The following is a 54919-nucleotide window of genomic DNA, read 5'->3' as shown; positions in this document are numbered from 1 at the left end:
AGCCGGAGCCCTCGCCGAGCAGGTTGCGGAACCGGTTGAAGTCGGCCGGGGTCATCCAGCGCAGCCCCTGCCAGGCCGCGTTGAGCCCCTCGAGGTGCAGGGCGGCGCGGCGCAGCGACGGCAACGCGTCCCAGACCCGGTTCGCCCGCAGCTCCCGTTGGGCGTGCCGCAGCTCGTGGCAGGTCAGCCCGAAGTACAGCTCCATGATCTGGCTGACCATCAGGAAGGACATCTCGCCCGGGTCCTCGCTCAGCGGCTGCTGCAAGCCGTGCAGCGTGCTCGCCCGCACGTACGCGTCGTAGGGCACCCGCTCGGTGAACTCCAGCGTCGGTTCGCCGCCGTTGCGCGCCGCCCGGGCCGCCCGCTGCTGCGGGGTGACCGGACGCACCGCCGCGTTCACCGTCGGTGACCGCAGGTCCGTCTGCTCCACTGTCATCTCCCTCCGTACGCCGGGTAGCGACATGATCCCGCGGGTGGATCGGCGAATGGAATGCCTGTTCAACGGCGGTACGGTAGTCGGACCTGCCGCATCGAAACCGGAATCGGGTCCGGGTTCACGAAGGAAAGGTCACGCATGGACGACATGGACTGGGCGTTGCTGCGGGAGCTCCAGGCCGACGCCCGGCTCTCGTTCAGCGAGCTGTCCCGGCGGGTGCACCTGTCGCCGCCGGCCGTGGCCGAGCGGGTCCGCCGGCTGGAGGAGTCCGGGGTGATCACCGGCTACCACGCGCACGTCGACCTGACCCGGGCGGGCCGCAGCGTGGTCGCGCTGATCCGGATGTCCTGCTACGGCCCGCGCTGCATCCTGCACGATCCGGAGGTGGCGGGCTGGCCGGAGATCCTGGAGATCCACCGGATCACCGGGGACGCGTGCAGCATGCTCAAGGTGGCGGCCGGGTCGATCGACGAGTTCGAGCGGGTCATCGACCGCCTCGCCCCGTACGGCCAGCCGTCCAGCACGATGGTCCTCTCCAGCCCGCTGGAGTGGCACCCGCTGACCCCGCTCCCCCCGCCCACCGGCCCGACCCCGCCGGGCCGCCGCCGCTGACCCGGGGTTTGCCCCGGGGCCAGCGGGAATGCATGCCCCACTGCCCATCAGCAGGATTCCGGTGCGCCGCACCGGAAGGGGGGAATCATGCGAGGGCTTGTGTCACATCGCGCCCTGTCGGCCGTGCTGAGCGTGCTCGCGCTGGTCGGGGCGTTCATCCTGATGACCGGCACGCCGGCCCGGGCCGGGGAGAACACCTTCGTCGAGGTCACACCGAACCCGGCGCAGGCCGGCACCCGGGTGAGCATCCGGGCCAGCTGCGACAACGCCAACAACCGGCAGGCCCAGGTGAACTCGGACGCCTTCGGACGGGTGATGCTCCGCCCCGACAACGGCTTCCTCACCGGCGCGGTGACCATCCCGGGCAACAAGCAGCCCGGTGACTACCCGGTCGACCTGCGCTGCTCCAACGGCAACACCGCGTCGACCGTGCTCAGCGTGCTGAACATGGCCCAGCCGAGCAAGGGGCCGGCCACCGGTGGTGGCGGCACCGCGACCGGCCACGGCGCGGGCTCGCTGCTGATGGTCGGTGGGCTCGTCGCGGTGGCGGTGGTGGCCGGCGTCAGCGCCCGTCGCAGGGCCGGGTCCCGCGTCTGACGAGGTGCGGCCATGGCCCGCTCACGTGACCGAGCCGGACGGCCGGCGGGCGACTGGGACAAGGGCCGGTCGACGCGACGCCCGGGCACCCGTCGGACGAGGCGGAACCGGGACGACGGCCGGACGAGACGCAGCCGGGACACCGGTCGCGCCGGCGAGGGCTTCCGTGCCTCGCTCCGGCTGGTGTCCCGGGCGTCCCGCCGGTTCGCCCGGGCAGCCGCGCACGCCTTCTCGGCGAGCGTGACCACCGCCGACCCGGACGCCCGTCCGGTGCCGGTCCGGCCCGGCGCCGGCCACTGGCGGACGGTCGGACAGCGCGGACCGGGCGCCCCGGTGCTGGTGATCGCGGCGCTGATGGTGCTGATCGTGGCGATGCTCGGCGTGGAACGGGTCACCGGGATCAGCGTCCTGCCGGAACAGCTCAGCGCGGGGCTGCGCCCGCCGCCGAAGAAGTTCCCGGTGCTGCCGGGGAGCCCGCCGACCGACATCGCGATCGGCAAGATCGACCTGCGGGCGCCGGTGCACCAGGTCGGCATCGCCCCCGACGGCAGCATCGACGTACCGGACGTCGGCAAGGCCGGTGAGGCCGGCTGGTACGACCAGGGGCCGACCCCCGGGCAGTACGGCCCGGCCGTGATCGTCGGGCACGTCGACACCACCACCGGACCGGCCGTCTTCCACAACCTGAAGAGCCTGGACGACGGCGACCAGGTAGAGGTGACCCGGGCGGACCGGTCGGTGGCCGTCTTCGAGGTCACCGCGGTGCAGCGGTACGGCAAGGACCGGCTGCCGGTGGACGAGATCTTCGGCGACTTCAGCCGTCCCAACCTGCGCCTGATCACCTGTGGTGGCCGATGGGTGGGCGGCGAGACCGGGTACGCCGACAACCTGGTGGTCTACGCGTCCCTGGTCAAGGCGCGCGGACCGTGACGCGGGCGTCAGGCCGCCGCCTCCGGCTCGCGCAGGTCGAGCCAGTCCGCCCAGCGCGGGTCGGGCGCCCGGTGGCCGAGCACCCGCCAGGCCGTCCCCTTCGGGGCCGCCGGCAGGCTGTGCAGCCGCCAGCCCAGCTCGGCCGGGGTCTTGTCGCCCTTGGTGTGGTTGCAGCGGGCGCAGGCGGCGACCACGTTCTCCCAGGCGTGCCGGCCGCCCCGGCTGCGCGGGAAGACGTGGTCGATGGTCTCCGCCGGGCCTCGGCAGTAGGCGCAGCGCCAGCCGTCGCGGGCGAAGATGGCCCGGCGGGAGAGCCCGACGTGGGTCCGGTAGGGCACCCGGACGAAGCGGGTGAGCCGGACCACCGAGGGCACCGGGAGCGCGTTGCGGGCGCTGTGCAGAACACCGTCGCCGTCGGCGACGCAGACGGCCTTGGCCGAGAGCACGAGGATCGCGGCTCGACGCACCGACACGACACACAGCGGCTCGTAGGTGGCGTTGAGGACCAACGCGCCGGAGCCCGCCGTGGGTCGTATGTCAGGCATCGTGCTCACCCTCCCGGTCCAGCTGCTCCCGCCGCTGTCGCACCGGCGCCCGCCCCGCGGGCAGCGGGGAGCCGCACCGGCGCCGGCCGGATCACCGACGTCCGTTGCGCCAATCGTCCCTGATCGGACCCCGGATTGCACGCACTAATCCGGGGTACCCATGCCGAACCTTCCGTGGCCGGCGGCAAGATGACCGGTTCCGCCCAGGTTGATCGCCGCCGGGGCGGCCGGAGGGTCGGCAGCCGGCGCACAGGAGCGTTGCGGTACGAAGACAGGGTGAGTGCCGCCAGCCTGATGCTCCTCGCCCTGCCCGCCGTGGACCCGAGCCCCACGCCGTCCGCTGACTGCCGGATGGACCCCTGGTGCAAGAACGTCTACGAGCTGACCCGCTCGGCCTGGTTCGCCGAGGGCAGCTACTGGATCGTGCTGAAGCCGCTGCGGGTCATCCTGATCCTGCTGCTCGCCATCGTCGCCCGCTGGGCGCTGCACCGCACGATCAACCGGCTGGTGCGGACCACCACCGAGGGCGCGATGCCCACCATGCTCCGGCCGCTGCGGGAGCGGATTCCCAGCGCCACGCTCGAACCGGAGCAGTTCGTGCCGGAGCGGCGGCGGCAGCGGGCCGAGGCGATCGGCTCGGTGCTGCGCAGCCTGGTCACCGCCTTCATCTTCGGCATCGCGCTGCTGATGGTGCTCAAGGAGTTCAGCTTCGACCTGGCGCCCCTGCTGGCCAGCGCCGGCATCGCCGGCGTGGCGCTCGGCTTCGGCGCGCAGAGCCTGGTCAAGGACCTGATCGCCGGCCTGTTCATGCTGATCGAGGACCAGTACGGCGTCGGTGACACCGTCGATCTGGGCGAGGCGACCGGGATGGTGGAGGCGGTCGGCTTGCGGGTCACCACCGTGCGGGACGGGCGGGGCGTGCTCTGGTACATCCGCAACGGCGAGATCGTCCGGGTCGGCAACAAGAGCCAGGGCTGGGCGCTGGTCGTGGTCGACCTGCCGATCGGCTTCGCCGGCACGGAGGAGGCGACCGCGGTGTTGCGTACGGCGGCGGCCTCGATGGCGATCGACCCGGAGCTGGCGTCGCAGCTCGTCGAGGAGCCTGAGGTGCTCGGGGTCGAACAGATGACGGTGGACGGCGCGGTGATCCGCACGGTGGTCAAGACGACCGCGGACGGGCAGTTCGCGGTGGGCCGGGAACTGCGCCGCCGGCTCGCCGAGGCGCTGGAGAACTCCGGCATCACGGCCCGGATCGCCGCCGCCCGGCTCTACCCCGGGTTGTCGACCCCGGCGCCCGGTCGGGGGGAGACCGGCCGGGGCGGCGCGACCTGAGGTCACCGGGCCGTCGCGGCGGTACGGACGATCCGGGGGGGTCGCGGACCGCGCGGACCCTCGGGTATCGTCCGTTCGTTCAGTCGGAGATGCGACGATCGATCCGTTCGCCCTAGCCAGTTGTCAGACTATCGGGCAGAATCCGGTGCAACACGCTCCCAAGGGAGCGTGCTCGTGTCCTCGCTGATCCGTAGATCTGACGACGGTTCCCGGGCAGGTCATCACGAATGACCGGCTTTGGGGAACGATGGAGGCGACGGTGTCCGACGAGCGACCCGCCCGGGAGGGCCCAGCCACCTTCCGTGAAGTGTTCGCCCAGGTCGAATACCGCGCCATCCTCACGGCCAGCACGCTCTCCTGGATCGGCGACTACATCGCCAAGGCCGCGGTGACCGTCCTGGTCTACCGGGAGACCGAGTCGGTGGCGCTGTCCGCCGCCGCCTTCGCGGTCAGTTACCTGCCCTGGCTGGTCGGCGGTCCGCTGCTCGCCACGCTCGCCGAACGGCACCGCTACCGGCACGTCATGGTGACCTGCGACCTGGTCCGGATGGCGCTGATGGTGCTGGTGGCCATCCCCGGCAACCCGCCCTGGCTGATCCTCGCCCTGCTCTTCGGCACCACGCTGGCCAACCCGCCGAGCCAGGCCGCCCGGTCCGCGCTCATGCCGCTGATCCTCACCGGCGACCGGGTGGTGGTGGGCCTGTCCATCAACGCCAGCACCGGCCAGGCCGCCCAGGTGGTCGGTTACCTGATCGGCGCGGGGATCGCCACGGTCAACCCGACTGCCGCGCTGCTGATCAACGCGGTGACCTTCGGCGCCTCGGCCCTCCTGGTCCGGTTCGGCGTCCGGGACCGGCCGCCCGCGATGACCGCCGCGCACCGCAGCCACCTGCTGCGGGAGACCGCTCAGGGCTTCCAGATCGTCTTCGGCCGGCCGGTGCTGCGGGCCATCGCCGTGCTGGTCTTCAGCGCGATGCTCTTCTCCATCGTGCCGGAAGGCCTCGCCGCGGCCTGGGCCGCCGACCGGGCCGGGGGCGACCTCGACACGGGCGTCGCGCAGGCCGTCATCATGGCCGCCAACCCGGTCGGCTTCATCCTCGGCGGGCTACTGGTCGGCCGGGCGTTCTCCCCGGCCCGCCGGCTCACGCTGATGCGGCCGCTGGCGGTCCTCGCCCCCGCGGCGCTGGTCCCGGCGCTGCTCGACCCGCCGCCGGCGGTGGTGGCGGTCCTCGCCGCCACCTGCGGCTTCGCCGTCGCCGGCCTGCTGCCGGTGGCCAACGGCCTCTTCGTGCGGGCCCTGCCCGACGGCTACCGCGCCCGGGCGTTCGGCGTCATGGCCAGCGGGATCCAGATCATCCAGGGCGTCGCAGTGCTGACCACCGGGCTGCTCGCCGAGCGGTTCCCCATCCCGGCCGTGGTGGGCACGTGGAGCGCCGCGGGCGTGGTGCTGATGCTCGCGGCGGCGCTGACCTGGCCGAGCCGGGAGGCGGTGGACGCCGCGGTCGAGGCGGCCGGCCGGGTCGACCCCGCCGGGGCGGTCCCGCACACGCGGCGGCCGGGTACGCCGGCCCAGGCGACCGGGGCCGTCGACGACCGGCCGGGCGAGCGGGGCCGGCGCAGTCACGCGGTGACCTGAGCCACCCGCCGGCCGGGCGACGGGCCCGGCCGTCCCGCCGCGGCACCTGGCAGGATGGAACGGTGACTTCCGCAGGCGAATCCGACCGGCCCGGCACCTCGATGACCCTCTTCGAGGCGGTCGGCGGCGAACCCACCTTCCGCAAGCTGGTGGACGAGTTCTACGCCGGCGTCGCGACCGACCCACTGCTGCGGCCGATGTACCCGGAGGAGGACCTCGGCCCCGCCGCCGACCGGTTCGCCCTGTTCCTGATGCAGTACTGGGGCGGCCCGAACACCTACTCGGCGCAGCGCGGGCACCCGCGGCTGCGGATGCGGCACGCGCCCTTCCGGATCGGCGCGGCGGAACGGGACGCCTGGCTGCACCACATGCGGCGTGCCGTCGACCGGCTGGACCTGCCGCCGGAGATCGCGGGCGCGCTCTGGGACTACCTGGAGCGGGCCGCGTACTTCATGGTCAACGTGCCGGCGGACCCGGCCACCGAGGCCTGACGGCGGGCGACGGCGCGGCGCGGCCGCAGCCGCCGGGCCCCTGCCGGCGGCGTCAGAGCAGGGCGCCCTCGTCGTGCAGCCAGTCCACGAAGGTGGTGGCGACCGCAGCGCCGCAGTCGAGCATCTCGACCAGCAGCGCGTCGTGCGTCCCGGCGCCGAGCGGCACCTGCAGCTCGGCGTAGATCGGCAACTGCCCGCGCTCGGTCGGGTCGCCGATGTACGCCTTGCAGAACCGCCGGGTGTGGTTCCACTCGTTGACCACCCGGTAGGCCCGGTCCGCCCAGTCCGGCGGCACCGTCGCATGTGGACGGGCCCGCATCACCAGGATCTCGTCCTCCGGCCCCTCCAGGGTGACCAGCACCGCGTGCCGCTCCCACATGGCCAGCAGGTTGCCGTCGCCGTCGGCCAGGTAACGGACGTCGAGCAGGTCGAGCGCGTCGCAGACCCGGCGGAGGGTGACCGGGGCGACGCTGGCCGGCATCTCCGCGATCACCGGCCGCTCGGCGGCCGGTGCGTCGTCCCCCGGCTGTCGGGGGGCCGGTGGTCCGACCCGGACGGTTTCATCCACTGTGATCCCGCTTCGAGTTTCCGGCTCGCCGCCACCGGCGGGACCGGGGCGCCATGACCACCACGGCATCGCTCGCGCACCTCACTCCCCAGCGGATCCAGTCGCCTACGGTGCGTTGGATCCGAGGATGGACGGTACCCGGACAGCCGGGTTGAGGCATCCCCCCAACGACTGCCCCAGCCCGGAAGAATGAGCCGGGGTCATCCGTTCGGATGACCACCCGTTGGCGTCAGGGTGAGCCCGGCGACCTTCCGCGACCACGCGGCTCCGTACGGTCCGACCAGACCGACCCAAGGGCCTGCGAGGCGTACCTGGACGTCGCCCGGGCCGAGGAAGCCCATCCGGACCAGCCCCTGCACCAACCGCTGCGGCACCTCGACCGGGGTGTCCGGGGAGTCGTCGGGGGTGACCACCACCGCGACGTGATCGAGCAGGGCGTCCCGCAGCGCCCGCTGCCCGACCGCGCGGCCGCCCACGCCGTGGGTGGCCGCCTCGCGCAGGGCCCCGGCCGCCGCCGTGGCGATCCGGCGCAGCTCCTCGGCCGGCAGCGTCTCCACGGCCCTGCTGGCCGCCGGTGGCAACGGCCACCGCCACTGGTCGTCCCGGCGGCGCGGCAGCGCCCCACCGGCGGCCTCCAGCTCGGCCAGCAGCTCGGCCGCCGCCACGGTGACGTCACCGGGGGCGACCCCGGCGACCGTGCGGACCACGAGCACGCCCCACGGCAGCCGGGCCCAGAGGGCGGTACGGCCCGCGCCGGGCACCGGGCGGAGCCGGACCACGGTGGCCGGGTCCAGCCGGACCAGCCGGGCCAGGAAGGCGCCCGCGTCGGCCACGCCCTCCAGCCCGTGCCCCCCGGTCTCCACCGCCCCGGTCACGCGGCTCCCGCCGCCGGCGCGTACCGGAGCAGGAAGGCCCGCTCCTCCGGGCTGATCCGCCGGGGCCGCTGCGCGGCCAGGTCGAACGGGACGAGCACCGAGCGGGCCCGGCTCGCCAGCACCTCGCCGTCGTACAGCTCGTAGGCGACGGTGAACGAGGCGGCCCGGATCTCCTCGACCCACAGCTCGATCCGGACGCTCGGGGCCGCCTCCGCGGTGGCCCGGCCGAGCGCGTAGTCGACCGGGCGCAGGTAGTCCACCTCGTGCCGACGGATGACCACCCCGTCGGCGAACGAGCCGACGCCCCACGCCCGGCCGCCGGCGAACATCAACGCCACCCGCGCCTCCTCGTACAGCGTGAGGAAGCGCGAGTTGTTGACGTGGCCGTACGCGTCCAGGTCGGACCACCGCAGCGCGCAGTGGTAGACAAACCGGTCAGACAAGGGTCGGCACCGGTCAGTCACGGGTGAGCTTGCGGTAGGTCACCCGGTGCGGACGGGCGGCCTCGGCGCCGAGCCGGTCGATCTTGTTCTTCTCGTACGCCTCGAAGTTGCCCTCGAACCAGAACCACTTGGCCGGGTTCTGGTCGTCGCCCTCCCAGGCCAGGATGTGCGTGGCGACCCGGTCCAGGAACATCCGGTCGTGGGAGATGACCACGGCGCAGCCGGGGAACTCCAGCAGCGCGTTCTCCAGGCTGGAGAGGGTCTCCACGTCCAGGTCGTTGGTCGGCTCGTCGAGCAGGATGACGTTGCCGCCGATCTTCAAAGTCAGCGCCAGGTTGAGCCGGTTGCGCTCGCCGCCGGAGAGCACCTTGGTCGGCTTCTGCTGGTCCGGCCCCTTGAAGCCGAACGCGGCGATGTACGCCCGGGACGGCATCTCGACCTTGCCGACCATCAGGTGGTCCAGCCCGTCGGAGACCGTCTCCCAGACCGTCTTGTCACCGGCCAGGCCGGCCCGGCTCTGGTCGACGTACGACAGCGAGACGGTGTCGCCGACCCGGACGTCGCCGCTGGTCGCCTGCTCCAGCCCCACGATGGTCTTGAACAGGGTGGTCTTGCCGACGCCGTTCGGGCCGATGATGCCGACGATGCCGTTGCGCGGCAGCGAGAAGCTGAGGTTGTCGATCAGCACCCGGTCACCGAAGGCCTTGGTCAGGCTGTGCGCCTCGATGACCGTGCTGCCCAGCCGCGGGCCCGGCGGGATCTGGATCTCCTCGAAGTCCAGCTTGCGGGTCTTCTCCGCCTCTGCGGCCATCTCGTCGTACCGGTCCAGCCGGGCCTTGGACTTGGTCTGCCGGGCCTTGGCGTTGGAGCGGACCCACTCCAGCTCGTCGGTGAGGCGCTTCTTCATCTTGGCGTCGCGGCGGCCCTCGACGGCCAGCCGGGCCGCCTTCTTCTCGAGGTAGGTGGAGTAGTTGCCCTCGTACGGGTAGGTGCGGCCGCGGTCCAGCTCGAGGATCCAGTTGGCCACGTTGTCGAGGAAGTACCGGTCGTGGGTGATCGCCATGACGGTGCCGGCGTACTTGGCCAGGTGCTGCTCCAGCCAGGAGACGCTCTCCGCGTCCAGGTGGTTGGTGGGCTCGTCGAGCAGCAGCAGGTCGGGCGCCTCCAGCAGCAGCTTGCAGAGCGCGACCCGGCGGCGCTCGCCACCGGAGAGCTGCGTCACGTCGGCGTCCGGCGGCGGGCAACGCAGCGCGTCCATGGCCAGTTCGAGCTTGGAGTCGATGTCCCAGGCGTCGGCGTGGTCCAGCTCCTCCTGGAGCTTGCCCATCTCCTCCATCAGCTCGTCGGAGTAGTCGGTGGCCATCTGCTCGGCGATCTTGTTGAACCGCTCCAGCTTGGCCTTGGTCTCGGCGACCGCCTCCTCGACGTTGCCGAGGACGGTCTTGGCGTCGTTGAGCGCGGGCTCCTGAGCAAGCATGCCGACGCTGTAGCCGGGCATGAGCCGGGCCTCGCCGTTGCTCGGTCGGTCCCAGCCTGCCATGATCTTGAGGAGGCTGGACTTACCGGCGCCGTTCGGACCGACCACACCGATCTTGGCCCCCGGTAGGAAGTTCAGCGTCACGTTGTCGAGCACGACCTTGTCGCCGTGCGCCTTGCGCGCCTTTTCCAGGACGTAGATGAACTGGGCCACGGTGCGGGCTACCTCCGTCGGTTGCTGTCGCCTGATGGGCGGCGCGGGCGCGGGCTGCGACCTCCGCCCGCCGCCGCCGGCCGGGGCCCGGCCGCGCGCACGCCGTCGTCAATCCTGACAGGTACGGCCAGCTTCGCCCACATCACCCCGCCGCAGGGGTACGGCGCGCCCGCAGCGCCGAGCCGATGTCGACAAGATCACGGACCCGGTTGACCCCGCGTGGGACGGGTAGGGAACTCCGGCACGGGGCATCAGACGCCGCAGCTACGCTCAGTACGCTCATCGCGGTGGACCCGTCAGCACCCGGAGGTGGCCGATCGTGACCGTCCGTAGCTCCTTTGTCGTAGTGGCGAACCGACTGCCGGTCGACGAGGTGAGCACACCCGAGGGACGGCAGTGGCGACGAAGTCCGGGTGGGCTGGTCACCGCGCTGCACCCGGTACTCGCCGAACAGCAGGGCACCTGGGTCGGCTGGGCCGGCGGCACCGGCGCCGCCCCCGAGCCGTTCGACCTGGAGGGGATCCGGCTGCATCCGGTGCCGCTGAGCGCCGAGGAGCTGGAGCGCTACTACGAGGGGCAGTCCAACGCGACGATCTGGCCGCTCTACCACGACGCGGTGGAGACCCCCGCCTACAAGCGCCGCTGGCGCGAGGCGTACCGGCTGGTCAATGCCCGGTTCGCGGAGGCCGCGGCGGACGTCGCGGCCGAGGGCGCGACGGTCTGGGTGCAGGACTACCAGCTGCAACTGGTCCCGGCGATGCTCCGCGAGCTGCGACCGGACCTGAAGATCGGCTTCTTCCTGCACATCCCGTTCCCGCCGATCGAGCTGTTCATGCAGATGCCGTTCCGGACCGAGATCCTGCGCGGCCTGCTCGGCGCCGACCTGGTCGGCTTCCAGCAGCGGCTGGCCGCGCAGAACTTCGTCCGGCTGGCCCGACACCTGCTGGGCCTGCGCTACGAGGGGCAGATGATCCAGGTCGACGGGCGGCAGGTGAAGGCCGGCGCCTTCCCGATCTCCATCGACACCCGGGAGATGGAGCGGCTGGCCGAGGATCCGGCGATCCAGGCCCGCGCCAAGCAGATCCGCGAGGAGCTGGGCAACCCGAAGACGATCATCCTGGGCGTCGACCGGCTCGACTACACCAAGGGCATCGAGCTGCGGCTGAAGGCCTTCCGCGAGCTGCTGGCTGACGGAAAGTTGACAGTCCCGGACGCCGTCATGGTGCAGGTCGCCACGCCGAGCCGCGAGCGGGTGGAGCACTACCAGGCACTTCGCGTCAAGGTGGAACGCGAAGTTGGTCGGATTAATGGCGAATTCGGACGGGTCGGGGTGCCCGCAGTGCATTATCTGCATCAGTCGTACAGTCGCTCCGAACTGGCCGCGATGTACGTCGCGGCAGACGTGATGATGGTGACCCCGCTGCGAGACGGAATGAATCTGGTGGCCAAGGAGTACGTCGCATCGCGCGCCGACCAGGGCGGCGCGCTCGTGCTCAGTGAATTCGCCGGCGCCGCGACCGAGCTGCGCCAGGCCTTCCTGTGCAACCCGCACGACCCCGACGCGGTCAAGGACGCGCTGCTGCGCGCCGTGCACGTCGAGAAACCCGAGGCCCGCCGTCGGATCCGGGTGATGCAACGTCACCTGCGCACCCACGACGTGGGGCACTGGGCCAAGTCCTTCCTGACCGAACTCGGCGTGCCCGAGACGGAGGCCGCGTGAACGCCCCCGCCCCCGCCACCCCGCACGGCGGTGTGATGGATCCCGAGCTGCGCGCCGCCATCGGCCGGATCGCCCGGGTCCCCCAGCTCCTGGTCGCCTGCGACTACGACGGCACCCTCGCGCCGATCGTCGAGGACCCGAGCAAGGCCGTACCGCTGCCCGAGTCGGTGGCCGCGGTCCGCGCGCTGGCCTCGCTGCCCCAGACCACCGTCGCGGTGGTCTCCGGCCGGGCGCTGCGCGACCTGGCCGCGCTCTCCCGGCTGCCCAGCGAGGTCCACCTGGTCGGCAGCCACGGCTCGGAGTTCGACATCGGCTTCGTCGAGCGGCTCTCGCCCGAGCTGATCGCGGTGCGGACCCGGCTGCGCGACGCGCTGCGCGAGATCGCCGCCGCCCACCCCGGAGTACGCCTCGAACGCAAGCCGGCCAGCGTCGCCGTGCACACCCGCGGGGTGGACCCGCAGGTCGCCGCCGTCGTCATCGAGGCGGTGCGGAACGGCCCGGCCACCTGGGACGGCGTCACCGTCACCCAGGGCAAGGAGGTCATCGAGCTGTCGGTGGTGGCCACCCACAAGGGCACCGCGGTCGACCAGCTCCGCACCCAGCTCTCGGCGAGCGCGGTGCTCTTCATCGGCGACGACGTCACCGACGAGAACGCGTTCGGCAACCTGCACGGGCCGGACGTCGGCATCAAGATCGGCCCGGGTGACACCCGGGCCGACTACCGGGTGGCCGAGCCGATCGAGGCGGCCCGGGCGCTGGGCCTGCTGCTGGAGACCCGACGACACTGGCTCTTCGGCGAGCGGGCGGTCCCGATCGAGCGGCACTCGATGCTGGCCAACGGCCGCACGGTCGCGCTGCTGACCCCGGACGCCAAGGTCACCTGGCTGTGCCACCCCAAGCCGGACTCCGCGGCGATCTTCGCCGACCTGGTCGGCGGCAGCCCGGCCGGGCACTTCAGCGTCGTCCCGGAGCGCGGCGGCATCCCGCTCGGGCAGCGCTACCGCAGCGGCACCATGACGGTGGAGACCCGCTGGTCCGGGCTGACGGTCACCGACTGGCTGGACCTGCCGGCGAGGGAGACCACCCCGGACGGCCCGGCCGTCGTCACCGGCGACTCCACGCTGGTCCGGGTGCTCACCGGCTCCGGCCGGGCCCGGATCGACTTCGCCCCCCGACCGGAGTTCGGCCAGGTCGCGGTGCAGCTCCAGCCGCTCGACGACGGCCTGCTGGTGCTCGGCTCCAACGAGCCGGTCGCGCTCTACTCCCCCGGCGTCGAGTGGCAGGTCACCAGCGACGGGGTGAACGAAAGCGCGAAGGCGGTCGTCGACCTGCGCGCCGCCGGCGGGCAGGTCGTGCTGGAACTGCGCTTCGGCACCCACAGCGTGGAGCATCACCGGGTGCCGATCCACGAGCGGCAGGCCGCCGCCGAGCAGCCGTGGAAGGACTGGGTGGCCTCGCTGCGGCTGCCCACCACCGCCCGCGACCTGGTGGCCCGCAGCGCGCTCACCCTGCGCGCGCTCTGCCACGAGGCCACCGGCTCGATCCTTGCCGCAGCGACCACCTCGCTCCCCGAGGAGCTGGGCGGCGTCCGGAACTGGGACTACCGCTACTGCTGGCTGCGCGACGCGGCGATGACCGCGCGGGCGCTGGTCGATCTCGGCTCCGCCGAGGAGGCGGAAGGGCTGCTGCGCTGGATCGACGGCGTCGTCGAGCGCACCGGCGGGCACCCGGAGCGGCTGCACCCGCTCTACACGGTGGACGGGTACGAGCTGGGCGCCGAGGCGGTCATCGACACCCTGCCCGGGTACGCCGGCTCCCGGCCGGTCCGGGTCGGCAACCTCGCCAACCACCAGCTCCAGCTCGACGTCTTCGGCCCGATCGCCGACCTGATCGCCGCGGTGGCCGACGCGCGTGGCTCGGTCCGCGACGACGAGTGGCGGGTGCTGGAGAACATGGTCGAGGCGGTCCGCCGCCGCTGGCACGAGCCCGACCACGGCATCTGGGAGGCCCGCCTCCCCCCGCGGCACCACATCTTCTCCAAGGTCATGTGCTGGATGACCGTCGACCGGGCGCTGCACGTGGTGCGGCAGCACGGCCACGAGGACCGGCCGGAGTGGGTGGAGCTGCGCGACCGGATCGGCGCGAACGTGCTGGAGTACGGCTGGCACGACGAGGTCGAGGCGTACAGCGTCGCGTACGGGCACGACGAGATGGACGCCTCGTCGCTCTGGATCGGCATCTCCGGGCTGCTCCCCGGCGACGACCCGCGCTTCCTGTCGACCGTGCTCAAGATCGAGGCGGACCTGCGCAGCGGGCCGGTCGTCTACCGGTACCACTGGGACGACGGCCTGCCCGGCCGGGAGGGCGGCTTCCACGTCTGCACGGCGTGGCTGATCGAGGCGTACCTGCGCACCGGTCGGCGCACCGACGCCGAGGAGCTGTTCACCCTGATGGTCGACACGGCGGGCCCGACCGGACTGCTCCCCGAGCAGTACGACCCGCTCGCCGAGCGCGGCCTGGGCAACCACCCGCAGGCGTACAGCCACCTCGGCCTGATCCGCTGTGCCCTGCTCCTCGACAACATGCTCAAGCAGTAACGCCAGCGCCATTTCGCGGAGGTGGCGGTGTCCGGGTGACCAGGACACCGCCACCTCGGCGTTGTGGGGGTCGATCAGACGTCGAGCGCGCCCACCACGTCGCCGATCACCACGATGGCGGGCGGGCGGAGGCCCGCGGCGACCACGTCGGCGGCGACCGCTGCCAGCGTGGACCGCAGGCTGCGCTGGGCGCCCGTGGTGCCCTCCTGGACGACGGCGGCGGGCGTGGCCGGGTCCTTGCCGTGCGCGATCAGGGTGGCGGTGATGGCGGGCAGGTTCTTCAGACCCATCAGGACGACCAGGGTGCCGCGCAGGCCGGCGAGCGCCTCCCAGCGCACCAGCGAGGCCGGCGAGTCGGGCGCGACGTGCCCGGAGACGACGGTGAACTCGTGCGCCACGGCCCGGTGGGTGACCGGGACGCCGGCCACCGCCGGCACGGCGATCGCGCTGGTCACCCCGGGCACCACGGTCACCGGTACCCCGGCCTCCGCGCACGCGAGCAGCTCCTCGCCGCCTCGGCCGAAGACGTACGGGTCACCGCCCTTGAGCCGGACCACGAACTTCCCGGCCAGGGCCCGGTCGACCAGGATCCGGTTGATCTCCTCCTGGGCGCGGGACGGGCCGTAGGGGATCTTGGAGGCGTCGACCAGCTCGACGTCGGGGCGCAGCTCGTCGAGGAGCAGCCCGGGCACGAGACGGTCGGCGACCACCACCTCCGCCTCGGTGAGCAGCCGCCACCCCTTCACCGTGATCAGCTCCGGGTCGCCCGGGCCGGCACCCACCAGCGCCACCCGACCCGGGGCGCCCCCGCCCCGCGCCGACTCCGCCGCCCCCGGGCCCCACCCGCCCGAGCCCGGGGCCGCTTCCGGACCGGTCGCGGCCGGCACAGCGTCCGGACTCCCCGTCGGGCCGGCCGTGGTCCCGCCGGCGGATGCCAGGCCGGTACGGACGTTGAGCAGGTCCCGCACGGCGTCCCGGACGGCCATCGCGCGGTGTGGGTCGCCGCCACCGAGCACGGCCACGGTGACCGGGCCGTGCCGGGTCACCGCCGGCGTCCACGCGGTGGCGGCGGCGCGGTCGTCGGCGCGTACGCAGAAGATCCGGCGCTCGGCGGCGGCGGCGCTGACCGCGGCGGCGGCCGCCCGGTCGTCGACGGCGACCTGGACCAGCCACGCGCCGTCCAGGTCGGCCGGGACGAACCGGCGCGGCTCCCAGCGCAGCCGGCCCGCGTCGACGTGGGCGCGCAGCGCCGGGGTCAGCTCCGGCGCGACCAGCAGGACGTCCGCGCCCGCGTCGAGCAGAGCGGGCACCCGCCGGGTGGCCACCGCTCCCCCGCCCACCACGACCACGCGCCGGCCCGCGAGCCGCAGGCCGAGGGGGTACGGGTTGGCGCTCACGCCGCCGCCTCGCTCCGCTCCGCGGCGGCGCGAGGCGCCGCGCCACCGAGCCGGGTGGCTCGCTCGCTCCGCTCGCTCACTTCTCGGCCACTCCCGCGGAGTCGAAGGTGGCCACCTCGTGCAGCACCCGGACCGCGCCGGTGACGACCGGCAGCGCGAGCAGCGCGCCGGTCCCCTCGCCGAGGCGCAGCCCGAGGTCGATCAGCGGATCGAGGCCCAGGTGCCGCAGCGCCGCGGTGGCCCCCGGCTCAGCGGAGCGGTGCCCGGCGACCATCGCCCCGACGGCGTCCGGCGCGAACGCGGCGGCGGCCAGCGCGGCGCTGACCGCGATCACGCCGTCCAGCAGCACCGGGACCCGGCGCGCGGCGGCGCCCAGGATCAGCCCCGCCAGCGCGGCGTGCTCCAGCCCGCCGACCGCGGCCAGCACGCCCAGCGGGTCCGCCGGGTCGGGCGCGTGCCGGTCGAGCGCGCCGCGCACCACGTCGACCTTCCGCCGGTACGTCTCGTCGTCCACCCCGGTCCCGCGACCGGTCGCCGCCGCCGGGTCGACAGCGGCGAAGACGGCGATCAGCGCGGCGGCCGGCGTGGTGTTGCCGATGCCCATGTCCCCGGTCAGCAGGATGCCGGCGCCCCCGTCGATCAGCCCGCCGGCGACCCGGATGCCGGTCTCCACCGCAGCCCGCGCCTCGTCCCGGGTGAGCGCGGCGCCGACCGTCATGTCCCGGGTGCCGGGCCGGACGTTCGCGGCCACCAGCCGGGGCCCGGCCGGGCCGGCGACCGCGGCCGGGTCCATCGGCAGCGGGGTGGCCACGCCGACGTCCACCACGGTCACCGAGGCGGCGGCCTGCCGGGCGAACGCGTTCACCACCGCCCCGCCGGCCAGGAAGTTGCCGATCATCTGGGCGGTGACCTCCTGCGGCCAGGGGGTGACCCCCTGGGCATGCACCCCGTGGTCGCCCGCGAAGATCGCCACCGCGGCCGGCTCCGGCAGCGGCGGCGGGCAGCTCCCGGCCAGCCCGGCGAGGCGTACCGAGAGGGGCTCCAGGGCGCCGAGCGACCCGGCGGGCTTGGTCAGCCGGCCCTGGAGGTCGCGGGCGGCGACCATTGCCGCCTCGTCGAGCGGCCCGATCGCCGCGACGGTGGACTCCAACATCATGCCTCCAGGATCTCCGTCAGTACCTCGGTGAACGCGTCGGTGGTGGCCCGGTCGCGCACCGCGATCCGCAGCCAGTCCGGGCCGAGCCCGGGAAAGCTGTCGCCCCGACGGACCGCCCAGCCGCGCTCGCGCAGCCGTTCGCGGACCCGGTCGGCGCCGGGCCGGTGGATCAGCACGAAGGCGCTGGCCGGCTGGCCCGCGACGCGTACGCCGGGCAGGCCGGACAGGCGGGCCACCAGGTGGTCGCGGTCGGCGGCGAGCCGCGCGGCGATGGCGCGCTCGGCCGCGACCGCGGTCGGCGACGCGCAGGCGGTTGCGGCGGCGAGCGCCGGGGTGGAGACCGCCCAGAGCGGCTGGGCGGCGGCGAGGCGGGCGAGCAGCCCGGCCTCGCCGAGCAGGTAGCCGATCCGCAGGCCGGCCAGTCCCCAGGTCTTGGTCAGGCTGCGCACCACGAGCAGGCCGGGCAGGTCGCGGCGGGCCGCGAGGGACTCCGGCTCGCCGTCGACGCCGGGGGTGAGCGTGGTGTCGGCGAAGGCCTCGTCGACCACCAACACCCGGCCCGGCCGGGCCAGCTCGGCCAGCGCCGCCGCGGGGTGCAGCACCGAGGTGGGATTGGTCGGGTTGCCGATCATGACCAGGTCGGCGTCGGCGGGCACCCGGGCCGGGTCGAGCCGGAAGCCGTCGGCCGGGTCGAGCAGCACCCGTTCGACGGCGTGCCCGGCGGCCCGCAGCGCGGCCTCCGGCTCGGTGAACTGCGGGTGCACCACCACCGGCCAGCGGGCGTCGCGCAGCGCCCGGGCGATCAGCACGAAGGCCTCGGCGGCGCCGGCGGTGAGGAGTACCTCCTCCGGGGGACGCCCGTGCCGGGCGGCGACGGCCGCACGGGCGGGCCCGGGGTCCGGGTACGCGGCCAGGTCGGTCAGCGACGCGACCACCGGGTCGGCCAGCCAGTCCGGCATCGGGGCCCGGCGGACGTTGACCGCGAGGTCGACCAGACCGGGGCTGGCCTCGACGTCGCCGTGGTGGGCGAGGTCCGGCTCGGGTCCGGCCGCCGGGCCCGCCTCTCCGAGGCCGGGCGTCCCGATCAGCTCAGCGTGCATGTCCGCGATCCTGCCGGGAAGCTGCCGTGCGGGACAGCGGATCCCGGCGTGGGCCGCGTCACCACTCCTCCACCCGCTCGCCCGTTTATGAATTCTTCTCACTTCCGAATCGGAAATGTCATAGCTTGACCACGTGAGCAACCGACCCCTTGTCTCCGCTGGTCGTACCCTTCCCCTCCTCCGCGCCGGGCTGATCGCCGGCATCGTGGTCGCCGCCGTGGCGTACCCGTTGGCCGCCGTCACTGGCATCGGCGCCAAGGCCACCGCGCACGCAGTGGAGCAGAAGACGAGCATCCTGAGGACCGCGCTGCCCGCCGAGACGTCGTACCTGTACGCGCCGGACGGCAGGACCGTGCTGACGATGTTCTACGAGGAATACCGGCAGTACACGAAGATCTCGGACATGTCGCCGAACATCCAGCAGGCGATCGTCGCCGCCGAGGACAACCGCTTCTACCAGCACCACGGCGTCGACCCGAAGGGCGTGGCCCGCGCCTTCGTGTCCAATGCCCGCTCCGGCGGCGTCTCCCAGGGCGCCTCCACGCTGACCATGCAGTACGTCCGGATGGCTCTGCGGGACAGCGCCAGCACCCCGAAGGAGGTCCAGGAGGCCACCCAGCAGACCAGCCTGCGCAAAGTCAAGGAAATGCGGATGGCGCTGGACGTGGAGAAAGAGCTGAGCAAGGAGCAGATCCTGGAGCGCTACCTCAACTCGGCCTACTTCGGCCACCGGGCGTACGGGATCTACGCCGCCTCGCAGATCTTCTTCTCCAAGATCCCGGCCACCCTCACCCCGGTCGAGGCGGCCACCCTGGCCGGCCTGGTCAAGTCCCCGTCCGAGTACGACCCGATCACCTCGGACCAGCAGGACGCCACCGGCCGGCGCAACTATGTGCTGGACCGGATGTCCCAGCTCGGCTACCTCTCCCCGGACGCCGCCGCGACGGCGAAGGCCCAGCCGATCCAGCTGAAGCTCACCAATCCGCCCAACGACTGCGCCTCGATCGACAAGAAGTACACCACGTGGGGCTTCTACTGCGACTACCTGAAGAACTGGTGGAGCGGGCAGCCGGCGTTCGGCGTGAACCGGCTGGAACGGATGGACAAACTGCGCCGGGGCGGCTACCGGATCGTGCTGGCCATCGACCCGAAGACCCAGGGGGCGGCCGAGAAGAACGTCGGCGCCAAGGACAGCACCGGCAGCCCGTTCGCCAACGGGATCGTGGTCGCCGAGCCCGGCACCGGTCGGATCAAGGCGATGGCGGTGAACCGCAACTACTCCCTGGACCTCAGCGAGAACGGACCCAACTCCAACCCCGAGGCCGGGCCGAACATCAAGGCGAACTACCCGAACACCGTCGCGCCGCTGCTCGGCGGCGGCAGCCTCGCGGGCTACCAGGCCGGATCGACGTTCAAGATGTTCCCGATGCTGGCCGCACTCAACTCCGGCATGACGCTCTCCACCGCGTACAACTCGCCGTACCGCTACCAGTCGGCCATCTACAACGGGTGGGCCCCGTCCAACGCCAGCGGCGCGATGACCGGCCGGCAGACCATGTGGTCCGGCTTCGGCAAGTCCGTGAACACGTACTTCGTGCAGCTGGAGGAGCACGTGGGCGCGGACAAGGCGGTCCGCCTGGCCGAGCAGCTCGGGCTGCGCTGGCGGACCGACGTGGACCGGGACCACGCGTCCCCGGTCAAGGCGAAAATGTGGGGCGCGTTCACCCTGGGCGTCTCCGACGCCACCCCGCTGGAGATGGCGAACGCGTACGCGGCGGTCGCCGCCGACGGCCGGTACTGCGAGGCCATCCCGGTGAACTCGATCCTGAACCGGGACGGGACGCCGGCCACGTACACCACGCCGGGCGGGGTGCAGCGGGAAATCGCCAAGCCACGCTGCCGGCAGGTGGTCAGCGCGGACGCGGCCCGGGCCGCCACCGACGCCGCCCGCTGCCCGACCGGCGACACCCCGGCGAAGGGCAGCTGCGGCGGCTGGTCGACCGCCGACAGCGTCCGGGGCACGGTGGGCCGCCCGGTGGCCGGCAAGACGGGTACCACAGACAGCACCCGGTCCGCCTGGTTCGTCGGGTACACGCCGGAGCTGGCGGCAGCGAGCTTCATCGCCGATCCGGACAATCCGTTCAACGCCGTGGGTGACGGCCAGTCCCAGATCCCGGTGAACGCGGTCGCCGAGACCCTCCGCGACGCGCTCAAGGGCCAGCCGACCCGCCAGTTCACCCCGCCGTCCGACCAGATCGTCGGCTGACCGCCGCGCCGACCACCCACCACCGGACCGCCCGGGGGTGCGCCCGGGTTAGTTGATCAAGAGGTTTGCGTCCGGATCCCCGCGGTTCCCGACGCAAACCTCTTGATCGACTCTGCGGCGGCGGCCGGCCGGCCGGGTCAGCGGAGGTCGGCGGCCACGACGGTCAGCGCCGGGAAGCGGCGCACGGCCACCTGTCCGATCACGCCGGGGCCTCGGCGGTCGCCGGCTCCACCGCCGCGGCGGCCACCAGCCGGGCGGCGATCTCCGGGTACGCGGCCCAGTGCGGGACGAGCTGCGAGGCGTGCACGACCCGCCAGACGAAGCCCTCCGGCGCGCCGCCGTCCCAGCTCCACGCCGGCCGCTCGCCGGCCCGCGGGGTGAGCACCGCGCTGTGCTGTTTGTGCCCGACCACCACCGTGCCGGCGGCGGCCACCACGCTGTCCGTCGGGGCGGTCGCCTCCCGGTAGCCGATCACCATGCCGTCCCGGCTCGCGCCGATCGCGTCGAGCACCCCGCACATCGGCAGCCCGTCCAGCTCCCGGGCCAGCCAGAGCAGGCCGGCCCCCTCGGCGATCACCGGGCGGCCGGTGCGGGCCAGCTCGGCCACGGCGATGCAGAGCCGACGGTTGGCCGACAGCTCGCCCGCGTACGACTCGGGGAGCCCGCCGCCGACAACCAGCGCGCGGGCGCCGGCCGGCAGGGCCTCGTCACGCAGCGGGTCGAACGTCACCACCTCGGCGCCGGCGGCGCGGAGCAGCTCGGCCGTCTCCGGGTGGCTGTAGCTGCCCCCCGGGCCACCGGCCAGCGCGACCACCGGGCGCGCTCCGCCCGGCGCCCCCACCGCCGGCTCCGGCGACCAGGGGTCGACGGCCAGCGCCGGCGCCGAGCGGGCCAGCGCCAGCAGCCGGTCCAGGTCGACCGTCGCGGCCACCGCCTCGCCGAGCCGGCGCACCGCGCGGACCGCCTCGGCGTCCCGCGCGATCGCGGGGACCAGGCCGTGCCGGCGGGCGGGCAGCACCGGGGGCAACTCGTGCCGGCGCAGCGCACCGTAGACCGGCACGCCGATGTCGTCGAGGGCCCCGCGGAGCATCGCCTCGTGCCGGGGCGAGGCCACCCGGTTGAGGATCACACCACCGAGCCAGAGCTGCTCGTCGTACGCCCGGAAGCCGTGCACGAGGGCGGCCACCGACTGCCCCATCGCGGCCACGTCCACCATCAGCACGACCGGGCTGCGCAGGGCCGCGGCGATCGCTGCGCTGGACTCGGTCTCCGGCCGGCCGGCGACCGAGTCGTAGAGCCCCATGGTGCCCTGCACCACCGCGAGCCCGACCCCCGCGGACCCGTGCGCGAAGAGCGGGGCGATCCGCTCCGGGCCGACCAGCCGGGGGTCAAGGTTGCGCCCCGGGCGGCCGGCGGCCAGCCCCAGGTACGCCGCGTCGACCTGATCCGGCCCGACCTTGAAGCCGGCCACGTCGAGCCCCCGGTCCGCCACGGCGGCGAGCAGCCCGAGGGAGAGGGCGCTGGTGCCGTGCCCGGAGGAGGGCGCGCTCAGCAAGACGCGCGGCACGACGGTCATCATCGACTCCTCGCAGGCGACGGGACGCACGTGGTGGGGGTGGTGCGCGGCCGACCGGTCGCGCGGTCCGCCCGCGTGACCATACCCGGCCGGACCGACGGCTGGCGGCCGCCGACCGGCCGGTTCGGGCCCGCGCAGCTCAGTGGCCCCGCTCATACGGGTAGCCTCGATGCGTGTACCGGTTCCTGCTCACCCCGCGCTGGCTGGGCTGTCTCGCGCTGACCCTGGTCGCCGCCGCGTTGATGGTGTTCCTCGGCAACTGGCAGCTGGACCGCTACCGGGGGCGTACGGCGATCAACGAGCGGATCGACGCCGGCGCGACCATGCCGCCCGCGCCGCTGCGCGACGCGATGGCCGCCCCGACCGGCGGACCCGGCACCGCCGGCCCCGCCCCCGCCGACCGGCTCACCTGGACCCGGGCCACCGCCACCGGCCGGTACGACCCGGCGAACGTCGTCCTGGTCCGCGCCCGGACGGTCGACAACACGGTCGGCTTCGAGGTGCTCACCCCGCTGGTGCTCGCCGACGGCACGGCCGTGCTGGTGGACCGGGGCTGGATCCCGCCGGCCCCCGGCGCCGGCGCCACCACCCAGCCGCAGGTGCCGGCCGCGCCCACCGGCGAGGTGACCGTCACCGGCCGGGTGCTGGCCAGCGAGAGCGGCGCCGGCGCGGTGGACCGGCGCGACGGCAAGCTGGAGACCCGGCGGATCGGCGTCAGCCGGCTCGCCCGGGAACTGCCCTACCCGATCCACGGCGGTTACCTGCTGCTCGACCAGCAGACCCCGGCCGCCGACCCGGCCTTCCAGGCGGTGCCGATCGGGCACACCAACAACTGGCAGAACTTCGGCTACGTGGTGCAGTGGTGGCTCTTCGCCGGCATGAGCCTCGTCGGCTACGGCTGGGTCGCCCGCCGGGAGGCGCGCCGGGAGGCCGGGCTGGACAAGCCCCGCCCGCCGGTGGACCGGGCGGCGGAACCGGCGTCGAGCGCGTCGGCCTGACCCGGCGGGCTCCCGCTCAGCCGGTGACCCGACCGGCGTGGATGGCCAGGACCGCGTCGATGGTGTCCGCCTCGGCCACGGTCTTGTCGTCCCGGTAGCGCACCACGCGGGCGAACCGCAGCGCCATCCCGCCCGGGTAGCGGCTGCTGGTCTGCACCCCGTCGAACGCGATCTCGACGACCTGCTCGGGACGCACCCGGACCACCCAGTCGCCCTTCTCCACCGCCAGGCCGAGGAACCGCTCGGTCTGCCAGCGCAGCAGCTCGTCGGTGAGCCCCTTGAACGTCTTGCCGAGCATCACGAACTCGCCGGTGCGCGGATCCCGGGCCCCCAGGTGCAGGTTGGAGAGCCAGCCCTGCCGCCGCCCGCTCCCCCACTCCACCGCCAGCACCACCAGGTCGAGGGTGTGCCGGGGCTTCACCTTGACCCAGGCCGACCCGCGCCGGCCCGCGTCGTAGGGGGCCGCCGGGTCCTTGACCACCACCCCCTCCTGACCGGCGTCGACCGCCGCGGCGAACGCCTCGCCGGCCTGCTCGGGCCCGTCCACCTCCATCCGGCCGACCAGCAGCGTCGGGTCCACCACGCCGGCCAGCGCGGCCCACCGCTCCCGGCCCGGCAGGTCGATCAGATCCGCGCCGTCGAGGTGCAGCAGGTCGAAGAAGTACGGCGTCAGCACGGTCTCGCCGGTGCTCCCGGCGGCCGCCAGCACGGCCGGGGCGACCGGGCTGGCACCGGTGGTGCTCGGCGTGGCGCGGCGGGCGGCCCGGCTGGAGGTCTGCTGGAACGGCAGCGGGCGGCCGGTGGCGTCCAGCCCGATCGCCTCCCCGTCGAGGACCAGCTCGCGGGCGGGCAGTGCGCGCACCGCGGCGACCACCTCGGGCAGCCGGGAGGTGATCTCGTCCAGGCTGCGGGTGAAGACGGCGATGTCCTGGCCGGACCGGTGCACCTGGATCCGGATGCCGTCCAGCTTGACGTCGACAACCGCCGGGACGCCGGTCGCGGTGAGCGCCTCGTCCACCGAGGGGGCGCTCTGCGCCAGCATCGGGGCCAGCGGGCGGCCGACCTGGAGCCCGAAGCCGGCCAGCGCGGCCGCGCCGCCGGAGAGCGCGGCCACCGCGACGGCCCGCAGGTCACCGGCGAGCAGCAGCGCCCGGCGGACGGCGGCCACGGGCACCTCGGCGGCCCGGGCGACCGCGTCGGCGAGCAGCCCGGCCTGGGCGCCCTGCCGCAGCTCGCCGCTGAACAGGCCGCGAAGCATCCGCTGCTCATCGCCGGTGGCCGCGGCGAAGAGCCGGCCGACCAGCTCCCGGCGACGGGCCTGCGAACCGGCGCCACGGACCGCGGCGATCTCGTCGATCGCCGCGTCGACCCCGGCCACGGTCAACGTGGGTTCGGCGGCCGGCGGCGGCAGGTCGCGCAGGCTGGCCCACCCCACACCGGTCTGCCGTTGGCGCAGCTCGCCGGCGAGATAGCCGGAACCGGCCGGCACCTCGGGCGGGTCGAGCGCCCGGAGCGCGGCGGCGAGCAGCTCCACCTTGGCCCGCCGGCCGCTAGTGGCGCCCACCGCGGCGGAGGTGGCCGCCAGGTCGAGGAATCGCACGGCCCTCATCCTGCCAGTCACCACCGACACGGCGGGGCATCACGACCGTGCGACGGGTCCCGCGCGCCGCCCGGTACGGCGGTCGGCCCGGACCGCGCCCCACCGGCAGGTCCACCCGGCGGAGCCGGACGGAGGCCGGTCCCGGTCAGGCCGAGACCGGCTCCTCGATCCGCAGACCGCGGCCGCGGACCTCTTCCGCGACCCGGGTGAGCAGCGTGTCGAGTGCGACCAGCGCGGCGGAGAGCTCGCCGAGCTGATCCTTGAGCGTGTCCTCGGGCCACGCGGAGACGTCGACGTCCCCCAGAGCACTCACGGCGGCCTGGAGCCGCGCCATCTCGTCGTTCGTACGCATGTTCGAAAGGCTATAACACCCCTGCGTCCGACACACCCCAAACTCCGACATCGGCCCCGAAGTTACGGTTCCAGGCGCTCAACTCCGGTTCGTGGCCGCCTCGGCGACGTTGGCCAACAGCAGCGCCTCGGCCAGGCAGACCCGGGCGAACTCGCCCAGGTGCAGGCTCTCGTTCGGCCCGTGCGCCCGGGAGAACGGGTCCTCCACGCCGGTCACCAGGATCGCCGCCCGCGGGAACATCTCCTGGAAGGTGGCGATGAACGGGATCGAGCCGCCGACGCCCATGTCGATCGGGTCGGTGCCGTCCCAGGCGACCCGGAAGGCCGAGCGGGCGGCGTCGAACATCGGCCCGGTGGCGTCGATGACGCAGGGGTCGCCGTCGTGCTCGAAGGTCACCGTCACCTGCGCGCCCCACGGCGCGTGCTCCTCCAGGTGGGCGCGGAGCGCCGCGTACGCCTTCTTCGGGTCGTCGCCCGGCGCCAGCCGCACGCTCAGCTTGGCCTTGGCGGCCGGGACCAGCGCGTTCGGCGCCTCCCCGGTGGCCGGGGCGTCGATGCCGAGCACCGCGAGGGCCGGCTTGGTCCAGAGCCGGTCGGTGATCCGCCCGGTGCCGATGAGCTCGACCCCGGTGCCGAGGCCGGCCTCGGCGCGGAACCGGTCCTCCGGGTAGTCGACGCTGGCGCCCTCCCGACCGACCAGCCCCTCGACGGCCACGTCCCCGGCGTCGTCGTGCAGGGTGGCGAGCAACTTCGCCAGCGTGGTGAGGGCATCCGGCACCGCGCCGCCGAACATGCCGCTGTGCACCGCGTGATCGAGGGTGCGGACCTCGACGAAGCAGTTGACGATGCCGCGCAGCGAGGTGGTCAGCGCCGGCACGCCGATGTCCCAGTTGCCGGAGTCGGCGATCACGATGACGTCCGAGGCGATCTCCTCGCGGTGCTCCTCCAGCAACTGCTCCAGCGAGTCGGAGCCGAACTCCTCCTCGCCCTCGATGAAGAGGACCACGCCGACCGGGAGGCGGTCGCCGAACGCGCGCAGCGCGGCGACGTGCGCCATGATGCCGGCCTTGTCGTCGGCGGCGCCGCGACCGTAGAGGCGGCCGTCCCGCTCGACCGGCTCGAACGGGTCGGACTCCCACAGCGAGCGGTCGCCGACCGGCTGGACGTCGTGGTGGGCGTAGAGCAGCACGGTGGGCGCGCCGGGCGGGGCCGCCTTCCTCCCGATCACCGCAGGCTGACCGCCGCGACGCACGATCTTGACATCGAGGTCGCAGCCGCGCAGCAGCTCGGCCACCGCCTCGGCAGATCGCTCCACGTGCGAGTGGTCGAAGCCCTCGAAGGCGATACCCGGGATGTGGACGAGACGTTCGAGGTCGGCACGGACTCCGGGCAGTTCACGCTCGACGGCGGCCCGCACCTCGGACTCGGACATGATCGGTGTGGTCATGACCGGCATGGTATGCCGGCCTTACCCGGCGGCACCCCCCGAGCCCGCTCCACCCGGTCCCCCACCGCCCGCGCGGTCAGCGCGGTTTCCCCAAGAGGTGGCCTTCGGGCGCGACGAGGCCGCACTTTCCCGGAGTTTGTGCGGATCTTGGGCCGGGCCGGCCCGGTCAGGGGCGACGGACGTAGTAGCGGTCGGCGTCGTGCGGGAGAGCGGGCGCGCCGTCGACCACCAGGTCGACCGCGGCCTCGGTGCCGTCGGCCGCGAAGTGCGCCCGCTCGCCGGCGTGCCAGCGGCGCAACTCGGGCAGGATCTCCGGCCCGTCCCGGGTGAGCGCGCGGGACTGCCGCAGCGGTGACGGAGCGGTGACGAAGACCGACAGGGTCAGCTCCGGCCGGGCCGCCGCGCGCGCCACGCTCACCCCCTCCACCACCAGCACCGGCCCGACCGGCACCGGCACCTGCCGGGGCAGGAAGCAGCGCCGCACCCAGCTGTACCGCCGGTACGCGCCGGGCCGCCCGTCCCGCAGCGGCGCGAGCACCCGCTCCTCCAGCCGCGGCCAGAAGGTGAGCTGGTCGTCCCAGCCGTCCAGCAGGTCGTCGGTTCGCACCACCGGTGGTCGGCCGCCGCCGGGCAGCGCGGCGAGGGCGTCCGCGAGCCGCGTCGCAAAGACGGTCTTCCCCGCGCCGCTCGGCCCGTCGACGGCCACCATCCGGGTACGCCCCAACCGCGCCGGCCGGGCGAGCACCCGCCGGGCCAGCTCGGCGTACGCCTCGACCACCGCCACCGTCACCGTCACCCGCCCGACGCTAGCGCGGTGGCCAGGAACGTTGGCAGGGTCGGTCGACGTTGGGAAAGTCCCCCGTCCGCTGGATCCTGCGGCTCGGCGGGGCCGTTCTCCGGGCGGAGCGGCGACGCCGCCGGCATGATCGGGAGGTGCTCCATGACGTGATGAGTCCGGGCGTCGACGCCCTGCTGGAACAGGCCCGGGCCGGGCTTCACCGGCTGACCCCGCACGAGACCGTCGAGGCGGTCCGCGCGGGCTCGCTGCTGGTCGACACGCGTACCGAGGTGCAGCGTCGCGAGCAGGGCGAACTGCCCGGGGCATCGTGATCGACCGGACGGTGCTGGAGTGGCGGCTCGACCCGGCGAGCATCTGGCGGATTCCCGAGGCCACCGGCTACGACCGGGAGATCGTGGTGGTTTGCCGCGAGGGCTTCAGCTCCAGCCTCGCCGCGGCCAGCCTTCAGGCCCTCGGCCTGCGCCGGGCCACGGACATGATCGGTGGCGTACAGGCGTGGCGGGAGGCGGGACTGCCGATGTCCGACCGCCTCGCCGACGTCCGCTACTGACCGTCGGCCCACACCCTCCGGCTGGCTGCGGTGCCAGGCCGTCCGGAACCGCGGTCCGGGTCGCCGGGGGCGAGAGTGGGTGGTCAGGCGGGTGGGGCGCCCGGCGGGATGACGGGGAGGCCGGCGGGCGGGCCGGACTCGATCAGGCGCCGGAGGGCGGCCGTGTCCAGGTGCTCCTCGACGAGGTCGCCGAGCAGGTCCAGGGTCCGTTCCCGGGCGGCGGCGAACGCGGTGTCCGGGGCGACCCGGAAGCCGGTCCGCCCGGCGAGCCGGGCCGCCTCGGTGAGGAACCGGCGGCGGAACCCGTCGGACTCGAAGGCCCCGTGCCAGTGGGTGCCGTGCACCGCGCCGAGGAGTGCGCCCTCGCCGCTGCCGTCGGCGTGCCGGAGCAGCGGGGGCAGGGCCGGCGTGGTGGTGGAGACGTACCCGTGGTGGATCTCGTAGCCACGGACCGGGACGCCGCCGGCGGCGGTGCCGGTGGACTGGCGGACGGTCTTGCGCGGGTCGAAGGTGACCTCGATGGGCAGCAGGCCCAGCCCGGGGATGCTGCCCTGGCGGCTTTCCACCGGATCGTGGATGGCCCGGGCGAGCATCTGGAAGCCGCCGCAGATGCCGAGCAGCGGCTTGCCGGCGGCGACGTGCGCAAGCACCGCGTCGGCCAGCCCGGTCTCGCGCAGCCAGGCCAGGTCGGCCACGGTGGACTTGGAGCCGGGGAGCACGACCAGGTCGGCTGCGGCCAGCTCGGCGGGCTCGACGGTCAGCCGGACCCGGACGCCGGGCTCGGTGGCGAGCGCCTCGACGTCGGTGGCGTTGCTGATCCGGGGCAGCCGGACCACGGCGACGTCCAGCCAGTCGGTGCCGTACGGGGCACCCGGGCGACCGAGCACCCGGCCGTAGGCGAGCGAGTCCTCGGCGTCCAGCCAGAGGTCCAGCTCCCAGGGGAGCACCCCGTACGTCGGCCGGCCGGTGACCTGGTGCAGCATGTCCAACCCGGGCTGGAGCAGTCCGAGGTCGCCGCGGAACTTGTTGATCACGAAGCCGGCGATCAGTGCCTGGTCGGCCGGGTCGAGCAGGGCGACCGTGCCGAACATCGAGGCGAAGACGCCACCCCGGTCGATGTCGCCGACCACGATCGTGGGCAGCCCGGCGTGCCGGGCGAGCCCCATGTTGACGTAGTCGCCGGCTCGCAGGTTGATCTCCGCCGGGCTGCCGGCTCCCTCGCAGATCACCACGTCGTACGCCGCCCGCAGCTCGGCGAGAGCGGCGAAGGCGGTCCCGGCGAGCCGCGGACGCAGTTCGCGGTAGTTGCCGGCGGTGACCGTGTCGACGGCCTCGCCGAGCAGCACCACCTGGCTGGCGTGGTCGCTGCCGGGCTTGAGCAGCACCGGGTTGAAGCGCAGGTCCGGGGCCAGCCCGCAGGCGGCCGCCTGCATCGCCTGGGCGCGGCCGATCTCGCCGCCGCGCCCGTCCGGGCCGACCACCACCGCCGAGTTGTTGGACATGTTCTGCGCCTTGAACGGCGCGACCTTTACGCCCTGCCGGTGCAGCCATCGACAGATGCCGGCGGTGAGCACGCTCTTGCCGGCGTCCGAGGTGGTCCCGGCGACCAACAGTCCGCCGCTCACCGCCCGCTCCCCCGTGCCGGGCGCAGCGCCCGCAACCCATGCCGGCCGACGGCGGACACCAGTCGCCCCACCGTGAGCGGATACACCGCCGCGATCCCGAGGGCGGCCAGCCCGACCGCGCCGGAGATCCGGGCGGCCCGCTTGAGGTGCCGCGCCTCGGGACGGGGGCCGTCGCCGAGGTACGGGCGCACCTCGGACCGACCGAAGTAGACGTTGCGCCCGCCCAGCCGGACGCCGAGCGCGCCGGCCATGGCCGCCTCGCACTGGCCGGCGTTCGGGCTCGGATGGTCGTTGCGGTCCCGCCGCCAGACGTGCCAGGCCCGGCCACGGTCGCCGTGCGCGGTCGGCGCGACGGCGATGGTGAGCAGCCCGGTCAGCCGGGCGGGTACCAGGTTCAGCAGGTCGTCCAGGCGGGCGGCCGGGGTGCCGAACCGGGCGTAGCGGGGCGAGCGGTGCCCCACCATGGCGTCGAGCGTGTTCGCCGCGCGGTAGCCGAGCAGGCCGGGCAGCCCGGCGACCGCGCCCCAGACCAGCGGCGCGACGACCGCGTCGGAGGTGTTCTCGGCGACCGATTCGACGGTGGCCCGGGCCAGTTCCGGCTCGTCCAGCGCGGACGGGTCCCGACCGCAGAGGTGGCCGAGCCGGCGGCGGGCGGCGGGCAGGTCGCCCCGCCGCAACGCCCGGCCCATCACCCGCGACTCGTGCCGTAGGGTGCGGCCGCCCAGGACGGTCCAGGTGCCGGCGGCCACCAGCGCCGCCCGGGCCACCGGGTGCCGCCGGGTGGCGAGGGTGGCGGCGACGCCGAGCAGCACCGGGGCGCCCACGGCCAGCGTGGTGAGGGCCGCCCCGGCCGCCCGGTCCGGCCGGTAGAGTCGCTGCTCCAGCGCGCCGGCCGCCCGGCCGAAGCCGGCCACCGGGTGCCAGCGGCGGGGGTCGCCGAGGAGCGAGTCCAGGGCGTAGCCCACCACCAGCCCTGCCGAGTTCGCCGTCGCGGTCGCCTGCCGCACCCGCACCACCTCCGGCCGGCCAGCCTAGTCGTACGGCGGGGTGACCACTCTCGCGTCGCCACCCCGCTCCCCCGTGTACGACTCCAGGGTTCAGGCGGGCACCGGCGTCCGCCCCCGGCCCCGCCGGCTCCGACCGGTCGGGGTGACGCCGGTGGCGCTGTCGTCCACGACCGGGTCCAGCTCGTCGGGGGTCCCGGCGTCACCGGGATCGGCGGCCAGCTCGTCGCCGTCCTCGTCCTCGTCCTCGTCGTCGTCACCGGCGCCGTCGGCCCGGTCGGCGAAGGGGCGGGTCACCGCGCCGAACTCGCCGCCCGACGGACCGTCGAGGTCCGGGTCGGGCAGGTCGTGCGCGGCCTGCGGGGCGGTGAACTCGGGCAGCTCGAACTCGTCGTCGGACGGCCGGTCGTCGAGCGAGGCGGGCACCTGCGCGGGCGGCACCGGCTCGGTGGCCTCGCCGTGCACCCGGCGCTCCGCCTCCGCGTCCTCGACCGTGCTGGTGGTCATGCCGGGCCGGTTGCGCAGGAACCGGCACCGGCCGCGGGACAGGTCGTGCCCGACCGCGACGGCCTCCAGCTCGTAGAGGGTGCGGTGGTTGCCGGCGTCGTCGGTCCAGTCGCGGGTGTAGAGGCGGCCGACGACGACCACCGGGTCGCCGACCATCACCGAGGCGGCCACCCCCTCGGCCAGCTTCCGCCAGCAGTTGACCCGGACCCGCAGGCTGTTCCCGTCGACCCAGCGGCCGCTGTCCCGGTCGAGCCGGCGGGCGGTCGAGGCGACCTTGAAGTTGGCCACCAGGGTGTTGCTCTGGGTGGTGCGGCGCCACTCGGGCGCGGTCAGCACGTTGCCGACGATGGTGACGTACGTATCGAACATCGTCCCTCCAGGGGGAGATTCGGGCTTGCCGTGTCGAGTCGACTCGACGCCGAGCCTCGGCCACCGGACGCGCCACCGGCACCCCGACCGGCGCGGCCTGTGGACGACGCGGCCGGCTGTGGACAACGGCCTGATCAAGGTCCGGTCTGCTAGGGCCGACCGGCCCTGGGGCGCCGACCTGGGCCGCAGCATGATCGGAATCACCGGACGGGCCGCCGGGGGCGGGGCGGTTCCGGACGGAGGCCGACTCGGTATGGATTTGATCAACCGAGAGAAAGGCCAGCGAGATGATCCTCTGCTCACTCCGTACGACCGGTTCCGTCCGCGCCGAGGGTGAGGTCCGGCGATGAGCGCCGTGGCGAACCCCGCGACCGTGGCCGGGTGCCTGCGCGTCGGCGCCGGGTTCTCCCAGGGGGACCGGAACTGGATCGCCGAGCAGTTCGCGACCCTGGACGCCCGGCTGGCCGGGTTCCACGCCGACGCCACCGAGCTGGAGGTGTCGGTCAAGGACCGCGAGGCCCGGGGGCAGAAGGTCACGCTGGAGTGCTGGGTCGCCGGCCGGCAGAAGATCGTCACCACCTCCAGCGAGGAGGACCTGCACGCCGCGCTCAACGACGTCCGCGACGACCTGCGCCGGCGGCTCAACGACGCCAAGACCCGACAGGAGCCCCGGCACAACAAGCACCTGCGGGACAACGGCCGGCCCGACACCGACCAGGCCGGGGAGCGGGACGAGCTGCCCGCCGCCGACCCGGCCCGGGCCGACGCGGAGACCGTCTGAGGCCGACCCCGCCCCGTCCGCCCGGCGCGGACGGGGCGGGGGCTACCGCCGGGTAGCTTCGCGGCGTACCGTCACGGTCGTGGAACCGGACGTGCTGGGACCGCCGTACGAGCGGCAGACGATCGACCTGGGCACCGACGACGAGGGAGCGGTCGTCGCGACCCTGGTCCGCCGCCGGGCCGACCGCCCGACCGGGCGGGCGGTGCTGTACGTGCATGGCTTCGTCGACTACTTCTTCCAGACCCACGTCGCCGACTTCTTCGCCGAGCGCGGCTGGGACTTCTACGCCCTCGACCTGCGGAAGTACGGTCGCAGCCTGCTGTCGCACCAGACCCCGAACTTCTGCCACGACCTGAGCGAGTACTTCCCCGAACTGGACGCCGCCGCGAAGATCATCCGCGCCGACGAGGGGCACGAAACCCTGCTCGCCATGGGCCACTCCACCGGCGGACTGATCATCTCGCTCTGGGCGCACGCCCGCCGCGAGGCCGGCCTGGTCGACGGCCTCTTTCTGAACAGCCCGTTCTTCGACATCAACGCGCCCTGGCTGGTCCGTCGACCCCTCGCGGCCGCCGTCTCCCGGCTGGGCCGCCGGGCGCCGCACCGCGTCCTCCCCTTCGGGCTCGGCACCGTGTACGGCGAGAGCCTGCACGCCGACCACCGGGGTGAGTGGCGCTACGACCTGGCCTGGAAGCCGCTCGCCGGGTTCCCTGTCCGAGCCGGGTGGATCAACGCCATCCGTACCGCTCAGCGCCAGCTACGCGCCGGGCTGGACATCCCGGTGCCGGTGCTGCTGGCCTGCTCGACCCGGAGCTTCCGGGGCAACAAGTGGCACGACTCGGCCACCCTCGCCGACGCCGTGCTCGACGTGGAGCACATGGTCCGCTGGGCGCCCCGGCTCGGCCGGCACGTCACCCTCGCTCGCTTCGACGGCGGGCTGCACGACCTGACGCTCTCCAGCCCCGCCGTACGGGAACAGGTCTTCACCGAGGCCGGGCGGTGGGCGGAGGCCTTCCTCGGCGCCGGCCCCACCGAGCCGGCGCCGGCCGGGCCGCCGGCGGCCCGGCGGCCGGCCGACGACCGGGCCGGCGCGACCGCCGAAGGCTGACCCTCAGTCCTCCCCCGGCGTCGCCGCCGCGAGCGCCGCCCGGATCCGGTCGAAGGTCGCGATCCGGTGGCCGCCGCCCTCGGGGGGCAGCACCAGACCCAGACAGTGCACCGCGAGGTCACCGCCCGCGGTGGCCTCGACGCCGAAGACCGGCGCGCCCACGTGCCCGTCGGGCAGCTCCGTGGTGACGCGGATGTCGTCACCGTCGCGGACCAGCCGCTCGATCACCGCCTCCAACGGCCGTGACCCGTCCGCGGCGACGCCGAGCGCGAGCACGAACGCCGACCCGGGTTCCGTCGGGATCCGGGCGACGGCGTCCGCGGACGCGGCCGCCTCGTCGGTCACCGGCTGCGTCCGCCACCGCCAGCCCTCGCCCTCGGCGTGCTCATGCAGGCCCTCGGTGGGCATCGCGGCGGCCCCGACCGCCGGCGGGTGGATCCACCGCGCGGCGAAATCCGACAGGACGATCCCGTCGGACGCCGCGCCCGGCGGTTCGGTCACGCTCGGCCGCAGACCGATCTCCCCGTACGGCGCGCGGGTGACCGCGTCCGCGGTCAACAGGTACTCGCGCACCGCCTGCCCGCCGCCCTCCTGGAAAAAGAACGCCGTGCCGAAGCCGCGGCCGGCGCCACCGGGCACGTCGAGCTGCCCGACGGGCAGGATGGCGCGGCCGAGGAGCTTGCACAGCTCGGAGGCGATGTCGTTCTCGGTTTCCGGGTCGAGCAGCACGACGCCGAGGGTACGGACATGGGCACCCGCCCGTCTGCCGACCCGGGTAACCCGGGTGCCGCCGAGGGGCGTGCCGTGCGACGCTGATCGGCGACGCGGCCGCGACCACCCGTTCCCCCGCGCACCCGGGACGCGGCGGTACCCTCTTGGCGCGACACCCACGCGCGCGCCCGTAGCTCAGCGGATAGAGCAGGGGACTTCTAATCCCAAGGCCGCAGGTTCGAATCCTGCCGGGCGCACCACCGTCACCGCAGCTCAGCGGCTTCCCGCACCCGGTTCGGACGATCACCACGGCCCCCGTACAGCCATTCGTACAGCCAAGTCACCCGAAGAGGTGCTTCGCGGCCTCGTCCACGGCGGCCCGCTCGATATCCGGCAGGACGTGGGCGTACGTGTTCATCGTCAACCCGATCTGGCTGTGCCCGAGCACCTTCATCACCGTTCGTGGCGACGCTCCTGAGACGAGCAGGAACGTGGCGCAGGCATGACGCAGGTCGTGCAGGCGCAGCCAGTCGAGGTCGGCCGCAGCCCGGATCTTGTGCCAGGTCCGGTCGATGTGGTCCGGGTCCCTCGGCGTCCCGACCTTGGACGGGAAGACCAGGCCGCGATCCTGCCACCGCTCCCCCGCCGCCAGTCGGTCCGCGGTTTGCTGCCGGCGATGGGCGCGGAAGAGTGCGAGGGTCTGCGCCGACACGGGCACCGAAGACCTCGGGGCTCCGCCCCGAACCCCGACCCTCCTCAGAGATGCCGCCGCGGATCACCTCGCCGGGCACCACAAGGGCTACCAGCCTCCCGGGACGGTCTACGACTGCCCGACGAGGAGATCCGCTTCAGCGCTTGGCATTGTTCTGTTACGCGTCAGCCCGCCGTGGCTATGCGTGGGCCTCGCACATGCTCTGAGCATCGCGCTCCCAGTCGCTTCCTACGAGAGCGACGGGGTAGGTGACCTCTCTGACTTGCTTGTCATCGGTCTCAACCGAAAGCCGTAGCGACAAAGGCTCTGGCTGGAATGCGATCGAGCACTCGAACCGCAGCTCAACCAGGAGCTGACCGGTGCCGCCAGGGGGTAACAGCCGGGGTTGCCCCGTGCTGCGTACCACGACGTCCGGCCTCTCTGCTTGAACCCGCCGAACCGTGATCGGCGCGGGGCCGGCATTGATCAACATCAACTGCCCGGACAGTTGGACCGATCCCTGGGCGGACGAGCCTCCGAAGTCGGCCGATTGAGGTAAGGCCACGAGTGCGACCAGAGCGTTCCGCTCCCGCTGATCCCGCGAGTCTCGCAGCTCGCTGACACCGAAACCGCCAAGCACAACGCCGACCACGAACGCAGCGACGAGCCGCAGGGTCATCTTCCGTCTGGCCATGAGGCGGTCAGAAGTGATGGTACCCGACTCCGCCGGCTGGTGATTGCGCTCGTCCAGGTCGATCACTGCATGCTCCGCGACATGCGCGTCAGCCTAGGGTCTCTCCCCACCGGCGCGCCGCCCGGCCGTACAGCCATCCGTACAGCCAAGGCCATCCGCAGACGCCGACCAAGCCCGACAACGACGGACAGGCTGACCAGGCGTGCGAAGCCGGGACCAGCCACCCCTGATCTTCTTCTAGTCCCAAGGCCGCAGGTTCGAATCCTGCCGGGCGCACCACGCCACGCACACATTGCCGCTTGGCGAGGAAGCGAGCGGCGGGCACGCCGCAGCCGCAGCCGAGGTCGAGGACCGCTGCTGAGGCCAGTGGGCGCCGGTGCAGGTCGGCGAGCCAGGGCGCGTACTGGCCATCGTCGGCATCGTCTGCGCGGTAGTGGTGCGGGACAGCGTCGTACCCTCATCGGACCAGGTCACGCTCGTCGTTGCTGCCCATCCTGGCGAGGCTACGAGTCCCGGTACCGGTTGCCGATCCGTTTCCGCGCGGAACTCTCGTCCACAGCCAGTAGCCTCCGCCACCCCATCGCCATGCAACCTTTCGCGACTCGGCTCCGACAAGAAGACGACCAGAGGACAACGTCCACACGGCTTGACGTAGGGAGCAGGATGCGGCCCGACCTCGAACGGGAGTACATCGAGTACGTGACGGCGCGGTTGCCCCGCCTGCATCGCACGGCGTACCTGCTCTGCGCCGACACATTTCAGGCGGACGACATCGTCCAGACGACGCTCACGGCGCTCTACGTGAACTGGAAGCGAGCCGCCGCCGCGGACAACCTCGACGGGTACGTGCACCGGATCATGGTGCGGCGCTACCTCGACGAACGGCGGCGACCGTGGTCGAAGGTGCTGCTCGGCGACCGTCTCCCGGAACTGTCCGCACCCGCCGACCACCGTGTCGAGGAGCGAGACGCGTTGATGACGGCACTGCGGTCGTTGCCCAGGGGCCAGCGGGCCGTCGTGGTGCTGCGCTTCTTTGGTGACCTGTCGATCGAGGCGACCGCGGAAGCCCTCGGATGCTCGGCGGGCAACGTCAAGAGCCAGTGCTCGCGGGGTCTTGCCACCCTGCGCGAAGCGCTTGACGCACGGTATCCGGTCACGACCGCACAGGGAGCGAGGGACCAGTCATGAACGAGGAACAGGAACTGCGGGACCGGCTGGCGGCGGTCGACGTGCCGCCGAGCCGCATCGAGATGGACGCCCTGGTCCGCGCCGGGCGCCGGCGCGCCTTTCGCCGCCGCTCGGTACAGGCGACCGGGGGCGTGGCGCTGGCCACAGCCATGCTGCTGGCGGTGCCATCGATCCTGACCACGGCGGAGGCGCAGCCGACGGGGCGGACGGATGCGGGCCCGGCCAGCGCCTCGGAGGAGGCGACCGCCTCGGCCGGCCCGGCCGCCCCGTGCCGGATGACGGAACTGCCCGTACCGTCCGGGATGAAGGGTGCCACGGCCGTCGCGGTGGATCCGACCGGCAGGTACGTCGTCGGAAACAGCCTCGTCGGGCAGGATTTCCGGCCGATCCTGTGGACCGACGGGCAGCCGCAGGCGTTGCCGGTGCCCGGCAAGTCGGTCCAGGTGACCGCGGCCAACGCCAGCGGCGTCGTGGTCGGCCTCGTGGAGGACACCAAGCAGGAGTACGTCTTCCGCTACGAGAATGGCGCGTACACGAGGCTGCGCACACCGCCGGGGAGCTGGCACCCCTACCCGACCCCGGCGATCAACGCGGCCGGCGACGTCATCATCAACGTGGAGCCGCGCGGCAACTCGGGAGGCAAGGACAGCATCGTCCTGCTCTGGAAGGCAGGCTCGACGAGCGCGGTCAAGCTGCCGCTGCCCGCCGGCGCCAACGCCTACGACATCACCGACGACGGCACGATCGTCGGCGCGATGTACAAGGACGGCGTCGCCACCGCGGCGTACGCCTGGGACCGGCGGGGCAACGGCCGGAAGCTGGAGTTGCCGAGCGGTGAGACCGGCGCCGCCTACGCGGCACAGGGCGAATGGGCGACGGGCGGCAGGTGGCCGTCCAGGTCCACCGCGCTGTGGAACATCCGGACCGGCGAGGTGACCGACCTGGGGACGCAGGGAGCAGAAGCGACCACATCGGGGACGCAGGGACCGGGAGAGGCGGTCAACGCCTCCGGCTGGGTCGTCGCCCATGGCTCGGTGCTGCTGCGTGACGGTGTCGCTGTCGAGCTTGCCGTGCCCAGCGGACAGACCAGCCGCGCGGCGGGTGTGTCCGACAGTGGGGTGGTCGTGGGGCAGGCGGTGACCGATGGCGGCAACGACAACCAGAACCTCGGGCCGCGCGTGTGGCGTTGCTGACCCGACCGTGAGAACGAGCGGCCGGTGGCGAACAACCGTCACCGGCCGCACCGCTTCTCGAAAAGCTCGTTCGGGGTGTGGTAGTACTTCGTCGTGCGGCCCAGGTGGGTCATGCCGAGCCGCCGGCAGACGGCGGATGCGCGCCCAGGAAGCGCGCGACCTCCCAGCGGCCGCAGGTTCGAATCCTGCCGGGCGGACTCCCGTCAGCCCCGTCGTTCCCGGCCAGCCCCGGCGTGCTCCCGCAGGAAGTCGAGCAGCAGCGGATTCACCGCCTCGGGGCGCTCCAGGCTGGGCAGGTGACCCGCCCAGTCGAGTTCGCGGTGCCGGGCATCGGCCAACTCCTTCGACAGGCGGACCGCGATCTGGCGGAAGTCCGGCAGGTCGTGGTCGCCGGAGATCAGCAGGGTGGGGGCGGTGATGTCGGCGAGGTCGAAATCGGGCCGGATCGGCGGGTACTCCTCCACGGCGGCCAGTTGCACCTCGAAGGCGTGCCGCTGCATCTCGCGTACCGCTTCGCGGGTCGCCTCGTCGGCGTGCGGACCCAGCCAGAGTTCCACGTTGAGGTCGGTCGCGCCGGCGACGTCCCCCGCCTCCAGCAGCTCGTCCTCCCGCTCGCCGAACGCCCGGAGCTCGGCGCTGGGCTCGTGCCCGGCCAGCGCGGTGCAGAGCAGCGCCAGCGACGTGACCCGGTGCGGCCACCGGGCGGCGACCTCCAGCGCCACCCGGCCACCGCCGGACGACCCGACCAGCGCGAACTCCTCGACGCCGAGCAGATCCAGCAGCTCTATGACGTCCTGGGCGTTGTCGTACGGCCGGTCCGGGACGGGCGAGTCGCCGTAGCCCCGCATGTCGCTGCGTACCACTCGATAGCCGGCATCGACCAGGGCCGGCAACTGCGGGTCCCACATCCGCCGGTCGCAGGCCGTGGAATGGAGCAGGACCACCGTCGGACCGCTTCCGGCCACATCGTGCGCAAGTGTCATCGGCCCAATCTAGGAGTGCGGCTCCGGGCGGGCACCCGGATTAATCCCTCGGTCAGGCCTCCGGTGTCCACGCCCAGAACGTGTTTCCGGTGCGCGCCGCCCGCCGGCGGCACTGTTGCGTCAGCCGGTGCGGCTAGCCTCCGGGGATGGTGATGGAGCTGGACATTCGGCTGGCCGACGGCCGCACCCTGCACGTCTACGACACCGGCGGGGCGGACCGGCTCGCCGTCTTCTGGCACCACGGCACCCCGAACATCGGCGCGCCGCCCGCGCCCATGTTCGCGGCGGCCGATCGGCTCGGCCTCCGCTGGGTCTCCCACGACCGGCCCGGGTACGGCGGGTCCACGCCGCTGCCCGGCCGCGACATCGCCTCGGCGGCCACCGACGTGGCGGCGGTCGCCGACGCGCTGGGCATCGACCGGTTCGCGGCGATGGGCCATTCCGGCGGCGGTCCGCACGCCCTGGCCTGCGGCGCGCTCCTGCCGGACCGCGTGCTCGCCGTGGTCAGCGGCGCCGGGATGGCCCCGTACGACGCCCAGGGGCTGGACTGGTTCGCCGGCATGATCCCGTCCGGGGTGGCGTCGCTGCGCGCCGCCGCCGCGGGCCGCGAGGCGAAGGAGCAGCACGAGGCCTCCGGCGCCGAGTACGACCCCGAGTTCACCCCGGCCGACCTGGCCGCCCTGAACGGCGAATGGTCCTGGTTCGGCAGCGTGGTCGGCCCGGCGACCCAGGCCGGCCCGGGCGGGCTGATCGACGACGACCTGGCGTACGTGTCGACGTGGGGATTCGATCCGCCGCGGATCGCGTCGCCGGTGCTGCTGCTGCACGGCGGCCGGGACGGGATGGTGCCGCCGTCGCACGGCGAGTGGCTGGCGCGGCACTGTCCCACCGCCGAGCTGCGGCGGTACCCGGAGGACGGGCACATCTCCGTGCTCACCCACGCCGAGGCCGCGCTGGAGTGGCTCCGCGAACGCGCCGACGCAACGCACGGTGCCGACCTGAAGTAGCCCGTGGTCTCCCCGATGTAGCAGTGGGGAGAGGTTGGGTGAGGCGGCGGCCGCGGGACCCGGCCGCCGCCTCGCCGCGCCGGATCGTGGCGCGGGTCGCGACGCCGTACGGATGACCCGGGGGAAGGTCATCCGTACGGCGTCGCGGTGCCGACACCGAACGGGCGGAGGGGGGTGGGTACCCGCCCGGCGTCGCGGTTCAGTTGGTCGGCGGGGCGGTCGGCTTGTGGCCGCCGGGTGCCTCGGTGCGCTGGTCTCCCGCCGAGGTCGGGCGCGTCTGCGGCTTGCCGGTCGGGTGGCTCGGGGTGGCTGTGGGACGGGCCGCCTGGCTCGGCTTGCCCTTCTCCCTCGCCAGCAGCGCGTCGCAGTACGCGGCCACCTTCTCCTTCGCGCCGGCGGTGGTGATCAGCACCCGGAACGCCGGGTTCTCCAGCGCCTTGCCGGGGTTGTCACCGACGCCGGCCCGGTAGGCGTGGCAGAGGCCGACCAGGTTGGGCGACGGGGAGGCCTTTGCCCCGGCCGGCGAGCCCTTGCCCTGGTCGGCCGCGTCGGAGGCCTTGCCGGTGGCGTGCGCCGACGGCTTCGCGGTCGGCCCGGTGAGCGGGTCGGGCAGCGTGCCGGTCGCGGCGGCGAGCGCCACCCCACCGGTGGCGGCGACGGCGAGCGCCGTGGCGCCGACCTTGAGGGTGAGGAGTTTCGCGAAGGCGGTCTCAAGCATTGAGCAGCTCCGTCTGGGGGATGGGATGCGGACGTGCCGCCCGGCGTGCCTCCGGTGCAGCGGTGTCCCCGGCGGGGGTGCCGGGAGCCGGGACGTACGCGGACGGTGACCCACGGCTGGCCGGCGGGCGGCAGGCCGCTGCCGAGGACCGACGGTGACGCCGCTGAGTGATCAGTCGGCGACGCCGCAGGTCCGCTGGCCAGAGGGTCTGTGCGTTCATCTCGTGCCCCTCAGCGCCGGGCCTCCACCAGATGTCACACCCGACACGGTGGATGGCCGCGCCGTGACGGGGGGCGATGGAAACGGGACGACGGCAGCACCGGCGGCGTGGCAGGATGCGGTCATGACGAGCATCCGAAAGGACCGTGGGGCGTAGGCCCCCGCGCGCCCTGCGCGCCGTCCCGCTGCGGCCGGACCGTCCGCCGTCGCGCCTCGAAGGTCTCAGCCCCCGTACCCGGCAGGCGATCGCGCGGGTGGAGGCCCGGCACCTGTTCCTCGGCACGGTCTCCGCCGCCCTCGGGCATTACCGCCAGTTCCTCGCCCAGCCGGGCCGCTGGCGCTACGTCCCGAACAACGACTGTGCCTGCTGCGACATCCGCGAGTCCCGGGACACCCTCGAGGAGGCACTGCGGGCGCTGCCGCCGCCGGCCCGGGCCGAGCTGGGCCGGATGGTCGCCGCGCTGGACGCCGAGTTCCTCCGCCGCACCCTGCCCGACCCCTGGTTCCCGCGCATCAGCCCGTGGCACGCGTCCCGCCCCTGGTGGTGGCACCGGCTCCCGCACGGATGACGCCGCCGGGTGACGGGCCGGGACGGCCCCGGTGACGGCGCCGGGCTGCGGCAGAGTCACCAACCGACGCGGGGCCCCGGCCGGCCGGGACGGACCCGTATGCTGCCCGCGTTCGCGCGGGGGCCTGGGGAGAGTGGCATGCGACGGTGGCGTGGCGGGACGGCGTTGGCCGCCCTGATCATGGTGGTGCTGGCCGGGTGCGGTGCGCCGGCCGGGACGGACGGCGACCTGACCGACGACTGGCGTCCGGTCGGCAAGGTCGAGCAGTTCACCCCGAAGGTGGGCGACTGCCACCTGATCGGCGACCCGACCAGCTACCTGACCAGCTACCAGCCGGTGGACTGCGCCCAACCGCACCTGGTCGAGACGTTCCACATCGGCCGGTTCACCGGGGCGCTGGCGGCCCGGCCCAGCCCGCCGAGGGTGGGTTCGGCGGTACTTCGGCCGGCGTTCGCCGAGTGCGACACCCAGGCCCGCGAGTTCCTGGGCGGGGACTGGCACGCCGCCCGCCTGGTGGTGCAGGTCGCGCCGGCGTCGCCGAGCGGCTGGGCCGGGGGCAGCCGCTGGTTCCGCTGCGACGTCTTCGAGGTCAGCGCGGTCGAGACCGACGGCGACAGCCGATCAGACTGGCCCGCCCAGCACGCCGGCACCCTCCGCGACGCGCTGAAGGATCCGGCGTCGCCGCTGGCGTACGGGTGCCTGGAGGGAACCATCGGGGGGCTGCTCCAGGTGCCCTGCACCAGCGCACACTGGATCGAGTACGCCGGCACCTGGACCGCCCCGGAGGTGCCCTTCGCCACCCTGGCCGGCGACGAGGACCGGATCCACGCCGCCTGCCGGACGGTGATCGCCGGCTACGTCAAGCTGCCGGTCGACCGCCTCCTGCCGTACCGCACCAGCACCCTGTACGGGCTGCCCTCGCAGGCGGCGTGGGCCCGCGGTGACCGGCAGGTCCGGTGCTTCGTCTGGTCGTACGACCTGATGAAGAGGTCGGTGAAGGGTGGCGGGCCGAGGGCGCTGCCGGTCCACTGATCGGCGTCGAGGCCGCCAGCGGCGTCAGCCCGAACGCGGCGAACACCGTCCGGTCCTGGAACACCGCCTCCGCCGCGCCACCTGGGTGCTGTCGCGGCACGACGACGGGTGGTGGCATACCACAACTGCCCGGCCTGACCGAGCCTCCGGCCGCCCGCACCGGCGGGCGGCCGGAAACCGGATGACGGCCGCGCCGCCGCCGTCCACCATCGACGGATGCCACATCATCGACCGGCCGAGCCGGACATCCGGCGGTACTACACCGAGGTCTTCGCCGAGGCGGAGCGGCTGCACCGCGCCCCGCAGGGGCGGCTGGAGTCGGTGCGTACCCGGGATCTGCTGTGCCGGCTGCTGCCCGCCCCGCCGGCGACGGTGCTCGACGTCGGCGGCGGCCCCGGCGCGTACGCCGGCTGGCTCGCGGCGGCCGGCCACCGGGTGCACCTGGTCGACCTGGTCCCGGCGCACGTGGCCGCCGCCCGGGACGCCCACCCGGGGATCACCGCCAGCGTCGGGGACGCGCGGGACCTGCCGCTGCCCGACGATTCGGTGGACGCGACCCTGCTGCTGGGTCCGCTCTACCACCTCACCGAGCGGGCGGACCGGGTGACCGCGCTGCGCGAGGCGGCCCGGCTGACCCGTCCGGGCGGTCCGGTGGTCGCGGCGGTGATCAGCCGCAACGCGGCGCTGATGGACCTGACCCGGCAGGGCCGGGTGGACGAGCGCACCCGGCCGATCCTGCTCGCCACGTACGCCAGCGGGGTGAACGACCCCGAGACCGGCTTCACCACCGCCTACTTCCACCGCCCGGAACAGGTGGTGCAAGAGTTCACCGCGGCCGGCCTTCCGGTCCCGGACCTGTACGGGGTGGAGGGTTCGCTCTGGCCGCTGCTGGACGCGCTCGACGTCTGACCGGACGATCGGCTCTTCCGCGACGCGGTCGACTGCACGGCGGCGTTCGAGCGGGACCCGGCGGTGATCGGGGCCAGCTCGCACCTGCTCGCGGTCGCCGCCGCCTGACCGAGCCTGCGGCCGGACGCCACGGCGGGCGGCCGGTCCGGCGGAGCGCCGGTCAGGACGCGTCGCGCATCCGGAGCGGCAGGGCACGGCTGTCGTCCTGGCCGTGGCCGGTTGCGTGGGCCGCCTCCCCCACCTCTCGGGCCGCGTCCACCAGCGGCAGCCGGGGCTCGGCGGCCAGGCACAGCCGCAGGTCCTTGGTGAGCATGTCGACGGTGAAGCCGGCGGTCTCCGGCGGTCCGGACGCCAGGATCCGGCGTACGGGCGGGAAGGCCGCGCCGAGCGGCCCGGCGGCGATGAGCTCGTCCACCACGTCGGGCGGGAGGTCGAGGGTGGCGGCCAGCCGCAGCGCGTCGCCGATCCCGGCGAGGGCGAGGCCCAGGGTGAGGTTGCGGACCAGTTTCGCCGCGCTGCCGGCGCCCACCCGCCCGACGTGCCGCACCTTCCCCGGGTCGCCCCAGAGCTCCAGGAGCGGGCGGGCCGCGGCGACGTCCGCCTTCTCCCCGCCGGCCAGCACGCCCAGGGTTCCCTCGGTGGCCGGCCCGACCGAGCCGTAGACCGGCGCGTCCACGTAGCGCAGCCGGTGCTCGCGCAGCCGGGTCGCCATCCGGCGGGAGGCGTCCGGACCGATGGTGCTGCCGTCCACGACCAGGGTGTCCGGGTCGGCGCCGGAGGCCACCCCGTCCGGGCCGAGCAGCACCTGCTCGACCGCCTCCGGGTCGGCGAGCATCAGCACCACCACGTCCCGGCCGCGGGCCGCGGCGGCCGGCGTGGGGGCCACCGTCGCGCCGTCGGCGGCGAGGGCGTCCGTCCTGCCGCGGGTACGGTTCCAGACGGTCAGGTCGGGTCCGGCTTTCAGCACGTGGCGGGCCATCGGGGCGCCCATCCGGCCGAGCCCGAGGAAGGCGACCCGGAGTCGCCCTGATTCGCTGCCCATGTCGGCAGTCAACCGCACGATCGCCGGACGCGCGCGGCATTGCGCCCCGCCGCCGGCGGCGTCGGCACGCGACAGCGACGCGCCGCGCACCGAGGGTGACCGGGTGCGGTCTGACATGTTATTCTCCGGCGTCGATCTACGCCGTGCGGACCCGACCGGGTCGCTGCCGGAAGGACACCTACCCCGATGCCGGTCGCTGCCGCCACGACCTCGTCGCCGTCCGCGTGGGACCGGCCGGCGGGCGGCGCGTTCACCCGTATCTTCACCACCCTGCCGGCGCTGCTCCGGCTGACCTGCGGTCTGGTCGGCGCGGTGGCCGCCCTCGCGGTTCGGACGCCGCCGGTCCGGGTGGCCCTGCTGGCGCTGGTGGTCGCGACGCTCACCGCCTGGTCGGTCTGGTACGCCGTCCGGGCCCTGCGGCGCGGCGTGGCCGGTCCGCTGGTGGCCGGCGACGTCGCGCTCACCACCGCGGCCTGCCTGCTCATCCCGTGGCTGGTCGCGCCGGAGGTGCTGGCGGGCGAGGGAAGCTGGATCGCGGTGCTGGCCAGCACCACCGTGATCAACGCCCAGGCCACCGCCCCGGCCCGTTGGTCCGTCCCGGCGGGGCTGCTGGTCACCGCCGCGTACGCGGCCGGCGCGGCGGCCGCCGGCAACGGCGTCGAGGCACGCGCACACGCCGCCACGCTGCTGGTGCAGACCGGCTGCACGGCGATGTTGACGGCGGTGATGCGGCGGCGGATCGGTCGCGCCGACCGGGCCTTCGCCGACTACCAGCGGCTGGCCCGGGCGGCGGTGGTGGCCCGTACCGCCCGGGAGGCCGAGCGACGGCAGAACCGGGACCTGCACGACACCGTCCTGGCCACGCTGACCATGGTCGGGCTCGGCGCGGTGGCCGGCCCCTCGGCCGCGCTGCGCGACCGGTGCGCGGCCGACCTGCGTACCCTCGCCGCCCTGGCCGACGCCCGGTCGGAGCCGGCGGTCGGGCCGACGGCGCTGGACGACCGGTTGCGGGCGGTCCTCGCTCGACTGCCCGAACTGCCGGTGCGCGCGACGCTGGCACCGTGCGCGGTCCCGGCGGAGGTCGCCGAGGCGCTCGCCGAGAGCGCCACCGCCGCGCTGTCCAACGTGGTCCGGCACTCGCCGGGCGCGAGCGTCACGCTGTGCCTGGCCCGGGTCGCCGACGCTGTCGTGGTCGAGGTGGCCGACGACGGCCCCGGCTTCGACCCGGCCACGGTCCCGCCCCACCGGTACGGGGTGCGCGAGTCGATCCGCGGCCGGATGACGACCGTCGGCGGACGCGCCGAGGTGGTGTCCGCCCCGGGGGTGGGTACCCGCATCCGGCTCGAGTGGCCTGGTGTCGGCTGACGTGGGGACGCCGGTCGGCGCGCTGGAGGACGGCACCCGCCGCCCGCCCCGCCCCCGCCTCCCCGCCGGGCCGGCCGCAGCGGTGGGCGAGCGGATGGCCGCGGCGAACGCGGTGGCGAGCGCGTCCGACCGGGGCGCCCGGGTCGCGGCGGTGACCATCGCGCTGGCCTGGCACGTGGCGATCGGGCTGCCGGCGGTGCTGGGCGCCTGGTCGGACCTGGCCGCGCCGGCGGTGGTTGGCGTGGCCTGGCTGGTCACCGCGGCGGTCGGCGGGTTGGCGGGCGTACGGCTGCTGCGTGGCGCCCCGCTGCCCACCCGGCGGCTGGCGGCGGTGCTGCTCCTGGTCGACGCGGCGGTCTTCGCCGCCGCCGGCGAGCGGCACCTGTTCACCGCGGCGAACTGGGTGTGGAGCGGGCTCGCCTGGTTCTTCCTGCTGGTGCTCTGGGGCCGCCCGGTCGGTTGGCTGCTCGCACTGCTGGGCATGCACGCGGTGATCGCGCTGGGCGAGGTGCTCGGGCACGGGGTGACCGGCCCCGCCGACCTCACCCGCTACGCGATGTACTTCTACGGCACCTCGTCGCTGCCGGTGGCGGTCTTCGTCGGGGCCGCCGCGATCGCCGCCCTCGCCCGGGACCGGGCGAGCACCGCGGCGGCCGCCGGAGCGGTGGCGGCGGAACGGGTGGCGGCGGATCGGGCCCGGGAGGACCGCCGGGCCCGGCTGGCCCTGGTCAGCGGCACCGCCGAGGAGGTGCTGGCCGCCCTCGCGGCCGGCCACGCCGACCCCGCCGACCCGGAGGTGCGGCGGCGCTGCGTGCTGGCGGCGGCCCGGCTGCGCCGGCTGATCGCCGAGTCGGACGACGTGCCCGATCCGCTGCTGCACGAGCTGCGGGCCGCCGCCGACCTGGCCGACCGCAACGGTCTCCCGATCGAGCTGATCGCCATCGGTGTGCCGCCCGACCTGCCGGTGGAGGTACGCCGCCGGCTCGCCGACCCGCTCACCGCGGCGCTCGCCGACGCCCGGCGGTGGGCCCGGCTGACCGTGGTCGCCGGGCCGGACGAGGTGGTGGTCAGCCTGGTCAGCCCGGACCACGACGGGCCGGACGCCACCGGTCCACCGGGCGCAGACGAGGCGGGTCCGGTGGAGCACGTGCACGAGCGGGACGGGGAAATCAGATGGACGCAGACCCGGTGGCGGAGGACGTGACCGGCGCACCGCCGATCGGCGTGGCTGTGGTGGACGACCACCCGGTGGTGATCGACGGCGTGCGGGCCTGGCTGGCCGCCGAGCCGCGGCTGCGGGTACTGGCCACCGGGGACGATCCGGACGTGGTGCTCCGGGCCGCCCCGGAGGCCGAGGTGGTCCTGCTCGACCTGCGGCTGCACGGGCGGATGGTGATCGACAAGCTGGCCGAACTGAGCGCCGCCGGCCGGCGGGTGGTGGTCTACTCCGAGCACACCGACCCGGACACCATGCTCGCCGCGCTCGACGCGGGGGCGGTGGCCTTCCTCGCCAAGCATGAGGGACGCGAGCACTGCGTCGCCACCGTGCTCGCCGCGGCCAGCGACCGCCCGTACGTGCCGCCGGCGCTGGCCGGGGCGATGGTGGCCGATCGCCGGCCGGACCGGCCGGCCCTGTCCGACAAGGAGCGCGAGGCGCTGCTGCTGTGGTTCCAGTCGATGTCGAAGGCATCGGTGGCGCGCCGGATGCGGATCAGCGAGCACACCGTCAAGCAGTATGTGGACCGGGCGCGGATCAAGTACACCCGGGCGGGTCGGCCGGCCGCCACCAAGGCGGCGCTGCTGGCCCGGGCGATCGAGGACGGACTCGTCCGGCCGGAAGAGATCGGCATCTACCGGTCACAGGCGTCCACCGACCGGCCGACCCCCTAACGGGTGTCATGACACCTAGCGTGTTGTCGACGACGCTCGACGTACCGCCAACCGTCTCCGGGAGGTCGTGACCGTGCAGGAGGACGCCGCACCCTTCTTCGTCGGGCCGCACCGCTTCGACGGCGACGACGACGCCGCCCGCCCCGTGCTCGACCGGCGGTACGCGCTGGTCCCGGAGCCCGGCGAGCGCGTGCTCGCGCTGCACCGACTCCGGGTGGCCGGTCACCTGCTCGGTCCGACGGAGAGCGCCCGCAGCTGGGTGCTCCCCGCGCCCGCGACGGTCACCGTCACCGACCGTCGGGTCGCGTACGCCTGCGGGGGGTCCGAGCTGGCCCTGGTCGCCGGGCGGGACGGCTCGACCGGCACCCGGCACCGGCACCCGGCCCGGCTGTCCCGCCTGGTCAGCGGGCAGATCCGCTGGCAGTGGCCGTCCCGGCTGGAGCTGCGGGCCGACGACCCGGACGGCGACGCCGAGCTGCTGGTCGTCTGCGACGCGCTGCGCACCATCCGGCAGCCGGCGCTGGCCCTCGGCGGCCCGGTCCCGCTGGTGGCCGAGCTGGCCCGGCAGGTAAGCCGGTCGGTGGCCGCCTTCCGGCTCGTGCATCCGGAGCTGGTGGACCTCTCCCCGCCCGAGCGGGACGGGCTGGCCAGCCGGGTCGGCTCGACGCCCTTCCGGGCGGCGGGCCGGGTCACCCTGCCCGGCTCGCTCCCGGTCGAGTTTCTCTCCCGCGACGACTACTACCGCCCGCACACGGAGCCGGGCCCGCTCTGGCCGCGCCAGCCGGCGCCCGTCCCGCCGGCCCTCCCGCACCGCCCCGGCTCCGCCTGCTGACCACACACACCCACCACCAACTCGGTCCAACGCCCAGACCGCTCATCGGAGGCGGGGCGACCCGAGCGGGTGGCGGGGTCAGCTGGCCAGGGGGAGGGAGTCGCGGGTGCGGGTGCGGAGGCGGCGGAGCATCCGGGCGTCGGTGAAGCCGACGGCCCGGGCGGCCGACTCCACCGTGGCGCCGTGCCCGATCAGGTGCTCGGCCCGCTCCACCCGCAGCAGTTGCTGGTAGCCGAGCGGAGTCAGCCCGGTGGCCTGCCGGAACAGCCGGCTCAGGGTGCGCTCGGACACCCCGCAGGCGGCGGCCAGCCCGGCGAGCGGCAGCGGCTCCGAGTAGTGGGAGTCGATCAGGTCCTGCGCCCGGTGCACCGCGTCGGAGAGGTGCGAGCGGTGCCGCATCATCGCGCTGGCCTGCTGTTCGTGGCCGTTGCGCCGGGCATACACGACCAGGGTGCGGGCGATCCGGGCTGCCGCCGACGGACCGTGCCGGGTGGCCACCAGGTGCAGCGCCACGTCGATGCCACTGGCGATGCCGGCCGACGTGACCACCCGGTCGTCGACCACGTAGAGCACGTCGCGGACCACCCGGGCCGCCCGGTGCCGCCGGGCCAGCTCCTCCTGCACCTCGTGGTGGGTGGTGCACCGCCGCCCGTCGAGCAGGCCGGCCCGGCCGAGCGCGAAGGCGCCCGCGCAGATGCTCGCCACCGTGCCGCCGCGCGCGTGGTGGTCGGCCAGCCGCCGCAGGTCGTCCGCCCCGACCGGCCCCGCCGGCCCGTGCGTGGCTGGCCGCCACCCGGGTACGACCACCAGGTCGTCGCGGTCGAGCTCGGGCCACCCGGTGTCGGCCCGCAGCGACACCCCCTGCACGGTCGGCACCTCGCTGGCCTCGGCGACGTAGTGCAGCCGGTAGTCGTACCCGAGGTCGGCGGCGCTGGAGAAGACCTGGGCCGGCCCGGCGAGGTCCAGCAGGTGCAGCTGCGGGACCAGCAGGAAGACGACCCGGGCCACGGCTCAGACCCCGGCCGGCACCGCGCCGGTCAGCTCGGCGACGGTACGGATGGTGGCGAACCGCCCGGCGAGGGCGTACTCGGTGCGGGTGACGATGTCCGGTGTCGACAGCGTGCGCGGGTCGGCGAGGATCCGCTCCGGCGACGCGTCCGCGGGCAGCTCGCGGTGCGGGATGGGGAAGGTGACCGTCGCGTCGGTCACGAAGATCATCTCGTAGCCCAGGTCGGCGCCGACCCGGGTGGTGGTCTCCACGCACTGCTCGGTACGGATCCCGCAGACCGTGACCTCGCGGATCCCGGCGAGGGTGAGCACCTGCTGGAGGTTGGTGGTGGTGAACGCGTTGTGCGAGGTCTTGACCAGCGTCGGTTCCCCGTCGACCGGGGACAGCCCGTCGATCAGCCGGACGTGGCCGAGGGCCGGGTCGAAGACCGTGCCGGTGCCGGGCTCGGCGTGCAGGACCCACACCACCAGGTCACCCCGGCCGCGGGCGGCCCCGACCAACCGGTCGACCTGACCGACGATGTCCGGCTGCGAGGCGTGCGCCCAGATCGGGCGCTGGCGGAACGACTCCTGGACGTCGATGACGACGAGTGCGGCTCTGTTCATGGGTTCGATCCTGGCCGGGCGGACACCGGGGCGGCAGGCACCATCATGCCCGGATGCGGAACGATCCGGTCACGGTCGGCGGAGGTCAGGCGGCGGAGGCGCGGCGGCCCCGGCGGTCCAGCTCGGCGGCCTCCTCGAGGGTCGGCGCGGTGCCGCCGAGGTGCACCGGCTGCCACCAGGTGTCGTCCGCGCCGGCCGGGCCGTCCGGGTATTCCCGCTGCGCCCGGTCCACCAGCGCACTCAGCCGGCCCTTCAGCTCCGCCGTCATGGTGCCGGCGTCCGGGTACGCGGCCGGGTCCATCGGCTCGCCGACCAGGATGGTGATCGGGGTGTGCCGGCGGGTCAGGGTGCGCGGCCGGCCCTTGGTCCAGAGCCGCTGGGTGCCCCAGAGCGCGACCGGGAGCAGCGGCACGCCGGCCTCCTGGGACATCCGGGCGGCCCCGTTCTTGAGCTCCTTGACCAGGAACGACCGACTGATCGTGGCCTCCGGGAAGACGCCGACCACCTCGCCGCGCCGCAGCGCGTCCACCGCCGTGTTGTACGACCCGGCGCCGGCCCGGCGGTTCACCGGGATGTGCTTCATGCCGCGCATCAGCGGGCCGGAGACCTTGTGCGCGAAGACCTCGTGCTTGGCCATGAACCGGACCAGTCGGCGGGACTCGTGCGCCCCGTAGCCGCAGAAGATGAAGTCCAGGTAGCTGACGTGGTTGCTGGCCATGACCGCGCCACCCGTACGCGGCACGTGATGGCCGCCCGCCACGGTCAGGCGCAGGTCGAGGACCCGGAACATCGTCTTGGCGGCGGCGATCACGGGCGGGTACACGAGTTCCGGCATCCGGCAACTTTACCCCGCGTAGGTTACGGAACCGTAGGGGCGAAGCGTGCCCGTCGGACACGCGGACTTCTGCCCTTGGCAGAGGCGGCTCGCGGGTGGGGGCGCAGTCGGACACGATGGCGGGATGATCGAACGCGCGGTGCTGCTCTGGATCCACGGCGGCGGCTGGCGAGCCCGGTACCACGAGGACGGCGCCGCCCTCGGCCCGCTCGGCCTGCGGGTGGTCGCGGCGACCTACCGCTTCGTGGCCGAGGCGCACTGGCCGGCCCAGCTCGACGACGTACGGGCGGCCGCCCGGTCGGCCCGGGCGGCCGCCGACGGGCTACCGCTGCTGGTCGGCGGCGACTCGGCGGGGGCCACCCTGGCCCTGCACCTGGCCCTGCGCGGCGTCGACCGGCCCGGCGACGTCGCGGCCGCGCTGGCGTACTGGTCGCCGATCGATCCCCTCGACCCGCAGTGGCGGCGGCTGCGCGCGCACGACGATCCGTGGGCCGGCCTGCTCGGCCACCCGCCCGCCGACCTGGACCCGGCCACGGTCGACGCGACCGTCGCCACGCACGTCGGTTCCGGCGTGCCGGTGCTGCTCGTGCACGGGCGCGACGACCGGTCCGTGCCGGTCGGCCAGTCGGTCGACCTCACCGCGCGGCTGCTGGCCGCCGGGCACCCGGTGCACACCTGGATCACCCACGGCGGGCACGCCCTCGACCTGGACCGTCCGGACATCCGGGCGGTGACCGCCGCGTTCCTGGACAGCGTCCTGCCGACCGGTTGACGCGGCTACCGTCAGGGCATGCCCGACCTCGCCGCGATCGTGATCCACTGCCGCGACCCGTACCTGCTCGCGCCGTTCTGGAGCGCGGTCACCGGCCTGCCGGTGGCCAAGGTTGATCAGGTCCGGCTCGCCGACCGTTCGCTCGGGCCGACCCAGGCGGTGCTGTTGCGCGACCCGTCGGGGCACCGGCCCGACATCTGGATCAGCCCGGCGGACGACCTGCCCGCACCCGGCCGGATCCACCTCGACCTGGTCGGCGACGCCGAGGAGCGGGCGGCGGTGCTGGGGGCCGGGGCCACGGTGGTGCGCGAGCTGCCGCGGTGGACGGTGCTGGCCGACCCGGAGGGCAACGAGTTCTGCCTGCTCCCCAGGGCGGAGGCACACGGCGACCAGACGCCCCCGGGGCACTGAACGCCGCGGGCGCCGTCGCCGGGCGGCTACTGGGCGGCCAGGTTGTGCATGTCCATCCGGCCCCGGGCGAAGGCGTCGACCCGGCCCCACCGGCCCGGGATGTCCAGCACCTCGATCCGGCCCATGCCGATCGGCAGCCGCGGGTCGACCGAGAGGTGCCCCTCGTGCGGCTCCAGCCCGAGCATCGTGCGGAGCAGCAGCAGCGGCGTACCCGTCGACCAGGCCTGCGGGCTGCACGCCGTCGGGTACTCCACCGGGAACTTGGTCAGCTCCCGCGGGTAGCCGCCGAACGCCTCGGGCAGCCGCCCGTCGAAGTACCTGGCCGCGTCCAGGATGCCGCTGGCGATGGTGGCCGCCTCCTCGGCGAAGCCGTAGCGGCGCAGCCCCCAGGCGATGAACGAGTTGTCGAACGGCCAGATGGTGCCGTTGTGGTAGCCGATCGGGTTGTAGCGGACCTCACCCTCGGCCAGGGTCCGCACCCCCCACCCGGTGAAGAGCCGCGGGCCGACCAGGTGCTCGGCGATCTTCGCCGCCCGTTCGTGGTCGACGATGCCGCTCCAGAGCAGGTGGCCGATGTTCGAGCTGAGCACGTCCATCTGCCGACCGGTCGGGTCCAGGCCGAGGGCGTAGTACTCGCCCTCCTCCACCCACCAGTCCCGGTTGAACCGCTGCTTCAGTTCGGCCGCCTCCCGTTCCAGCTGGTCGGCGTACGCCGGGTCGCCCCAGAACTCCCGGGCCAGCCGGGCGGCCCGCATCTTCGCGTCGTACGCGTACCCCTGCACCTCGCAGGTGGCCCGCGGGAACGGGGGCAGCGTCCCGTCCCGGTACGAGATCGAGTCCCAGGAGTCCTTCCAGCACTGGTTCTCCAGGCCGGTGTCGGTGTTGCGCCGCTCGTACCAGATGTAGCCGTTGCCGACCAGGTCGGCGTAGTCGTCGACCCACTTCAGCGCGGCCCGGCACTCCCGTTCCAACTCCTTGACCAGTGCGACGTCGCCGGTCCACTTCTCGTACTCGTCGAGCAGCACCACGAACAGCGGGGTCGCGTCGACCGAGCCGTAGTACGGCGAGTGCGGCTGCTCCTCGAAGGCGGCCGTCTCGCCGTACCGCATCTCGTGCAGGATCCGGCCCGGATCCTCGTCGCGGAAGTCGTCGAAGCGGGTGCCCTGCAGGGCGCCCAGGATCCGCAGCGTGGTCTTCGACAGGGTCGGGGCGAACGGCAGCACCTGGAGGCAGGTCAGGATGCTGTCCCGGCCGAACATGGTCATGAACCAGGGCAGGCCGGCCGCCGGCAGCGTCTGGCCGCCCAGCGAGAGCGGCGAGAAGCGCAGCGCGGCGAGGTCGATCAGGCTGCGCCGGTAGGTCGAGGCCAACCGGCCGTGCTCGCTGTTCACCTTGGGGGCCTTGGCGATCCACTGCTCCAGGTCGTGCTGGAGGGCGAGCCGCTCGGTGCCGTGCGCCTGGAGCCCCATCCGCAGGTCCCGGCCGCCCGGGCCGAGCGCGTGCGTCTGCACTTCGATCGCGGTGTCCCACTGCTCGTTGGGCTCGAGGTGGATGGTGTACGCGAAGCCGTTCCGGTCGTAGCGGGCCGGCATGGAGGACGTGACGACGGTCTCCCGCCTGAAGTTCCCGCGTCGGTAGCCCAGCCGCAGCCGGTCCGGCTCGGCCTCGGCGTAGGTCTCCCCCTTCTTGTTGAGGATCTCGTCCTTGACCTGGAACAGGTCGGCGAAGTCGGAGCCGGCGTCCATCCGGATCTCCAGGTCGACCGCCTTCTCGTCATGGTTGAGGATGGTCAGGGTCTCCCGGAAGCTCCGGCCCACCGCCCGCTCCCGGATGATCGACAGCTTCGCGTCGATGTAGTGCGTCGCCATCCCCGGCACCAGGAAGAACCGCGCCTCGTAGTACTGGAGGTCGTCGTAGGAGAGCGCGTTGAGCCGCTCACCGTTGACCGTCAGCACCCACTTGGACAGGAAGCGGGTGTCGATGGAGAACAGGCCGGTCGGTTCGCTGGGGGTGGCCTCGATGTCCCCGGTGTCCTCGGAGACCACGAAGGTGTTGCCGTCCAGGATCCGGACGGTGTTGGTCGCCGCCATCAGCGGGCCTCCCTCGGAAAGGCGTGGTGCGGACCCCGGGAGTCCGGCGGGCCGGGAAAGAGCCGGTCGACCTGGAGCACCAGGCGCAGGTCACCCGAGACGGTCATGTCGCCCCGCAGCAGCGCCGCGATGGCGTTCTCAGAGCCGGTGACCAGCTCGCCGAAGAGCCGCGGCGGGGTGCCCACCACCGTGTCGGCTTCCTGGTCCTCCTGGCGCACCCGCAGGTTGCCCCGGTCGATCTGCAGCAGCCAGTGGGTCGTCTGCGGCCCCTCGTGCAGATCGAAGCGCAGGGTCCCGGAGGTCTTCTGCAACAGGGGTTCGAACCCCCGCCGGTCCAGGTCCTCGAAGAACCTCGTGGTCGCGTCCAGCATCCGGTCCACTCCTCCCGCGAGCCGCGGCGTTCGACGTCCGAGGAGGGGTCCCCATCGGGTACGACGTCAATCTCGCCCGGTTCGGGTGAGTCGACGCCGCGGCGGTGTCGGCGGGCGGCGGTAGCCTGCGACGGGACGGACGAGGAGGGCACGTGGCGGGTGTGGCGGGGATCGACCGAAGGCGGGTCCTGGCGTACCGGGTGGCGGCCCAGCAGCTTGGCCGTCCCGGGCGGCGCCCCGCCGACCTCGACGGGCTGGCCCTGGGCGCGCAGGACACCCCGTACGGCTCGGCTCGGCTGGCGCTGGCCGCCCGCGTTCCCGCCACCGTCGCGCTAGACGACGACCGGTTGGAGCTGGTCTGGTCCTTCCGGGGTGCGCCACACCTGCACCGCCGGGCGGAGCTGCCGGCGCTGGCCGCGGCGCTCTGGCCGCTCAGCGACACCGACGCCACCCGCCGCATCCCGGGGCAGATCCGGGACGGGGCGAAGCTGGGGCTGGCCGCGTTCCGGGCCACCGCCGACGCGTTCCGGGCCGTGGTGACCGCGCCGATGGACCGGGGTGAGGTGAGCCAGGCGGTCACCGAGCGGATCCCGGCCGCGCTCAGCTTCGACTGCCGGCCCTGCGGTTCCCGGCACGTCTCCGGCGCGCTCTTCCAGCAGGCCGGCCTGGCCGGCGGC

Annotated in this window: 53 protein-coding genes, 1 tRNA gene and 2 pseudogenes (2 of these 56 cut by a window edge); 27 read left to right on the top strand and 29 right to left on the bottom strand. The window is 74.0% G+C overall.

The features are described from left to right. Nucleotides 1-436 carry the 5' portion of a tryptophan 2,3-dioxygenase gene (locus GA0070613_RS15375; RefSeq protein WP_408630986.1) on the bottom strand. It extends 473 nt beyond the left edge of the window, so the window shows 436 of its 909 coding nt (coding positions 1-436); the start codon lies at nt 434-436; its stop codon lies off the left edge, out of view. A 138-nt stretch (nt 437-574) separates the two neighbouring features. Between GA0070613_RS15375 and GA0070613_RS15370 the strand changes: the two genes are divergently transcribed. The 3 genes from GA0070613_RS15370 (at nt 575) to GA0070613_RS15360 (ending at nt 2575) form a co-directional block, all read left to right on the top strand. Next, nucleotides 575-1048, top strand: a complete 474-nt coding sequence (locus GA0070613_RS15370) for an Lrp/AsnC family transcriptional regulator (protein ID WP_089012931.1) — start codon at nt 575-577, stop codon at nt 1046-1048. Between the two features lie 87 nt (nt 1049-1135). Further along, nucleotides 1136-1645 carry a hypothetical protein gene (locus GA0070613_RS15365; RefSeq protein WP_089012930.1) on the top strand — a complete coding sequence of 170 codons (510 nt, stop codon included), beginning with the start codon at nt 1136-1138 and terminating at the stop codon, nt 1643-1645. A gap of 12 nt (nt 1646-1657) precedes the next feature. Then, a complete protein-coding gene (locus GA0070613_RS15360; protein WP_089012929.1) occupies nt 1658-2575 on the top strand; it encodes a class F sortase in 918 nt (305 codons plus the stop codon). Nucleotides 2576-2583: 8 nt separating this feature from the next. On the opposite strand, the gene GA0070613_RS15355 is transcribed toward GA0070613_RS15360, so the two are convergent. After that, complete coding sequence (locus GA0070613_RS15355; protein ID WP_089015966.1) at nt 2584-3120, bottom strand: HNH endonuclease; 537 nt, start codon at nt 3118-3120, stop codon at nt 2584-2586. 294 nt (nt 3121-3414) lie between these two features. Here GA0070613_RS15355 and GA0070613_RS15350 point away from each other — a divergent pair, with 294 nt between their 5' ends. From GA0070613_RS15350 to GA0070613_RS15340, 3 genes are all read left to right on the top strand, one after another. After that, nucleotides 3415-4452: a mechanosensitive ion channel family protein gene (locus GA0070613_RS15350; protein ID WP_089015965.1), complete on the top strand. Its 1038-nt coding sequence runs from the start codon at nt 3415-3417 to the stop codon at nt 4450-4452. Between the two features lie 247 nt (nt 4453-4699). Beyond that, nucleotides 4700-6088 carry an MFS transporter gene (locus GA0070613_RS15345; RefSeq protein ID WP_089012928.1) on the top strand — a complete coding sequence of 463 codons (1389 nt, stop codon included), beginning with the start codon at nt 4700-4702 and terminating at the stop codon, nt 6086-6088. A 101-nt stretch (nt 6089-6189) separates the two neighbouring features. Then, entirely contained in the window at nt 6190-6579 is a 390-nt protein-coding gene (locus GA0070613_RS15340) for a globin (protein WP_089015964.1), read from the top strand. Between the two features lie 52 nt (nt 6580-6631). Here the strand turns inward: GA0070613_RS15340 and GA0070613_RS15335 are convergent, their stop codons facing one another. The 4 genes from GA0070613_RS15335 to ettA form a co-directional block, all read right to left on the bottom strand. Next, nucleotides 6632-7216: a type III secretion system chaperone family protein gene (locus tag GA0070613_RS15335; RefSeq protein ID WP_089012927.1), complete on the bottom strand. Its 585-nt coding sequence runs from the start codon at nt 7214-7216 to the stop codon at nt 6632-6634. A gap of 131 nt (nt 7217-7347) precedes the next feature. Beyond that, complete coding sequence (locus GA0070613_RS15330; protein ID WP_089012926.1) at nt 7348-8022, bottom strand: hypothetical protein; 675 nt, start codon at nt 8020-8022, stop codon at nt 7348-7350. Beyond that, a complete protein-coding gene (locus GA0070613_RS15325; protein ID WP_089012925.1) occupies nt 8019-8465 on the bottom strand; it encodes an acyl-CoA thioesterase in 447 nt (148 codons plus the stop codon). The genes GA0070613_RS15330 and GA0070613_RS15325 overlap by 4 nt, the downstream gene beginning before the upstream one ends. A gap of 13 nt (nt 8466-8478) precedes the next feature. Beyond that, nucleotides 8479-10155: an energy-dependent translational throttle protein EttA gene (ettA, locus tag GA0070613_RS15320; RefSeq protein WP_089012924.1), complete on the bottom strand. Its 1677-nt coding sequence runs from the start codon at nt 10153-10155 to the stop codon at nt 8479-8481. 319 nt (nt 10156-10474) lie between these two features. Between ettA and GA0070613_RS15315 the strand changes: the two genes are divergently transcribed. Further along, nucleotides 10475-11875, top strand: coding sequence for an alpha,alpha-trehalose-phosphate synthase (UDP-forming) (locus GA0070613_RS15315; protein ID WP_089012923.1), 1401 nt, complete (start codon nt 10475-10477; stop codon nt 11873-11875). 35 nt (nt 11876-11910) lie between these two features. Next, the gene (otsB, locus tag GA0070613_RS15310) at nt 11911-14472 is read left to right on the top strand and encodes a trehalose-phosphatase (RefSeq protein ID WP_089015963.1); all 2562 of its coding nucleotides are present in this window, start codon (nt 11911-11913) and stop codon (nt 14470-14472) included. Nucleotides 14473-14546: 74 nt separating this feature from the next. Here the strand turns inward: otsB and cobA are convergent, their stop codons facing one another. The 3 genes from cobA to cobC all read right to left on the bottom strand — a co-directional run bounded on the left by cobA (nt 14547) and on the right by cobC (nt 18125). Beyond that, the gene (gene cobA / locus GA0070613_RS15305; protein ID WP_089012922.1) at nt 14547-15869 is read right to left on the bottom strand and encodes a uroporphyrinogen-III C-methyltransferase; all 1323 of its coding nucleotides are present in this window, start codon (nt 15867-15869) and stop codon (nt 14547-14549) included. Between the two features lie 76 nt (nt 15870-15945). Then, on the bottom strand, nt 15946-17022 hold the full coding sequence (cobT, locus tag GA0070613_RS15300) for a nicotinate-nucleotide--dimethylbenzimidazole phosphoribosyltransferase (RefSeq protein ID WP_089012921.1): 1077 nt from the start codon (nt 17020-17022) through the stop codon (nt 15946-15948). Next, nucleotides 17022-18125, bottom strand: a complete 1104-nt coding sequence (cobC, locus tag GA0070613_RS15295) for an Rv2231c family pyridoxal phosphate-dependent protein CobC (RefSeq protein WP_089012920.1) — start codon at nt 18123-18125, stop codon at nt 17022-17024. Before cobC ends, cobT begins: the two co-directional genes overlap by 1 nt. A 133-nt stretch (nt 18126-18258) precedes the next feature. Here cobC and GA0070613_RS15290 point away from each other — a divergent pair, with 133 nt between their 5' ends. Beyond that, nucleotides 18259-20391: a transglycosylase domain-containing protein gene (locus GA0070613_RS15290; protein WP_089012919.1), complete on the top strand. Its 2133-nt coding sequence runs from the start codon at nt 18259-18261 to the stop codon at nt 20389-20391. Nucleotides 20392-20590: 199 nt separating this feature from the next. Here the strand turns inward: GA0070613_RS15290 and GA0070613_RS15285 are convergent, their stop codons facing one another. After that, the gene (locus GA0070613_RS15285) at nt 20591-21967 is read right to left on the bottom strand and encodes a cobyrinate a,c-diamide synthase (protein ID WP_089015962.1); all 1377 of its coding nucleotides are present in this window, start codon (nt 21965-21967) and stop codon (nt 20591-20593) included. A 173-nt stretch (nt 21968-22140) separates the two neighbouring features. Between GA0070613_RS15285 and GA0070613_RS15280 the strand changes: the two genes are divergently transcribed. Next, the gene (locus GA0070613_RS15280) at nt 22141-22965 is read left to right on the top strand and encodes an SURF1 family cytochrome oxidase biogenesis protein (RefSeq protein WP_089012918.1); all 825 of its coding nucleotides are present in this window, start codon (nt 22141-22143) and stop codon (nt 22963-22965) included. Between the two features lie 16 nt (nt 22966-22981). Here GA0070613_RS15280 and GA0070613_RS15275 read toward each other — a convergent pair whose 3' ends face one another. The 4 genes from GA0070613_RS15275 to GA0070613_RS15260 form a co-directional block, all read right to left on the bottom strand. Next, nucleotides 22982-24565: an ATP-dependent DNA ligase gene (locus GA0070613_RS15275; protein ID WP_089012917.1), complete on the bottom strand. Its 1584-nt coding sequence runs from the start codon at nt 24563-24565 to the stop codon at nt 22982-22984. 145 nt (nt 24566-24710) lie between these two features. Next, nucleotides 24711-24917 carry a hypothetical protein gene (locus tag GA0070613_RS15270; protein ID WP_089012916.1) on the bottom strand — a complete coding sequence of 69 codons (207 nt, stop codon included), beginning with the start codon at nt 24915-24917 and terminating at the stop codon, nt 24711-24713. 78 nt (nt 24918-24995) lie between these two features. Further along, the gene (locus GA0070613_RS15265) at nt 24996-26348 is read right to left on the bottom strand and encodes a dipeptidase (RefSeq protein ID WP_172875989.1); all 1353 of its coding nucleotides are present in this window, start codon (nt 26346-26348) and stop codon (nt 24996-24998) included. A gap of 181 nt (nt 26349-26529) precedes the next feature. Further along, complete coding sequence (locus GA0070613_RS15260) at nt 26530-27153, bottom strand: uridine kinase family protein (protein ID WP_089015960.1); 624 nt, start codon at nt 27151-27153, stop codon at nt 26530-26532. Between the two features lie 158 nt (nt 27154-27311). On the opposite strand from GA0070613_RS15260, the pseudogene GA0070613_RS15255 reads away from it, so the two are divergent. Then, nucleotides 27312-27712: pseudogene (locus tag GA0070613_RS15255) on the top strand (rhodanese-like domain-containing protein). 83 nt (nt 27713-27795) lie between these two features. On the opposite strand, the gene GA0070613_RS15250 reads toward GA0070613_RS15255, so the two are convergent. From GA0070613_RS15250 to GA0070613_RS15240, 3 genes are all read right to left on the bottom strand, one after another. Then, complete coding sequence (locus GA0070613_RS15250) at nt 27796-29337, bottom strand: cobyric acid synthase (protein WP_089012915.1); 1542 nt, start codon at nt 29335-29337, stop codon at nt 27796-27798. Beyond that, nucleotides 29334-30344 (bottom strand): cobalamin biosynthesis protein, encoded by a 1011-nt coding sequence (locus tag GA0070613_RS15245; protein ID WP_089015959.1) that lies wholly within the window; start codon nt 30342-30344, stop codon nt 29334-29336. The genes GA0070613_RS15250 and GA0070613_RS15245 overlap by 4 nt, the downstream gene beginning before the upstream one ends. 90 nt (nt 30345-30434) lie before the next feature. Next, entirely contained in the window at nt 30435-31217 is a 783-nt protein-coding gene (locus GA0070613_RS15240) for a single-stranded DNA-binding protein (RefSeq protein WP_089012914.1), read from the bottom strand. 346 nt (nt 31218-31563) lie between these two features. Here GA0070613_RS15240 and GA0070613_RS15235 point away from each other — a divergent pair, with 346 nt between their 5' ends. Next, a complete protein-coding gene (locus tag GA0070613_RS15235) occupies nt 31564-31998 on the top strand; it encodes an HPF/RaiA family ribosome-associated protein (protein ID WP_089012913.1) in 435 nt (144 codons plus the stop codon). A gap of 79 nt (nt 31999-32077) precedes the next feature. Then, a complete protein-coding gene (locus GA0070613_RS15230; RefSeq protein ID WP_172875826.1) occupies nt 32078-33106 on the top strand; it encodes an alpha/beta hydrolase in 1029 nt (342 codons plus the stop codon). A 3-nt stretch (nt 33107-33109) separates the two neighbouring features. On the opposite strand, the gene GA0070613_RS15225 is transcribed toward GA0070613_RS15230, so the two are convergent. After that, the gene (locus tag GA0070613_RS15225) at nt 33110-33835 is read right to left on the bottom strand and encodes a hypothetical protein (RefSeq protein WP_089012912.1); all 726 of its coding nucleotides are present in this window, start codon (nt 33833-33835) and stop codon (nt 33110-33112) included. A 166-nt stretch (nt 33836-34001) separates the two neighbouring features. On the opposite strand from GA0070613_RS15225, the gene GA0070613_RS15220 reads away from it, so the two are divergent. Next, nucleotides 34002-34077: transfer RNA gene (locus GA0070613_RS15220), tRNA-Arg, on the top strand. Between the two features lie 80 nt (nt 34078-34157). Here GA0070613_RS15220 and GA0070613_RS15215 read toward each other — a convergent pair. Both GA0070613_RS15215 and GA0070613_RS15210 read right to left on the bottom strand, forming a co-directional pair. Beyond that, complete coding sequence (locus tag GA0070613_RS15215) at nt 34158-34529, bottom strand: tyrosine-type recombinase/integrase (protein WP_197699081.1); 372 nt, start codon at nt 34527-34529, stop codon at nt 34158-34160. Nucleotides 34530-34707: 178 nt separating this feature from the next. After that, the gene (locus GA0070613_RS15210; protein WP_089012910.1) at nt 34708-35268 is read right to left on the bottom strand and encodes a hypothetical protein; all 561 of its coding nucleotides are present in this window, start codon (nt 35266-35268) and stop codon (nt 34708-34710) included. Nucleotides 35269-35865: 597 nt separating this feature from the next. Between GA0070613_RS15210 and GA0070613_RS15205 the strand changes: the two genes are divergently transcribed. Both GA0070613_RS15205 and GA0070613_RS15200 read left to right on the top strand, forming a co-directional pair. Then, nucleotides 35866-36390 (top strand): SigE family RNA polymerase sigma factor, encoded by a 525-nt coding sequence (locus tag GA0070613_RS15205; protein WP_089012909.1) that lies wholly within the window; start codon nt 35866-35868, stop codon nt 36388-36390. Further along, on the top strand, nt 36387-37583 hold the full coding sequence (locus GA0070613_RS15200) for a hypothetical protein (RefSeq protein ID WP_089012908.1): 1197 nt from the start codon (nt 36387-36389) through the stop codon (nt 37581-37583). The genes GA0070613_RS15205 and GA0070613_RS15200 overlap by 4 nt, the downstream gene beginning before the upstream one ends. Nucleotides 37584-37621: 38 nt before the next feature. Here the strand turns inward: GA0070613_RS15200 and GA0070613_RS34390 are convergent. Beyond that, nucleotides 37622-37723: pseudogene (locus tag GA0070613_RS34390) on the bottom strand (GNAT family N-acetyltransferase); the annotation flags it as partial. Between the two features lie 63 nt (nt 37724-37786). Then, nucleotides 37787-38566: an alpha/beta fold hydrolase gene (locus GA0070613_RS15195; RefSeq protein ID WP_089012907.1), complete on the bottom strand. Its 780-nt coding sequence runs from the start codon at nt 38564-38566 to the stop codon at nt 37787-37789. A gap of 146 nt (nt 38567-38712) precedes the next feature. On the opposite strand from GA0070613_RS15195, the gene GA0070613_RS15190 reads away from it, so the two are divergent. Next, nucleotides 38713-39573, top strand: a complete 861-nt coding sequence (locus GA0070613_RS15190) for an alpha/beta fold hydrolase (protein WP_089012906.1) — start codon at nt 38713-38715, stop codon at nt 39571-39573. 199 nt (nt 39574-39772) lie between these two features. Here the strand turns inward: GA0070613_RS15190 and GA0070613_RS15185 are convergent, their stop codons facing one another. After that, nucleotides 39773-40291, bottom strand: coding sequence for a hypothetical protein (locus GA0070613_RS15185; RefSeq protein ID WP_089012905.1), 519 nt, complete (start codon nt 40289-40291; stop codon nt 39773-39775). 365 nt (nt 40292-40656) lie between these two features. On the opposite strand from GA0070613_RS15185, the gene GA0070613_RS15180 reads away from it, so the two are divergent. The 3 genes from GA0070613_RS15180 to GA0070613_RS15170 all read left to right on the top strand — a co-directional run bounded on the left by GA0070613_RS15180 (nt 40657) and on the right by GA0070613_RS15170 (nt 43020). After that, nucleotides 40657-41079 (top strand): hypothetical protein, encoded by a 423-nt coding sequence (locus GA0070613_RS15180; protein WP_197699080.1) that lies wholly within the window; start codon nt 40657-40659, stop codon nt 41077-41079. A 138-nt stretch (nt 41080-41217) separates the two neighbouring features. Further along, entirely contained in the window at nt 41218-42111 is an 894-nt protein-coding gene (locus GA0070613_RS15175; protein WP_089012904.1) for a septum formation family protein, read from the top strand. A gap of 216 nt (nt 42112-42327) precedes the next feature. Continuing rightward, complete coding sequence (locus GA0070613_RS15170; RefSeq protein WP_231929781.1) at nt 42328-43020, top strand: class I SAM-dependent methyltransferase; 693 nt, start codon at nt 42328-42330, stop codon at nt 43018-43020. Between the two features lie 160 nt (nt 43021-43180). Here the strand turns inward: GA0070613_RS15170 and GA0070613_RS15165 are convergent, their stop codons facing one another. After that, nucleotides 43181-44062 (bottom strand): NAD(P)-dependent oxidoreductase, encoded by an 882-nt coding sequence (locus tag GA0070613_RS15165; protein WP_157746355.1) that lies wholly within the window; start codon nt 44060-44062, stop codon nt 43181-43183. A 186-nt stretch (nt 44063-44248) separates the two neighbouring features. Between GA0070613_RS15165 and GA0070613_RS15160 the strand changes: the two genes are divergently transcribed. The 4 genes from GA0070613_RS15160 to GA0070613_RS15145 all read left to right on the top strand — a co-directional run bounded on the left by GA0070613_RS15160 (nt 44249) and on the right by GA0070613_RS15145 (nt 48149). Continuing rightward, entirely contained in the window at nt 44249-45427 is a 1179-nt protein-coding gene (locus GA0070613_RS15160; RefSeq protein WP_089012902.1) for a sensor histidine kinase, read from the top strand. A gap of 22 nt (nt 45428-45449) precedes the next feature. Then, complete coding sequence (locus GA0070613_RS15155; protein ID WP_089015956.1) at nt 45450-46631, top strand: hypothetical protein; 1182 nt, start codon at nt 45450-45452, stop codon at nt 46629-46631. Next, nucleotides 46601-47317 carry a response regulator transcription factor gene (locus GA0070613_RS15150; RefSeq protein WP_089012901.1) on the top strand — a complete coding sequence of 239 codons (717 nt, stop codon included), beginning with the start codon at nt 46601-46603 and terminating at the stop codon, nt 47315-47317. The genes GA0070613_RS15155 and GA0070613_RS15150 overlap by 31 nt, the downstream gene beginning before the upstream one ends. Nucleotides 47318-47390: 73 nt before the next feature. After that, nucleotides 47391-48149, top strand: a complete 759-nt coding sequence (locus GA0070613_RS15145; protein ID WP_331716732.1) for a hypothetical protein — start codon at nt 47391-47393, stop codon at nt 48147-48149. Between the two features lie 78 nt (nt 48150-48227). Here GA0070613_RS15145 and GA0070613_RS15140 read toward each other — a convergent pair whose 3' ends face one another. The 3 genes from GA0070613_RS15140 to GA0070613_RS15130 form a co-directional block, all read right to left on the bottom strand. Next, on the bottom strand, nt 48228-49157 hold the full coding sequence (locus tag GA0070613_RS15140; RefSeq protein ID WP_089012900.1) for a GlxA family transcriptional regulator: 930 nt from the start codon (nt 49155-49157) through the stop codon (nt 48228-48230). Between the two features lie 3 nt (nt 49158-49160). Further along, the gene (locus tag GA0070613_RS15135; RefSeq protein WP_089012899.1) at nt 49161-49763 is read right to left on the bottom strand and encodes a cysteine hydrolase family protein; all 603 of its coding nucleotides are present in this window, start codon (nt 49761-49763) and stop codon (nt 49161-49163) included. Nucleotides 49764-49848: 85 nt separating this feature from the next. Next, entirely contained in the window at nt 49849-50598 is a 750-nt protein-coding gene (locus tag GA0070613_RS15130) for a lysophospholipid acyltransferase family protein (RefSeq protein ID WP_089012898.1), read from the bottom strand. Nucleotides 50599-50722: 124 nt separating this feature from the next. On the opposite strand from GA0070613_RS15130, the gene GA0070613_RS15125 reads away from it, so the two are divergent. Together GA0070613_RS15125 and GA0070613_RS15120 are read left to right on the top strand one after the other, a co-directional pair. Further along, nucleotides 50723-51370 (top strand): alpha/beta hydrolase, encoded by a 648-nt coding sequence (locus GA0070613_RS15125; protein ID WP_089012897.1) that lies wholly within the window; start codon nt 50723-50725, stop codon nt 51368-51370. An 18-nt stretch (nt 51371-51388) separates the two neighbouring features. Further along, entirely contained in the window at nt 51389-51781 is a 393-nt protein-coding gene (locus GA0070613_RS15120; protein ID WP_089012896.1) for a VOC family protein, read from the top strand. A gap of 26 nt (nt 51782-51807) precedes the next feature. On the opposite strand, the gene GA0070613_RS15115 is transcribed toward GA0070613_RS15120, so the two are convergent. Both GA0070613_RS15115 and GA0070613_RS15110 read right to left on the bottom strand, forming a co-directional pair. Continuing rightward, nucleotides 51808-53871 carry an amylo-alpha-1,6-glucosidase gene (locus tag GA0070613_RS15115; RefSeq protein WP_089012895.1) on the bottom strand — a complete coding sequence of 688 codons (2064 nt, stop codon included), beginning with the start codon at nt 53869-53871 and terminating at the stop codon, nt 51808-51810. After that, on the bottom strand, nt 53871-54242 hold the full coding sequence (locus GA0070613_RS15110; protein WP_089015955.1) for an SCP2 sterol-binding domain-containing protein: 372 nt from the start codon (nt 54240-54242) through the stop codon (nt 53871-53873). The genes GA0070613_RS15115 and GA0070613_RS15110 overlap by 1 nt, the downstream gene beginning before the upstream one ends. Nucleotides 54243-54394: 152 nt before the next feature. Here GA0070613_RS15110 and GA0070613_RS15105 point away from each other — a divergent pair, with 152 nt between their 5' ends. After that, nucleotides 54395-54919, top strand: the 5' end (the start) of a protein-coding gene (locus tag GA0070613_RS15105) for a DNA glycosylase AlkZ-like family protein (protein WP_089012894.1). Its footprint extends 588 nt past the window's final position; the window shows 525 of its 1113 coding nt (coding positions 1-525); the start codon lies at nt 54395-54397; its stop codon lies beyond the right edge, outside the window.

This window comes from Micromonospora inositola (genome assembly GCF_900090285.1).
GTDB lineage: Bacteria > Actinomycetota > Actinomycetes > Mycobacteriales > Micromonosporaceae > Micromonospora > Micromonospora inositola.
The sequence above is the reverse complement of the archived record's forward strand: the minus strand, read 5'-3'. Positions and strand labels throughout refer to the sequence as shown.

Excerpts from the sequence above, each read along its gene's own strand:
- GA0070613_RS15370 (WP_089012931.1), top strand. The coding sequence starts at position 575 with ATGGACGACATGGACTGGGCGTTGCTGCGGGAGCTCCAGGCCGACGCC.
- GA0070613_RS15365 (WP_089012930.1), top strand. The coding sequence starts at position 1,136 with ATGCGAGGGCTTGTGTCACATCGCGCCCTGTCGGCCGTGCTGAGCGTG.
- GA0070613_RS15360 (WP_089012929.1), top strand. The coding sequence starts at position 1,658 with ATGGCCCGCTCACGTGACCGAGCCGGACGGCCGGCGGGCGACTGGGAC.
- GA0070613_RS15355 (WP_089015966.1), bottom strand. The coding sequence starts at position 3,120 with ATGCCTGACATACGACCCACGGCGGGCTCCGGCGCGTTGGTCCTCAAC.
- GA0070613_RS15350 (WP_089015965.1), top strand. The coding sequence starts at position 3,415 with ATGCTCCTCGCCCTGCCCGCCGTGGACCCGAGCCCCACGCCGTCCGCT.
- GA0070613_RS15345 (WP_089012928.1), top strand. The coding sequence starts at position 4,700 with ATGGAGGCGACGGTGTCCGACGAGCGACCCGCCCGGGAGGGCCCAGCC.
- GA0070613_RS15340 (WP_089015964.1), top strand. The coding sequence starts at position 6,190 with ATGACCCTCTTCGAGGCGGTCGGCGGCGAACCCACCTTCCGCAAGCTG.
- GA0070613_RS15335 (WP_089012927.1), bottom strand. The coding sequence starts at position 7,216 with ATGCCGTGGTGGTCATGGCGCCCCGGTCCCGCCGGTGGCGGCGAGCCG.
- otsB (WP_089015963.1), top strand. The coding sequence starts at position 11,911 with ATGGATCCCGAGCTGCGCGCCGCCATCGGCCGGATCGCCCGGGTCCCC.
- cobT (WP_089012921.1), bottom strand. The coding sequence starts at position 17,022 with ATGTTGGAGTCCACCGTCGCGGCGATCGGGCCGCTCGACGAGGCGGCA.
- cobC (WP_089012920.1), bottom strand. The coding sequence starts at position 18,125 with ATGCACGCTGAGCTGATCGGGACGCCCGGCCTCGGAGAGGCGGGCCCG.
- GA0070613_RS15285 (WP_089015962.1), bottom strand. The coding sequence starts at position 21,967 with ATGACCGTCGTGCCGCGCGTCTTGCTGAGCGCGCCCTCCTCCGGGCAC.
- GA0070613_RS15270 (WP_089012916.1), bottom strand. The coding sequence starts at position 24,917 with ATGCGTACGAACGACGAGATGGCGCGGCTCCAGGCCGCCGTGAGTGCT.
- GA0070613_RS15265 (WP_172875989.1), bottom strand. The coding sequence starts at position 26,348 with ATGTCCGAGTCCGAGGTGCGGGCCGCCGTCGAGCGTGAACTGCCCGGA.
- GA0070613_RS15240 (WP_089012914.1), bottom strand. The coding sequence starts at position 31,217 with ATGTTCGATACGTACGTCACCATCGTCGGCAACGTGCTGACCGCGCCC.
- GA0070613_RS15235 (WP_089012913.1), top strand. The coding sequence starts at position 31,564 with ATGAGCGCCGTGGCGAACCCCGCGACCGTGGCCGGGTGCCTGCGCGTC.
- GA0070613_RS15205 (WP_089012909.1), top strand. The coding sequence starts at position 35,866 with ATGCGGCCCGACCTCGAACGGGAGTACATCGAGTACGTGACGGCGCGG.
- GA0070613_RS15200 (WP_089012908.1), top strand. The coding sequence starts at position 36,387 with ATGAACGAGGAACAGGAACTGCGGGACCGGCTGGCGGCGGTCGACGTG.
- GA0070613_RS15195 (WP_089012907.1), bottom strand. The coding sequence starts at position 38,566 with ATGACACTTGCGCACGATGTGGCCGGAAGCGGTCCGACGGTGGTCCTG.
- GA0070613_RS15190 (WP_089012906.1), top strand. The coding sequence starts at position 38,713 with ATGGTGATGGAGCTGGACATTCGGCTGGCCGACGGCCGCACCCTGCAC.
- GA0070613_RS15185 (WP_089012905.1), bottom strand. The coding sequence starts at position 40,291 with ATGCTTGAGACCGCCTTCGCGAAACTCCTCACCCTCAAGGTCGGCGCC.
- GA0070613_RS15175 (WP_089012904.1), top strand. The coding sequence starts at position 41,218 with ATGCGACGGTGGCGTGGCGGGACGGCGTTGGCCGCCCTGATCATGGTG.
- GA0070613_RS15170 (WP_231929781.1), top strand. The coding sequence starts at position 42,328 with ATGCCACATCATCGACCGGCCGAGCCGGACATCCGGCGGTACTACACC.
- GA0070613_RS15165 (WP_157746355.1), bottom strand. The coding sequence starts at position 44,062 with ATGGGCAGCGAATCAGGGCGACTCCGGGTCGCCTTCCTCGGGCTCGGC.
- GA0070613_RS15160 (WP_089012902.1), top strand. The coding sequence starts at position 44,249 with ATGCCGGTCGCTGCCGCCACGACCTCGTCGCCGTCCGCGTGGGACCGG.
- GA0070613_RS15150 (WP_089012901.1), top strand. The coding sequence starts at position 46,601 with ATGGACGCAGACCCGGTGGCGGAGGACGTGACCGGCGCACCGCCGATC.
- GA0070613_RS15135 (WP_089012899.1), bottom strand. The coding sequence starts at position 49,763 with ATGAACAGAGCCGCACTCGTCGTCATCGACGTCCAGGAGTCGTTCCGC.
- GA0070613_RS15130 (WP_089012898.1), bottom strand. The coding sequence starts at position 50,598 with ATGCCGGAACTCGTGTACCCGCCCGTGATCGCCGCCGCCAAGACGATG.
- GA0070613_RS15125 (WP_089012897.1), top strand. The coding sequence starts at position 50,723 with ATGATCGAACGCGCGGTGCTGCTCTGGATCCACGGCGGCGGCTGGCGA.
- GA0070613_RS15120 (WP_089012896.1), top strand. The coding sequence starts at position 51,389 with ATGCCCGACCTCGCCGCGATCGTGATCCACTGCCGCGACCCGTACCTG.
- GA0070613_RS15115 (WP_089012895.1), bottom strand. The coding sequence starts at position 53,871 with ATGGCGGCGACCAACACCGTCCGGATCCTGGACGGCAACACCTTCGTG.
- GA0070613_RS15110 (WP_089015955.1), bottom strand. The coding sequence starts at position 54,242 with ATGCTGGACGCGACCACGAGGTTCTTCGAGGACCTGGACCGGCGGGGG.